At 31.1% G+C, this 57,671-nt stretch carries 44 protein-coding genes (1 of these 44 only partly in view); 34 read left to right on the forward strand and 10 right to left on the reverse strand.

Features of this window, described 5'->3' with window-relative positions; translation table 11 throughout:
- Nucleotides 1-65: 65 nt before the first annotated feature.
- The 5 genes from pdxS (at nucleotide 66) to MSM_RS08485 (ending at nucleotide 11,067) form a co-directional block, all read left to right on the forward strand.
- Complete coding sequence (gene pdxS, locus MSM_RS08465) at nucleotides 66-947, forward strand: pyridoxal 5'-phosphate synthase lyase subunit PdxS (RefSeq protein ID WP_004033648.1); 882 nt, start codon at nucleotides 66-68, stop codon at nucleotides 945-947.
- A gap of 22 nt (nucleotides 948-969) precedes the next feature.
- Nucleotides 970-1,815, forward strand: coding sequence for a PfkB family carbohydrate kinase (locus tag MSM_RS08470; RefSeq protein ID WP_011954703.1), 846 nt, complete (start codon nucleotides 970-972; stop codon nucleotides 1,813-1,815).
- 162 nt (nucleotides 1,816-1,977) lie between these two features.
- Complete coding sequence (locus tag MSM_RS08475; RefSeq protein ID WP_011954704.1) at nucleotides 1,978-8,655, forward strand: DUF3320 domain-containing protein; 6,678 nt, start codon at nucleotides 1,978-1,980, stop codon at nucleotides 8,653-8,655.
- 9 nt (nucleotides 8,656-8,664) lie between these two features.
- The gene (gene uvrC, locus MSM_RS08480) at nucleotides 8,665-10,416 is read left to right on the forward strand and encodes an excinuclease ABC subunit UvrC (RefSeq protein ID WP_011954705.1); all 1,752 of its coding nucleotides are present in this window, start codon (nucleotides 8,665-8,667) and stop codon (nucleotides 10,414-10,416) included.
- A gap of 57 nt (nucleotides 10,417-10,473) precedes the next feature.
- Nucleotides 10,474-11,067, forward strand: coding sequence for a zinc-ribbon domain-containing protein (locus tag MSM_RS08485; RefSeq protein ID WP_019262096.1), 594 nt, complete (start codon nucleotides 10,474-10,476; stop codon nucleotides 11,065-11,067).
- On the opposite strand, the gene MSM_RS08490 is transcribed toward MSM_RS08485, so the two are convergent.
- The gene (locus MSM_RS08490) at nucleotides 11,064-11,363 is read right to left on the reverse strand and encodes a hypothetical protein (protein ID WP_004035186.1); all 300 of its coding nucleotides are present in this window, start codon (nucleotides 11,361-11,363) and stop codon (nucleotides 11,064-11,066) included. The genes MSM_RS08485 and MSM_RS08490 overlap by 4 nt on opposite strands.
- A gap of 87 nt (nucleotides 11,364-11,450) precedes the next feature.
- Here MSM_RS08490 and MSM_RS08495 point away from each other — a divergent pair, with 87 nt between their 5' ends.
- From MSM_RS08495 to serS, 12 genes are all read left to right on the forward strand, one after another.
- The gene (locus tag MSM_RS08495) at nucleotides 11,451-13,157 is read left to right on the forward strand and encodes an ATP-binding cassette domain-containing protein (RefSeq protein WP_004035185.1); all 1,707 of its coding nucleotides are present in this window, start codon (nucleotides 11,451-11,453) and stop codon (nucleotides 13,155-13,157) included.
- Nucleotides 13,158-13,583, forward strand: coding sequence for a universal stress protein (locus MSM_RS08500; RefSeq protein WP_011954706.1), 426 nt, complete (start codon nucleotides 13,158-13,160; stop codon nucleotides 13,581-13,583).
- Between the two features lie 93 nt (nucleotides 13,584-13,676).
- Nucleotides 13,677-13,844 (forward strand): 4Fe-4S binding protein, encoded by a 168-nt coding sequence (locus MSM_RS08505; RefSeq protein WP_004033656.1) that lies wholly within the window; start codon nucleotides 13,677-13,679, stop codon nucleotides 13,842-13,844.
- Between the two features lie 12 nt (nucleotides 13,845-13,856).
- Complete coding sequence (locus MSM_RS08510; RefSeq protein WP_004033657.1) at nucleotides 13,857-15,038, forward strand: NAD(P)/FAD-dependent oxidoreductase; 1,182 nt, start codon at nucleotides 13,857-13,859, stop codon at nucleotides 15,036-15,038.
- Between the two features lie 9 nt (nucleotides 15,039-15,047).
- Nucleotides 15,048-16,016, forward strand: a complete 969-nt coding sequence (galE, locus tag MSM_RS08515; RefSeq protein ID WP_011954707.1) for a UDP-glucose 4-epimerase GalE — start codon at nucleotides 15,048-15,050, stop codon at nucleotides 16,014-16,016.
- Nucleotides 16,017-16,025: 9 nt separating this feature from the next.
- Nucleotides 16,026-16,904 carry a hypothetical protein gene (locus MSM_RS08520; RefSeq protein ID WP_011954708.1) on the forward strand — a complete coding sequence of 293 codons (879 nt, stop codon included), beginning with the start codon at nucleotides 16,026-16,028 and terminating at the stop codon, nucleotides 16,902-16,904.
- A gap of 50 nt (nucleotides 16,905-16,954) precedes the next feature.
- The gene (gene purF / locus MSM_RS08525) at nucleotides 16,955-18,397 is read left to right on the forward strand and encodes an amidophosphoribosyltransferase (RefSeq protein ID WP_011954709.1); all 1,443 of its coding nucleotides are present in this window, start codon (nucleotides 16,955-16,957) and stop codon (nucleotides 18,395-18,397) included.
- A 6-nt stretch (nucleotides 18,398-18,403) separates the two neighbouring features.
- Nucleotides 18,404-19,642 (forward strand): peptidase U32 family protein, encoded by a 1,239-nt coding sequence (locus tag MSM_RS08530; protein ID WP_011954710.1) that lies wholly within the window; start codon nucleotides 18,404-18,406, stop codon nucleotides 19,640-19,642.
- A 6-nt stretch (nucleotides 19,643-19,648) separates the two neighbouring features.
- Nucleotides 19,649-20,161: a CDP-alcohol phosphatidyltransferase family protein gene (locus MSM_RS08535; RefSeq protein WP_011954711.1), complete on the forward strand. Its 513-nt coding sequence runs from the start codon at nucleotides 19,649-19,651 to the stop codon at nucleotides 20,159-20,161.
- The gene (gene cfbC / locus MSM_RS08540; RefSeq protein WP_011954712.1) at nucleotides 20,162-20,959 is read left to right on the forward strand and encodes a Ni-sirohydrochlorin a,c-diamide reductive cyclase ATP-dependent reductase subunit; all 798 of its coding nucleotides are present in this window, start codon (nucleotides 20,162-20,164) and stop codon (nucleotides 20,957-20,959) included. It abuts the gene before it with no gap.
- A gap of 354 nt (nucleotides 20,960-21,313) precedes the next feature.
- Nucleotides 21,314-23,560, forward strand: a complete 2,247-nt coding sequence (locus MSM_RS08545; RefSeq protein WP_011954714.1) for an Ig-like domain-containing protein — start codon at nucleotides 21,314-21,316, stop codon at nucleotides 23,558-23,560.
- A gap of 279 nt (nucleotides 23,561-23,839) precedes the next feature.
- Nucleotides 23,840-25,117 (forward strand): serine--tRNA ligase, encoded by a 1,278-nt coding sequence (serS, locus tag MSM_RS08550; protein ID WP_004033671.1) that lies wholly within the window; start codon nucleotides 23,840-23,842, stop codon nucleotides 25,115-25,117.
- Between the two features lie 11 nt (nucleotides 25,118-25,128).
- Here serS and MSM_RS08555 read toward each other — a convergent pair whose 3' ends face one another.
- A complete protein-coding gene (locus MSM_RS08555) occupies nucleotides 25,129-26,409 on the reverse strand; it encodes a zinc-ribbon domain-containing protein (RefSeq protein WP_011954715.1) in 1,281 nt (426 codons plus the stop codon).
- 119 nt (nucleotides 26,410-26,528) lie between these two features.
- Between MSM_RS08555 and MSM_RS08560 the strand changes: the two genes are divergently transcribed.
- Nucleotides 26,529-27,044 carry a ferritin gene (locus tag MSM_RS08560; protein ID WP_004033675.1) on the forward strand — a complete coding sequence of 172 codons (516 nt, stop codon included), beginning with the start codon at nucleotides 26,529-26,531 and terminating at the stop codon, nucleotides 27,042-27,044.
- Nucleotides 27,045-27,066: 22 nt separating this feature from the next.
- Here the strand turns inward: MSM_RS08560 and MSM_RS08565 are convergent, their stop codons facing one another.
- From MSM_RS08565 to MSM_RS08575, 3 genes are all read right to left on the reverse strand, one after another.
- A complete protein-coding gene (locus MSM_RS08565; protein WP_011954716.1) occupies nucleotides 27,067-27,504 on the reverse strand; it encodes an ACT domain-containing protein in 438 nt (145 codons plus the stop codon).
- Between the two features lie 10 nt (nucleotides 27,505-27,514).
- Complete coding sequence (locus tag MSM_RS08570; protein ID WP_011954717.1) at nucleotides 27,515-28,816, reverse strand: phenylacetate--CoA ligase family protein; 1,302 nt, start codon at nucleotides 28,814-28,816, stop codon at nucleotides 27,515-27,517.
- A 189-nt stretch (nucleotides 28,817-29,005) separates the two neighbouring features.
- Nucleotides 29,006-34,021, reverse strand: coding sequence for a cobaltochelatase subunit CobN (locus tag MSM_RS08575; protein ID WP_011954718.1), 5,016 nt, complete (start codon nucleotides 34,019-34,021; stop codon nucleotides 29,006-29,008).
- A 346-nt stretch (nucleotides 34,022-34,367) separates the two neighbouring features.
- Here MSM_RS08575 and MSM_RS08580 point away from each other — a divergent pair, with 346 nt between their 5' ends.
- The 14 genes from MSM_RS08580 (at nucleotide 34,368) to MSM_RS08645 (ending at nucleotide 47,452) form a co-directional block, all read left to right on the forward strand.
- A complete protein-coding gene (locus MSM_RS08580) occupies nucleotides 34,368-37,391 on the forward strand; it encodes a DUF3344 domain-containing protein (protein ID WP_011954719.1) in 3,024 nt (1,007 codons plus the stop codon).
- 116 nt (nucleotides 37,392-37,507) lie between these two features.
- Nucleotides 37,508-38,218 carry a DUF2162 domain-containing protein gene (locus tag MSM_RS08585; protein WP_004033686.1) on the forward strand — a complete coding sequence of 237 codons (711 nt, stop codon included), beginning with the start codon at nucleotides 37,508-37,510 and terminating at the stop codon, nucleotides 38,216-38,218.
- Nucleotides 38,219-38,236: 18 nt separating this feature from the next.
- Nucleotides 38,237-38,881 carry a MotA/TolQ/ExbB proton channel family protein gene (locus MSM_RS08590; protein WP_004033688.1) on the forward strand — a complete coding sequence of 215 codons (645 nt, stop codon included), beginning with the start codon at nucleotides 38,237-38,239 and terminating at the stop codon, nucleotides 38,879-38,881.
- Between the two features lie 4 nt (nucleotides 38,882-38,885).
- A complete protein-coding gene (locus MSM_RS08595; protein WP_004035170.1) occupies nucleotides 38,886-39,224 on the forward strand; it encodes a DUF2149 domain-containing protein in 339 nt (112 codons plus the stop codon).
- 168 nt (nucleotides 39,225-39,392) lie between these two features.
- The gene (locus tag MSM_RS08600) at nucleotides 39,393-39,707 is read left to right on the forward strand and encodes a transcription factor S (RefSeq protein ID WP_011954720.1); all 315 of its coding nucleotides are present in this window, start codon (nucleotides 39,393-39,395) and stop codon (nucleotides 39,705-39,707) included.
- A gap of 35 nt (nucleotides 39,708-39,742) precedes the next feature.
- Entirely contained in the window at nucleotides 39,743-41,311 is a 1,569-nt protein-coding gene (locus tag MSM_RS08605) for a ClC family H(+)/Cl(-) exchange transporter (RefSeq protein WP_011954721.1), read from the forward strand.
- A 2-nt stretch (nucleotides 41,312-41,313) separates the two neighbouring features.
- Nucleotides 41,314-41,811 (forward strand): nitroreductase family protein, encoded by a 498-nt coding sequence (locus MSM_RS08610; RefSeq protein WP_011954722.1) that lies wholly within the window; start codon nucleotides 41,314-41,316, stop codon nucleotides 41,809-41,811.
- A 46-nt stretch (nucleotides 41,812-41,857) separates the two neighbouring features.
- Nucleotides 41,858-42,829: a methenyltetrahydromethanopterin cyclohydrolase gene (gene mch, locus MSM_RS08615; RefSeq protein ID WP_004035167.1), complete on the forward strand. Its 972-nt coding sequence runs from the start codon at nucleotides 41,858-41,860 to the stop codon at nucleotides 42,827-42,829.
- Between the two features lie 186 nt (nucleotides 42,830-43,015).
- Nucleotides 43,016-43,789, forward strand: coding sequence for a DUF4013 domain-containing protein (locus MSM_RS08620; protein ID WP_011954723.1), 774 nt, complete (start codon nucleotides 43,016-43,018; stop codon nucleotides 43,787-43,789).
- Between the two features lie 77 nt (nucleotides 43,790-43,866).
- Nucleotides 43,867-44,619, forward strand: a complete 753-nt coding sequence (locus tag MSM_RS08625; RefSeq protein ID WP_011954724.1) for a DUF4013 domain-containing protein — start codon at nucleotides 43,867-43,869, stop codon at nucleotides 44,617-44,619.
- Between the two features lie 87 nt (nucleotides 44,620-44,706).
- On the forward strand, nucleotides 44,707-45,627 hold the full coding sequence (locus MSM_RS08630) for a DUF4013 domain-containing protein (RefSeq protein WP_011954725.1): 921 nt from the start codon (nucleotides 44,707-44,709) through the stop codon (nucleotides 45,625-45,627).
- On the forward strand, nucleotides 45,620-46,159 hold the full coding sequence (locus MSM_RS08635; protein WP_011954726.1) for a flavodoxin family protein: 540 nt from the start codon (nucleotides 45,620-45,622) through the stop codon (nucleotides 46,157-46,159). Before MSM_RS08630 ends, MSM_RS08635 begins: the two co-directional genes overlap by 8 nt.
- 121 nt (nucleotides 46,160-46,280) lie before the next feature.
- Nucleotides 46,281-46,637, forward strand: a complete 357-nt coding sequence (locus MSM_RS08640; RefSeq protein WP_011954727.1) for a cyclophilin-like fold protein — start codon at nucleotides 46,281-46,283, stop codon at nucleotides 46,635-46,637.
- 65 nt (nucleotides 46,638-46,702) lie between these two features.
- Nucleotides 46,703-47,452, forward strand: a complete 750-nt coding sequence (locus MSM_RS08645; RefSeq protein WP_011954728.1) for an NfeD family protein — start codon at nucleotides 46,703-46,705, stop codon at nucleotides 47,450-47,452.
- A 29-nt stretch (nucleotides 47,453-47,481) separates the two neighbouring features.
- Here MSM_RS08645 and MSM_RS08650 read toward each other — a convergent pair whose 3' ends face one another.
- The 3 genes from MSM_RS08650 to MSM_RS08660 form a co-directional block, all read right to left on the reverse strand.
- Entirely contained in the window at nucleotides 47,482-48,297 is an 816-nt protein-coding gene (locus tag MSM_RS08650) for a DUF4013 domain-containing protein (RefSeq protein ID WP_011954729.1), read from the reverse strand.
- A gap of 157 nt (nucleotides 48,298-48,454) precedes the next feature.
- Entirely contained in the window at nucleotides 48,455-49,219 is a 765-nt protein-coding gene (locus tag MSM_RS08655) for an SDR family NAD(P)-dependent oxidoreductase (RefSeq protein ID WP_004033717.1), read from the reverse strand.
- A gap of 229 nt (nucleotides 49,220-49,448) precedes the next feature.
- Nucleotides 49,449-50,150, reverse strand: a complete 702-nt coding sequence (locus tag MSM_RS08660) for a zinc ribbon domain-containing protein (RefSeq protein WP_011954731.1) — start codon at nucleotides 50,148-50,150, stop codon at nucleotides 49,449-49,451.
- A gap of 131 nt (nucleotides 50,151-50,281) precedes the next feature.
- Here MSM_RS08660 and rbr point away from each other — a divergent pair, with 131 nt between their 5' ends.
- Nucleotides 50,282-50,827 (forward strand): rubrerythrin, encoded by a 546-nt coding sequence (gene rbr, locus MSM_RS08665; protein WP_004033725.1) that lies wholly within the window; start codon nucleotides 50,282-50,284, stop codon nucleotides 50,825-50,827.
- Nucleotides 50,828-50,904: 77 nt separating this feature from the next.
- Here the strand turns inward: rbr and MSM_RS08670 are convergent, their stop codons facing one another.
- Nucleotides 50,905-51,603: a thymidylate synthase gene (locus tag MSM_RS08670; protein WP_011954732.1), complete on the reverse strand. Its 699-nt coding sequence runs from the start codon at nucleotides 51,601-51,603 to the stop codon at nucleotides 50,905-50,907.
- Between the two features lie 312 nt (nucleotides 51,604-51,915).
- On the opposite strand from MSM_RS08670, the gene MSM_RS08675 reads away from it, so the two are divergent.
- Entirely contained in the window at nucleotides 51,916-56,277 is a 4,362-nt protein-coding gene (locus MSM_RS08675; protein ID WP_048058650.1) for a lectin like domain-containing protein, read from the forward strand.
- A gap of 222 nt (nucleotides 56,278-56,499) precedes the next feature.
- Here MSM_RS08675 and MSM_RS08680 read toward each other — a convergent pair whose 3' ends face one another.
- Nucleotides 56,500-57,671, reverse strand: partial view of an NCS2 family permease gene (locus tag MSM_RS08680; protein WP_011954734.1) — the 3' portion only. 229 nt of this gene lie beyond the right edge of the window; only the last 1,172 of its 1,401 coding nucleotides appear in the window; its start codon lies beyond the right edge, outside the window; it ends in the stop codon at nucleotides 56,500-56,502.

The following is a 57,671-nucleotide window of genomic DNA, read 5'->3' on the forward strand; positions in this document are numbered from 1 at the left end:
AATTATAAGTTATGAAAAATATAGTAAGTGTTATATTTTTATAAATTATTTATGGAGAATATTTCATGGAAAAAGGAACTGATGTTTTAAAAGAAGGCTTCGCTAAAATGACAAAAGGTGGAGTTATTATGGATGTTGTCAATGCAGAACAAGCAGGAATTGCAGAAGATGCTGGTGCAGTAGCTGTTATGGCTTTAGAAAAAGTACCTGCAGATATTCGTGCAGCTGGTGGGGTAGCTAGGATGGCTGATCCTACTATTGTTGAAGAAGTTGTAGATGCAGTTTCAATTCCTGTTATGGCTAAAGCTAGGATAGGTCATATTGCAGAGGCACAAATTTTAGAAACATTAGGTGTAGATATGATTGATGAAAGTGAAGTACTTACACCTGCTGATGAAGAATATCATTTAAACAAAAAAGAATTCACTATTCCTTTTGTATGTGGTGCACGTAACTTGGGGGAAGCTTTAAGGAGAATTGATGAAGGTGCTGCAATGATTCGTACCAAAGGTGAACCTGGTACAGGAAATATTGTTGAAGCAGTTCGTCATATGAGAATGGTTTTAGGAGAAATCAGAACTATTCAAGGTTTAGATGAAGAGGAATTATGGAAATACGCAAGAAAAATAGAAGCTCCAATTGACCTTGTTAAAGAAACCGCACAACTCGGTAAATTACCAGTAGTTAACTTTGCAGCTGGAGGTATTGCTACTCCTGCAGATGCTTCTTTAATGATGCAATTAGGTTCTGACGGTATTTTTGTAGGTTCTGGAATCTTCAAATCCAATAATCCTGAAGCATTTGCTAAAGCTATTGTTGAAGCAACTGCAAATTATGATAAACCTGAAGTATTAGCTGAAGTTTCAAAAGGACTTGGAGAAGCTATGAAAGGTTTAGAAATGTCTACATTATCTGAAGCTGACAGAATGCAAGACAGAGGAATTTAACTTCCTTATTTTTACTTTTTTTATGACAATTGTGGTTATTGGTCCACTAGCACAAGACCAGATTATTACTCCAAATTCAAAAACATATGCTGCCGGAGGAGCTAGCTATTTTCAATCATTTGTTTTTGAAGAATTCAACATAGATTATGTTGCAGTTGCAAACTTCAATAATCTGGATTTAATTAGGGATTTTCCAAATTTAGGTAATTTAATTCCTATTGTTGGCGATGATACTCATTATTTTATTAATGAATATCCTGAAAACGATAATTTGGACATCCGGAAACAATACAGCAATTTTGCAAACATTCCAATTTTAAAAGACCAGTTGGAGTTTGTTTTTGATGATATTTTAGAAATTGATGCATTTGTTTTAAATCCGTTAAATAGGAATGATTTTCCTGTTGAAACGATTGATTATTTAAAAACTTTCAATGTGCCGATTTATCTATCCATGCAGGGTTTTTTACGCATTCCTGATGAGAAAATTGATGATAAAAATTATTCAATTAAATTAGAAAAACCTGATAATTTGGATGATATTTTAAATGGAATTACAGCTATATTTTTAGATGAATCTGAATCTAAACTTGTATTTGATGATGATAATTACAGCAGATATGGCATTGATGAAATTGTAATTACAAATGCAAGTGAAGGTTCCAGAATTATTTGTGGTAATGAAATTAAAATTGAAGCCTTTGAAGTTGAGGATATAGCAGATTCAACAGGCTGTGGAGACACATATATGGCAGCTTATATTATAAAGAGATTGCTTTTAGATTCACCAGAAGAAGCAGGAGAATTCGCTTCATTAATAGCTAGTGAAAAATTAATGTCATTCGGACCATACAAATCTTTAATATAACTTTAATTTAGTTATACTATGATTATGGATATTTATAAGAATATTACTCGTTTTTTTAAGCTTTTATTTAAATTTCATTTAATTAGAAAACTTTATTAATTAATGAAAAAATAATGATATATGATTTCTGAATTTTTTTAGTTTATATAATAAAGGGGCAATATGTTAAATAATTCATCAGATAAAATTAAAAAGGAGTTTGAAAACTTACGTAATGAGCTTTTAGATTTAACTTTAAGAAATCAGCTTCTTAATTTTAAAACCAGAGCCAGAACAATTACTATTTCAAACCAATCACCAATTAACATTTACCAGACATTGGTTCTGCAAAATAATAAAATGTATTTTGTAGCTAATAAAAAAGAGAAAAAAGAGGAAAAATCCGGATTTTCAATTTGGGATCATGCTCCATTTGATCTTTCAAGGTTTACTGATGGAGATAAAACATTATCTACAGATTTGACTCCTAATGAGCTTCAAAAAAGATTGTTTTATATTAATAACCAAGCTAAAACAATGTTGCAGGAACAGGGTTACAATATTCTTTATTTGGCTGTTGGATTTTTGGAATGGAGAGATAATACCAAACCAAAACAGGTAAATCATGCTCCATTAGTTCTTATTCCAGTTGCAATGGAACGTAAAAAGGTAGGCAAATCCTTTAATTTAGAGTGGACAGGAGAAGACATTCAAACAAATATCTCTATTAAAGCTAAATTAAAAGAAAATGGTATTGATTTTCCGGATTTTGAATTTAAAAAATATGGTGAAGCTATTGACCATTATTTAAGAGAAGTTAGGGATTCTGTTAGAGGAATGGGTGAATGGAAAGTTAATACTAATATAGCTTTAGGTTTCTTCAGTTTTACTAAATTTGTAATGTACAATGATTTAAATCCGGAAGCATGGGAAAATAATGTGGATTTAACTAAAAATGAACTGATACAGGCTATATTTAATCCAAGTGTTAATGATAAGAAAGCATTTAAAGAGGAAGACATTGATTCTCAGTTGGAATACTCTAAAATGTATCAGGTTTTAGATGCTGATTCTTCACAGATTGCAGCTATCCAGGATGTTAAAGCAGGAAGGAATCTGGTTGTAGAGGGACCTCCTGGAACAGGTAAATCTCAAACAATTGTAAATTTAATAGCTGAGCTTCTTGCTGAGGGAAAGTCCGTTTTGTTTGTCAGTGAAAAAATGGCTGCATTAGATGTGGTAAAAGACAGACTGACAGGTGTCGGATTAGGCAAGTTTATATTGGAACTGCATTCACACAAAACAAGGCGTAAAAAATTTCTGAAGGATTTGGAAAAAGCTACAACAGTAAGGTCTCAGGAGCCAATAAATATAGATCAGACAATAAGAAAACTTGAAACATTAAGACAGCAGCTTGATGATTATGCAGAAATTATTCATAAGCCTTTATATGGAGTTCAATTATCAGCATTTCAGTTATATGGTTTAAAAGAAGCTGCTGATGAGCATTTTTCAAGAAGTGACCGTATAATTCCATTGGTCAGGTTTGATCATCCTGAAACTTTAACTTTAAAGGATTTGGATGATATTACCATATCTTTGGAAAACTTGGCTGAACTGTATCAAACAATTTCTAAGGAAAATCCGTGGAGTAAATGTGCTCCAAAAAGTTTGCTTCCTGCAGATTTAAGGGAAATTGAACAATTGATTAATGATACATTACATGCTTTAGATGACTTTTTAGTTGAAAGGGGAAGAGTTTATGATATTTATGGGATTAAAAAACCGGAAACACTTAATGAATTTGAAAAGTCTCTTTCAGCATTTGATATAATCAGTTCTAAAAATTCTGAATTAATTGATGGGGATATATTAAAATCCGGAGCCTGGAATAATAACAATGATGATGCTTATAGATTAATAAATGAATTGGAAAAATATCAAAAAGTAGCCAAATCATTAGATAGGTTTAATTCAAGCATATTTTCTGCAGACATTGACAGATTAATTGGCGAAGTTCGGGAAAGCACCCATAAGAAATTATCCAGATTATTTGGTAATAAACCTCATATTGAACTGGTTGAAAGATATTATAATGTTCCAGTTCCTAAATCTCCTGAAGATGTTTTATTTGATTTGGAACAGGCAAAACAAGTAATAGCTATTAAAAAGCAATTGGATGCAAATGAGTCATTAGCTCGCAAATATTATGGTGATTACTGGCATTTAGGTGCAAATGTCAATGATTTAAAAGAAATAACAAAGTGGATGAATGAATTTATATCTTTAACACGTGATGGAATCTTTTCACAAAATACTATTGATATTTTATCTAATGATATGTTCAGCATAAATCCTAAGGAAGATTTAACTGAATATATTGAATCAGGAAATTTATTTGAAAGTGAACTTAAAAAATTAGAATCCAAATTAAATCCTAGAAGTAAACTAATCTTTAAAAGAGATACTGGTGATGTTGCTTTTGAGAGATGGCAGGAACAGCTATATAATTGGAGAGGACAGTTATCCAGTCTTCACTTATGGTCTCAGTATTTAAATACTAAAAATGCTTGCAGAGGAACTGACTCTGAGCAGTTTATTGATTCAATTGAAAGAAGAGACATTAAAAAAGATGATGTTAAAGCATTGGTTCAAGGAAACTTTGCAGATTCATTACTGAATATTTTATTTGTTGAAAATCAGGAACTGGCTACATTTATCGGAGAATTGCATGAAAACAGAATAAAAGAGTTTGAAGATTTGGATAAAAAAATATTGTCCCTAAACCGCAAAAGAATTTTCCAAAAATTAAATAATAATATTCCACAAATATTTGGAGCTACTGAAAACCCAGAAGCTAAAATACTTGCTGGAGAATTTACAAGAAAAAGCGGGCACCTGCCAGTTAGAAAATTATTGGAAAAAGCAGGAGGAATAATTAAAAAGATAAAACCATGTTTCATGATGAGTCCTTTATCTGTTGCACAGTATCTTGACCCTACAAATGAAGAATTGCAGTTTGATGTTGTTATTTTTGATGAGGCAAGTCAGGTTAAACCTGAAGATGCATTAGGTGCATTTATGAGAGGTAAAACAGCAGTTGTAATGGGAGATACTCAGCAATTGCCTCCAACATCTTTCTTTGATCAAATGGCAACTGGTGAAAGCGAAGAGGAAGTGGCTACTTCATTGGATATGGAAAGTATCCTCCATTTATGTAAACTGTCATTCCCTGTTAAAATGCTAAAATGGCATTATAGGAGCCGTCATGAATCTTTAATTTCTGTTTCAAACAAGGAATTCTATAATAATGAGCTGTTGGTATATCCTTCTCCATCTCATGATGATCCTGAACTGGGATTAAAATTACATTATAATCCGAATACTGTATATGATAGAGGTTCATCATCTGCAAACCATTTGGAAGCTCGTGATGTTGTAAAAGAAATTTTCAATCATTTTGACAAATATGGGGATACTAAAAGTTTAGGTGTCGGAACATTTTCTGTTGCTCAAAAAAATGCAATTCTTGAAGAATTGGAAATTGAACGTAAAAAGCGTCCTGAATTGGAACCATTATTCTCAGAAAATAAGGATGAACGTTTCTTTGTTAAAAACCTTGAAACAATACAGGGGGATGAAAGGGATGTTATCCTAATAAGTGTAGGATATGGTTATGACCAAGCAGGAAAAATGTCTCTAAATTTCGGTCCGTTAAATCAGGATGGTGGGGAAAGAAGGTTAAATGTATTAATTACACGTGCAAGGGAAAAATGTGTAGTATTTTCCAACTTCAAGGCTTATGATATGCATTTAACAGCCAATCCGCCATATGGTGTAAAAGCTCTAAAAGAATTCCTGTCATATGCTGAAAACTTGACATTGGGAGCATCACAAATAACTCAGCAATCCAGTGAACCGTTTGAAGATGCAATAGCTAGTTTCCTGGCTGAAAATGGTTACACAGTAGATAAACAAATTGGATGTGCAGGATTTAGAGTGGATTTGGCTATTGTTGATGATGAAAATCCTGGAAAATATATTTTGGGAATTACAACTGATGGAAAAATGTATGCATCAAGTAAAGTAGCTGGAGATAGGGACAGGTTAAGGGAACAAGTCCTAAAAGGTCTTGGTTGGAAACTTTACCATTTATGGTCTACAGACTGGTATAGGAATAGAGACTTAGGGCGTAAAAGATTACTTGAAGCTGTTGAAGTAGCTATTAGGGAAACTCGTGAAGAAGAAAAACGTAAATCAGAAGAAGCTAAAAAACTGGCTGAAAAAAGGAAAAAAGAAGCTGAAAAGTTAGCTGAAGAATTGCGTATTGCAAAACAAAAAGAGCTTGAAGAACAAAAAGAAAATGAAAAATCAACTCCTGATATTGGGGAAGATGAAAATATAGAAGTCATACCTCCTAAAGATGATTTGGACTCTGGTGAAAATAAAACTGATTTCGATAATGTTGATGATTATTTATCTGAAGAAAATGATGATGAATCAGAGTTTAGTGAAGATGTGATTTCTGATATTGATAATGATGAGAATATTGAGGTTGTTTCTTCTAAAGCTGACAGTTCTGAATTTAATGAGAACGCAGTTTCTGATGTTGATGTTGTTTCTCCTGAAGATGACGGTTCTGAATTTAGGGAAAAAATGGATTATGATGATGTTGATGTTGTTTCTCCTGAAAATGGTGAATCAGACTTTAGTGAGGATGTAGTTTCTGATGTTGAAATTATTCCTATTGAAGATGATGGTTCTGAGTTTAGTGAGGATGTAGTTTCTGATGTTGATGTTGTTTCTCCTGAAGATGACGGTTATGAAGTTAATAATGATTCTTTAAAATCTAAAAAAGAAGATTCATTTGAATCTAAAGAAAAAACTTATCAAAAATCTTCAAATAATAAAAATAAATCTATTAAAGACGAAGACAAATCTAAAAAGAAATCTTCTTTATCAAAAGGTTTTGGTATTAGTTCAATTTTCAGATCTAAAAAGAAAAATATGCAGGAAAACACTGGAATGGATGATATTAAATTTAGTAAAAATATTGAACATGAGAATGAATTAAATCTTAAAAAGGATACTGCAGATTCAAAACCCGAAGAAAAAGCGAAAGAGGTAAAAGTTAATGATAAAAACATTGATAATAATGGTATAAAATCTAAAGATGATGAATCAAACACTTCGAAATCTGAAAGTGACATTAAATTAGAAAGCAATTCGGAAGAAATTAAATCTCAATTAAGTTCTGATGAGGAAGCAGATTCTGTAGAATCAAATGATAATAAATCTAAAAACAGTTCTATTAAAAGTATTTTCTTTGATAATGAAAGACTGGAAAACAAAGAACATGGAACAATAGCTAGTGCGATTATTGGCAAATCTAAATTGGAAGAAGAGGAAATTGAAACCGTAGGTGGTGAAATAATGGAGAATGAAAATCCTAAGTTACATAGGCCAACTCCTAAAGATAAATATGTTGTAGAACCTGAAATTGTTGATGAAAATTCACAAGAGGACGAGGAAAAATTATATGAAAATCTGAAATTTAAGTCTAATGTGGATTTGGATGATGAAGATATTCATAATGTAGCTTCTAATATTGTGGCAAATGCTTTTGAAGAAGTAATTTCAGATGTTAATAATGAAAAAGACAATGAAGCAAATATCATTGATGAAGATTATTATCAAGATTATGATGATGAAAATCAATATGCTCAACAAGATGGCAATATTTCACAGGAAACATCAGATACATCTACATCAGTTAATCAAAATGGTTATTATCAGGGAGTAAGTGGCATTACTAATCCTCTTAAAAAGAACAATGTTTACCATAAAACAAATGACAGTAAAAACAAATCTGTTAAAGATTCTCTTGTTGATTTAAAAAACGAAGTAAAATATATTAATAAATCATTAAAAGAAATTGAAAATCCAACACCTGCAGAATATGTAGCTGTAATTGACAGAACTGAAGAGTATGATCCGAATGATTACATAACTCCTGAACATGATGAAGATGAATATGTGTTTTCCCAGGATGAAACAGAAGAATTGACTTTTGCCGAAGCTGAAGAAAAAAGGTATGAACAGGAAAAGTTAATGGAAGCACTTAAAAAAGAAATAGCCAGTGATGAGAATGTTATCATTCCTATTCATGAAGAAAAAAGAAGGCAGCAAATTCAGGATCAGGCTTTGGAGGACATTATTCAAACAGCTAATGAAGACTATGCTGAAATTGAAAAAGAGAGATTTAAAAATAACAATACATTAAAAGCATTTGATGACAAGAAACTTCCGGGAAAAGTTAAACTTAAGGATGAAATTGTAGAGTATAAGCAGGCTGAAGATATTGGTTTAACATCACAGGAAGACCTGTTTAAAAAGTCTAGTAAGGAAGTAGCTAAGTCTATTGATAAAATTGTGGAAGTGGAAGGTCCGGTTCACATCAGTGAAGTTATTAAAAGGGTTAAGGACAGCTGCAATATGAAAAGAGCTGGGGCTAATTTGAAAAAGGCAGTTAATGGAGCTATTAGTGCATCTGAAAATGCAGGAAACATTATTAAAATTGGTGACTTTTTATATGATTCTGCAAGTAATGACGTAAGTATCAGAAAAAGACATAAACCTAATATTGATTTAATTTCTGATGAGGAAATAGCTAAAAATATTGAAAGAATTTTAGTTCATAAACAGTCACTGTCTGCAAAATCCCTGCCGAAAGAAGTTTCAAGGAATTTTGGATTTAAATCAACTTCTAAAAAGACAGCTAATAAAATCAACAGTGTTTTGGATTTGATGATAGCTGATAATAGAGTCAAGTTGGATAATGATATTGTTGAGTTAAAATAGTGTAGAATCATGTCAACAAAAGTTAAATCTCCAGAAAATTTACCTAAAAAACCAGGTGTTTACATAATGAGGGACGCCAATGATGAAATTATCTACATTGGCAAAGCTAAAAATCTTATTAATCGAGTCAGGTCTTATTTTAGAGAAAAACTGGACAGGCCTAAAACTCAAATTTTAATGAGTCATTTTGACAGTTTAGAGTATATTGTAACTAATTCTGAAAAAGAAGCTCTTATATTAGAAGCCACTCTTATTAAAAAACATCGTCCAAGGTATAATGTGCAGCTTAAGGATGATAAGAGATATCCTTATGTCAAAATTACAAATGAGAAATATCCTAGGCTGATTATAACAAGAAACATTACAAAAAACGGAATATATTACGGTCCGTTTACAGATGTAACTTCTGTTAAAAAAACTGTAAAATTCTTAAAATCATTGTTTAAAATTAGGACCTGCAGAAATATGGATGGACCATGTCTGAATTCTCAGATTGATTTATGCTACGCTCCGTGTTCCGGCGAAATTTCAAAAGAGGAGTACGATGAAATAATCAATAAGATTGATTTGTTTTTTCAGGGAAAATATTCTGTTATTGTTAAAAATCTTAAAAAGGAAATGGCTGAAGCAGCTGAAAATGAACAATTTGAAAAAGCAGCTGTTTTAAGAGATCAGATAACTTCCATTGAAGAGATTATGGAAAAACAGTTTGTTGATTTGGTTGATGATGATTTAGACCAGGATGTAATAGCTATTGCTCCTAATGATAATGAAGTTGTAGTTATTATAATGCCTATCAGAAACGGTAAAATTGTTGGACGTGATGACTTTTTAATGAGCGGATCACAGTATGAATCAAATTCTGAAATATTATTTGCATTTATTCAGCAGTATTACGGATTCAATCGCCATATTCCAAAACAGATTCTTTTAAATGAACCTATTGATGATACTGAACTGCTTGAAGAGTGGTTAAGTGATTTAAGGGGCAATAAAGTTTATATTAAAGTGCCTATGAAAGGCGTAAAGCTTAGACTTGTCAACATGGCTCAAAAAAATGCCGAAATTATCAAACATCAGAAGAAAGCTATGGAAAATTCATTAATTGAGCTTAAAAAATATCTGAAGCTTGATAAACTTCCGAGAATTATTGAAGGTTATGATATAAGTAATATTTCAGGTAAATTTGCTGTTGGTTCAAAAGTTTCTTTTAAAGATGCAAAACCAAATAAAAAGAAATATAAACGTTTTAAAATTGAAACTCCAGGACCTAATGATTTTGCTATGATGAAAGAATTGTTAACACGCCGTCTAAAAATGATTGACACAGATGAAGAACCTGATTTGATTGTTATTGACGGAGGTAAAGGTCAGTTAGGTACGGCCTGTGAAGTTTTGGATGAGCTTAATTTAGCCCATATTCCTATTATTGGACTGGCTAAGGAATTTGAAGAAATTTATATTCCTAATTCTAAAAGACCAATTATTATTCCTAAAAATAATAAGGCTTTGCATTTGCTTCAGCAGGTTAGAGATGAATCTCACAGATTTGCAATTACTTATCACAGAAAATTAAGAAGCGATAATATAAGCGAATCCTCATTGGATGATATTCCGGGCATTGGTAAAAAACGTAAAATCAATATTTTAAAGGAATTTGGAACTATGGATAAGGTTAAAAATGCTTCTGTCGAAGAATTGGCTAAAATAAAGGGCATGAATGAGAAAGTAGCCACTAATGTTTATGAATATTATCATTAATCATCTTTATTTGATTTTTTATAAAATTCTATTTTTTTTCAATTAGATTTAAATATGATGAATTTTAATAAGTTTAATACAGTAAAAACAATTTATTGGGAATTAGATACTATGGTTAAGTGTCCAAGATGTGGATATGAAAATAACGATATTTCAGTATATTGTGAAAATTGTACATATCCGATTAAAAATCCACAAACTGCTAATTCAAATAATAAAAAAGACAACGGATGGAATATTAGCACAGGTAAAAAAATAGCTATTGTTTTAGGAATTGTGGTAATAGCTTTATTATTATTTTCATTTATTTATAACTCAACTCAGCCTGATAACAAAAGTTCATTAAATGTTATTTCCGCTGATGAAAAAGTACAGGAAGGTTCCAATTATCCTTATCAGGCACATATAATTTACAATGGAACCTGGTCCGGTAAAGTGGGAGATCCAAATTATATCCGCGAAGTATCAGGTCGTGGAGATGAATCATACAATTTAGACTGCGCACCATGGGACAAAGTAACAATGGTAATTGAAAAATCAGACGGCAGTTCCAATGAACTTAAAATAGAACTTCTTAAAAATGGTAATGTAGTAGCTGAAAACTCAACTACTAGTTCAACCGGCAGTGTGGTTATCAATTATAATTATTAGTTTGAAACTTCATTAACTTTAGCTTCTAACAATTCAATAAGTTCTTCAGTTTTGTATATTCTTATTTCTTCTTTATCTGGTTGGAATATTTTTATAAATGCAATTAAATCATGGCATAACTGATCATATTGTATATTGAATGTATTGAAGTTGGATAATAAAGCAATTACTTTTTCCTGGTTTAAATCATCATTATCCTTTAGTATTCTTTCAATATTTGCAAAATGTGTTTCAATCATTAGTTTGTCATTTTCTAAAGTGTCAATATATTCTTGAATTTTGTTGCTGTTAGTCATTTTAATCACTTATTTTAAAATATATTTAATTAAAATATATATAGCTTCAATTATAAAATTATTTATATTATTGTTGGGGCATAAAACATGATTAAAGTTGACAATATTAGTAAAACATATGAATTAGATAACAAGGATAAAGTTATCGGAATTAAAAATATCAGTTTTGAAGTTAAAGAAGGAGAAATCCTTGGAATAATGGGAAGAAGTGGTTCTGGTAAAACTACTCTTTTAAGATTGCTTAGAGGAGTTGAAGAACTTGATGAAGGAAGCATAACAGTTAGTGATGTAACTGTTCGTGCAGGTGATTCTCAATTTTATTATAATCAACTTAAAAAAGAAACAGCTATTCATCTTCAAAGATCATTTGGTATATGGCCTGAAACAGTCCGTGAAAATGTTTTAAGGAAATTATATGCTCGTAAATATTTTGATGAAGAAAGTACTGATTTTAATGTAGCTGAAAGTGAATTTGGTGATGAGGCAGATAAGATACTGGATATGGTTTCTCTAACTGATAAGGCTGATCATTATGCTGCTGTGCTAAGTGGTGGTGAAAAACAAAGATTGATTATAGCTAGACAACTTGCAAAACAGCCAAAAGTATTGCTTCTTGATGAACCAGCTACAATGGCATGCCCTAAAACAAAACAAGAAATTCTTGATGCTGTTAAAAAAATCAATAAAGAGTTAAATATTACAGTTGTTGTTGTCTCTCATTTACCTGAAATTCAAAGATATTTGGCTGATAGAGTTATTTTGCTTGAAAATGGTGAAATTAAAAAAGACGGCAATCCTGATGAGATTATTGATGAGTTTTTAAGTGAAATGGAAGAACCTGAAGATATTGAAAACATTTCAACTGATGAAACTGTTATTAAAGTAGAGGATATCTATAAAAGATTCTATTTATTCTCTGGGGGAGAAGTTCTACAAATTAAGGATATAAACTTTGATGTTAAAAAGGAAAATATTATAAGTCTTATTGGTCCTAGTGGAGCAGGTAAAACAGTTTTGCTTAGAATGTTGGCTGATTTGGAATTGCCTGATAAAGGGAAAGTTGTTTATGAACTGGATGGTGACTGGGTAGATATTTCAATGCCAAGTATGCAGCGTATGGATGTAAGAAGAAAATTAGGTTTTATGTATCAGGAATTTGCCTTAAGTTATTATTCAACTGTTTTAAGCCAGTTAGCTACCCGTTTAGGTTATAAAAATCAGGATGTTGTAAAACAAGCAAGGAAAAAAGCTGAAAAATTAGGATTAGGTGAAGAATTGCTGGACTCACTTTATGCTTTAATTGACTTGCCTGAAAGTGAAGCAAGAGACCTTTTAGCTAAAATAGGTTTGATGCCTGATATTTTAGAAGATTTATTCCCTAAATTCCCTGAAACAGCTACTAAAGAGGCAGTAAAAGATATTTTTGAATTGCTTGATTTGCCTTTGGATATTTTATATAGAAAATCATATGAATTATCTGGTGGTCAGGAAGTTAGGGTAATGCTTGCTTTAATTTTAATTTCAAAACCTGAATTCTTACTTTTAGATGAGCCGTTTGGAGATTTAGACCCGATTACTTTAAGAATTGTGGCTAATTCCCTTAAGAAAATATCTAAAGAATATAACATCACTGTTATAATGATTTCACACAATACTGACTTTGTTAAGGAAGTAAGTAACAGAACTCTTCTTATGGAAGACGGTAAAATAGTAGATGATAGTGAAGATGTTGATAAAGCTGTTGATAACTTTATTAACTTATGTCATGCTGACTATTTAAAGGAGAATAATTAAATGTTTGATATTATTGCTGTTCCTGTTGACGGATCTGAATATGGGTATAAGGCTGCTGATGTAGCTATTGAAATAGCTAAGAAATTTGATTCTAAAATAGCTGCCATTCATGTTCTGGAGGAATTCTCTTTTAGTAGCTATGGTGAATCAGAAGATAATGGGGATAAAATTCTGGCAAAAGTTACTAAAAAGGCTAATGATGAAGGAATTGATACTGTTGAGCATTTATTAACTGCTGATGCTTTAAGAGATATGAAATTTATCATTGATCAGGCACATGCTGATTTGGTTGTTATCCATGCATTAGGTTCAGATGATAAAAGATTTGTTTCTTTTGAAGAAAATGAAGTATCTCAAAATCAAATAGGTTCTGTTAGTGAAAGGCTTTTAAGAACTTCTGATGTTCCGGTTGTTTTAGTTAGGTAAAAAGTTGTATAAAAGAGTTTAAATATTATAACGAACTTAGTATTCATAACATAAACTATTTTAGTTTTTTATAAAAAAGGAGACTTTTAATTTATGATTGTAAAAGATTGGTGTTCATTCTGTGGAGAATGTGCAGGAGTTTGTCCGAGAAATTTAATACAAGTTAAGGAGTATAGCTTAGTATTTGATGAAAGTGAGTGTAGAGAATGTAGTACATGCGTTGATGCTTGTCCTATTAATGCTTTGGAGAAAGAAGATTAAGGAGATTATTCTATGATTGAAACTGATGTATTAGTGATAGGTGGAGGACCAGCAGGTTCTTCAGCAGCAAAACATGCAGCTCTTGGTGGGGCAAAAGTCATTTTACTTGATAAAAGATCTGAAATCGGTGCTCCAAAAAGATGTGCTGAAGGTGTTTCTAAAAAAGGTCTTGCAAAACTTGGTATTGAACCAAGCCCACGCTGGATTACTAAAGAAATTGATGGTGTAAGACTTACTTCTCCTGATGGAACTGATGTCTGGTTAACAGAAGAAGAAATTGAATTGCCTGAAGCAGGTTACATTCTTGAAAGAAAAGTATTTGATAAACATATGGCTATGGATGCTGCAAGAGCAGGAGCTGAAATCAGAATCAAAACTTTAGCTACTGGAATGGATAAAATTGAAGATGGCTTTATTGTTTCTACAGAATCTATGGGTAAAACTGAAGAAATTAAAGCTAAAATAGTAATTGCTGCAGACGGTCCTGAAGGTCATGTTGCAAGATGGGCAGGTCTTAAAGGCAGTGCAAAAGCTAAAGAAATGGAATCCGGAGTTCAATATGAAATGGTAAATGTTGAATTTGACAGAGAAGCAGTCATTGAATTCTATTTCGGGTCATGTGCACCTGGTGGATATGTGTGGATTTTCCCTAAAGGTGATGACATAGCTAATGTAGGTTTAGCTATTCTCCAGCATAAAGCAACAAAACCAGCTATTGAATATTTGGATGATTTTATAGCTAAATGTCCTGCAACTAAAAATGCTCAGGCTGTTGAATTAAATGTTGGTGGAGATCCTGTTGGAGGAATGCCTAAAAAAATGTATGATGATAACATTTTGGTTTGTGGAGATGCAGCAGGTCAGGTAAACCCATTAACCGGTGGAGGAATCATAAGCGGTATGACTGGAGGAATGTATGCTGGTCAGGTAGCTGCTGAAGCTATTAAAGAAGGAGACCATTCTAAAAAATTCCTTAAAAAATATGATAAAATAACCCGTGATGATTTATCTCATGAAATTGACAAATACAAAAAAGTTCAGGAGTATATGTTAACTTTATCTGATGAAGAACTTGACAATATTGCTCATGCATTCCAGGATGTTAACTTTGAGAAAATTTCAACTACTGAACTTGTTAAAGCTTTAGTAAAAGTATCTCCTAAAGCTTTATTGAAATTAGGTAAATTTATTTAAGGTGATTTTATGATTCTAGTTACTGGTGGAGCAGGTTACATAGGTGCTCATACTAATAAAGCCCTAAATCAGGCAGGTTATGAAACTGTTGTTGTTGATAATCTTTCTAAAGGTTATGAAAACTTTGTTAAATGGGGACATTTTGAAAACTATGACTTTGGAAGTAAAGATTTAAGGGAAGTTTTTGAAAAGTACGATATTGATGGAGTTTTGCACTTCGGAGCCTTTTCATCAGTAGCTGAATCTGTTGAATTACCTCAAAAATATTTTAAAAATAATTATAAAAATACAATTAATCTTTTACAAATAATGAGGGAATTTGGAGTTAATAAGTTTATTCTCTCATCTACTGCTGCTGTATATGGAAATCCTGAAAAGGTTCCCATTACAGAAGACCAGGAATTAAAACCGATTAATCCATACGGTCATTCCAAATTCATAACTGAAAAGGCACTGGAACGTGAAGCTGCAAAAGGAGATTTTAATTATGTGGCTTTAAGATATTTCAATGCCGCAGGTTGTGATTTTGATTGTGAAATTGGAGAACTGCACGAACCGGAAACTCATTTGATTCCTTTAGTGTTAGATGCAGCTATTGGAAGAAGAGATTCCATTTCTATTTTTGGAACCGATTATAATACTCCAGATGGAACATGTGTTCGTGATTATATTCATGTTAATGATTTGGCTAAAGCTCACATTGACGCTTATGAATATTTATGCAATGAAAATGAATCTAATGTATTTAATTTAGGTAATGGAAAAGGATTTTCTGTTAAAGAAATAATTGACATGGTTAAAAAAGTAACTGGAAAAGAATTTGCAGTTAAATTAGACGAACGCCGTGAAGGAGATCCGGATATTTTAATTGCTGATGCAACAAAAATTAAAGATAAATTAGGTTGGACTCCTCAGTATGATTTGGAAACTATTGTTGAATCTGCTTGGAACTGGCATAAAAAAATATATCAAGACTAGGTTATAGCTATGGAAAATGAAAATAGCGTAATTTCAAAAGTTGATGTACGTATAATTGTATCTGGATTGGATATTGCTGAAGTTGTATCTAAATCTGTAGATAATACTCAGCTTGAAAGGGATTATAATATAATTGTTTCTTCAATTATCCCTACAAATAATTTTGAAATAGCAAAAAAAGTAGCTAACGGTGGAGATATTATTCTCATTGGAGGTTATGGCCAGGATGAGAATTACAATTTACTTTTCAATGATTTAAAAACTGATTTTAATCATGTCGGTTTATTCGATTATAATAACATTATTAAAAATGAAACTGTTGACTCAAATTTGGCTGCTGATGAAATACTGAATTCCATTATACGTGCAGCTTTATCTTATTCTTTAAATTTAGTTAATGTTCATACTTTAGAAAATAAATTATTAAAATTAACTCATAAATACAATAGCTTACTTGATGATTACAATAAACTCATTGAAGATTATGATGATGTATCTTTAAAAAATAAGGAATTGCAAGAAACTATTGATGATTTAAAATCTGATTTTACCGCTTTCAAGTCTCGTTATGAGGATATTTACTCTAAGGAATTCCTTGAAATTTATAATTTGAATGATTTGTGGCAGGAAGCTTTTAGAGAAGACCTTGCAGATGCAAAAAAAGTTACAATAGCTACAAATAAGTTTAAACCGGAGAATATTATTGTTGGTCAGGGTTATATTGGTGCCCAATCAAGACAGGACGCAATAGACTGGCTGAAAATTATCAAAACAGCTTTAATATTTGTTGGAAATGATGAAGAAGACTTGAAACGAGATTTAAATAAAACTTCAGAAGTTGAAGATGATTATGATATCTCAAATAATTTTGAGAATTTTTGGGATTAAATCACTATAATTTTATACTAATAAAAAGAAAGTTTATAATTAATAATTATATGATATATGGGAGATTGTCAATGCAAGGAGAAATGCAAGATAAATGTGGTGTTGTGGGAATACATTCTGTAGATGATTCTAAGGATGTTTCTTCTTTGATTTATTATTGTTTATATGCTCTTCAGCATAGAGGTCAGGAATCTGCAGGAATGGCTACTTTTAGTCCAGATAAAGGATTAAATTATTACTGCGGTATGGGCTTAGTGACTGATGTTTTTAAAGATTATGAAATTAATAATCTTCAGGGAAATATGGCTATTGGGCATGTAAGATATTCAACTACTGGTGAATCTAAACTTGAAAATTCACAACCTTTTGTGACTGATTTTGATGATGGATTTATAGCTATGGCTCATAATGGAGATATTGTAAACTCTGATGAGTTAAGGCGTGAGCTTATTCGTGAAGGTTATGAGTTTAAATCAGGTACTGATTCTGAAGTAATTTGTTACATGTTAAGAAAAGAGCATTATTCTAATGGTAAAAGTATTATAGAATCCATTGAAGCAGTTTCTAAAAAATTAGTTGGATCATATGCATTAACTATACTTGTTAATGGTGATTTATATGGAGTTCGTGATTCTGCCGGAATGAAACCTTTAGCAATAGCTAAAAGAGGAGATGATTTTATCATAGCTTCTGAAACTGTTGCTTTTGATGTAATTAATGCTAAATTCATAAGGGATGTAAAACCTGGAGAAGTTATATATTTTGAAAATAATGAAATTCAAAGTTACATGTTGGAACTGGCTGATACAACTTCTCTTGCTCATTGTATGTTTGAATATGTTTACTTTGCAAGACCTGACAGTACAATTGATGAAGTTAATGTATATCAGACAAGACTAAATATTGGAAAACAGTTATATGAACAATTCCCAATTGATGCTGATGTAATTATCCCTGTACCGGATTCTTCAATTCCTGCAGCTATCGGATATTCAAGAGCTTCCGGAATTACTTATGGTGAAGGTTTAATTAAAAACAGATATGTTGGAAGAACTTTTATTATGCCTACACAGGAAGAACGTGAACTGGCTGTCAGACTAAAATTGAATCCAATTAAAGAAGCTATTAAAGGTAAAAAAATAGTTTTAATTGATGACAGTATTGTTCGTGGAACAACTTCCAAATCTTTAATTGATTTTGTAAAAGAAGCGGAACCTGCTGAAATACACTTTTTAGTGGGATGTCCTCCAGTTGTAGCTCCTTGTTTTTATGGAGTAGCTATGGCCAGTAAAAAAGAATTGATTGCAGCTAATTATTCTATTGAAGAGATAAGACAGCAATTGGATATTGATACCTTAGGATATATCAGTTTGGAATCATTGGTAAAAGCTATTGGAATGCCTAAAGAAGATTTATGCTTAGGTTGTTTAAATGAATGTTATCCAACAGAGCTTCCTGATGATATTGAAGCTGAAACATACTATAAACCTTAAGATATTATGGTTGAATTATTATCTCCTGCAGGAAACTTTATTTCCCTTAGAGCAGTTTTAGAAAACGGAGCAGATGCCACTTATTTTGGTCTTGATGACTTTAATATGAGGGCAAATGCTAAAAATTTTTCTCTTAATGATTTATCTGAAGTTTCTAAAATTGCTAAACAATATTCAGCCAAAACTTATTTATGCAGCAATGTTATTTTAAACGAAGACAGGGCTGTAGAATTAAAAAATAATTTAGAAGAAATTGCAGCATCTGAAATTGATGGAATTATTTTATCTGATATAGGATTAATAGAGGATGTTGTAGATAACGGACTTGAAGCACATATAAGTGTTCAGGAAAATACTTCCAATTCCTTCATGCTGAAAACACTTAAGAAGTTAGGTGCTAAAAGAGCTATTTTATCAAGGGAACTTAGTTTGGAAGATATTAAAAAAACAGTTAAAAAATCTCCGATTGAAACAGAAGTGTTCATACATGGTGCAATGTGTATGGCAATATCCGGCAGATGTTTTTTAAGTTCAGGTTTGTATGGCCGCAGTGCGAACTGTGGAGACTGTTTGCAGCCATGCCGTAAAAACTGGACACTGACTTTTGAAGAAGACAACAACGACAGCGTAATAAATCTGTCGGAAGTTAATGAGGAATCATTTGTAATATCAAAATCATATGATGGCAGTTATAGAACTAACTTTTTTTCACCAAGGGATATGATGATGATAGAACATGTTCCTGAGCTGATTAAAGCAGGAATTGATTCATTTAAAATAGAGGGAAGAGCAAGAAGTCCTGATTATGGTGCAATGGTAACTAATGTTTATAGACAGGCTATTGATAAATATTATGAAAATCCTAAGGAGTACAAAATAAATCCTCAATGGATAGAAGAGCTTAAAAGTGTATTTAACCGTGGATTTGATACTGGATTTTACTTTAATACACCATATGAAACAAGTGAAAATAATCAGTCAAAATTCATTAAAAAAGATATTGGTCAGGTTGTTAACTATTTTAACAGGGTAAAAGTTGCAGAACTTAAAGTATGGGATGATCTGGCTGTTGGAGATGAAATTTTAATACAGGGAAAAACTACCGGCTCCATAAAACATAAAATTGATTCAATGCAGATTGACGGCAAAAATGTCAAAAAAGTTGAAAGAGGCAATAATGTAGGGGTAGCTATTCCGACAAAAGTAAGAGCTAATGATTTTATTTATAAACTTGTTGAAAGGTAGATATCTATGAATAAAAGGCATTTGGTTGATAGTTTAAGTTTATCTCGAATAATTTTTGGAATTTTATTTGCCTGTAGTGTTTTTTATTTAAATGGTAATCTGATAATTATATTTGTCATTTACCTTTTTGCTGTTTTAAGTGATGTTTTAGATGGAAAATTGGCTCGAAGATACAAAATAGATAATAAAAACAACGGGGCAAAGGTAGATGTTTTATCAGATTTTGCATTTATCATGTTAAGCTCTTTTGCATTGTGTTATGTAAATTTACTGCCGTTTTGGTTTTTGATTATAATAACTCTGAAATTAATGGAGTTTTTCAAAACAAGCTCTGAAGGTTTAGAATATGAAAAGTTTGGAACTTTAGTGGCTTTAATGTTTTATGCTCTTCCGGGAATAATTGTTTTATTTAACTTCTTTAAAATTTCTATAATTATAAATTTAATGTTATGCATATTTATTACAGTATGTGCAATTATCTCATCAGGTCTAAGAATAATACATAAAAGGAGAAATTAAATGATTAAAAAGATAGCTATTTATGGAAAAGGCGGAATTGGAAAAAGTACAACAGTAGCTAATTTATCTGCAGTTTATGCAAATAATGATTTAAACTGTTTGGTTATTGGATGTGATCCGAAAGCTGATACAACACGTACATTGTGCGGTAGAAGAATCCCGACAGTTGTAGATACACTTAAAAATAACAGAAAACCCAGTGAAGAGGATATTATTGTAAAAGGATACAATGATATTTTATGTGTTGAAAGCGGAGGTCCTGAACCGGGTGTTGGCTGTGCCGGACGTGGTGTAATAGTAGCTATGAAAAGACTTGAAAACTTAGGTGTTTTTGATAAGGATTTGGATGTAGTCATTTATGATGTACTTGGAGATGTTGTTTGCGGAGGTTTTTCAGTGCCTTTACGTGAAAAGTATGCTGATGAAGTAATAATTGTAACTTCCGGAGAATACATGTCATTATATGCGGCTAATAATATTGTTAAAGGAATTAAAAAACTTAAAGGAAATTTAAGCGGAATAATCTGCAACTGCAGAAATGTTGACCATGAAAAGGAAATTGTCAGCGAATTTGCATCAAAGATAGGAACTCGTATTATTGGAACTATTAATAGAAGCAATTTAATTCAGGAAAGTGAATTAGATGCAAAAACCGTTGTAGAAAAATACCCTGAATCTAAGGAAGCTAGTGAATATGAATCCTTAGCTACAAATATTATGGAGAATAAAGTTTTCACAACACCGGAACCTATGGATGATGAGGAATTTGAAAAATTTTTCAAATCATTTTTAGAATAAATTTATAATATCTCTTTTACTTTTTTAAAGCCAAATACTATTATTTTTAACAATATATAAAATATTTAAATGCATATACATTTGTTTGTATAAGAAGATTGTTTTTATGATGTTTTGTTATTCATGTTTTTTTTACGATATTTGTTTCTACATTTTTTAAAGGAATAAGTATATTGAGAAATAATATTTTTTTATTATTTTGGGAGGTAGAAAATGCTTAAAAGTAAAATTTTAATAATTTCAACTATGATTTTATTCATACTATCTATTTCGGCAGTTAATGCAGAAAATGTAACTTCCAGTATGATTAATGACACAGTAAATAATTAGTTTCACGTAATTGATGGAAAATATTTGGAATATAATAACAGTGAAAATGGGAAAAATTTAAATGATACTTCTAATGTGTTATATGATGGAAAAGATGGAAGTGTTTTAGAAAATAAAAACAGTAATGATGCTATTTTTAAGTATGATGGGAATAATACTGTTGTATCTAAAGAAAAGCCTAAAATGAATGTAATTGCTGAGGATAGTATAATATTTGGTGAAAATTTAACTGTTAAAGTTGAATTACCTAAAGATGCTAATCCTAGTTGGGTGCTGATGTCTGTTGGTGAAATTTATTATTATGTTAAAATTGACGATGAAGGCGTATCATTATGGAATATGACCGGTTTAGAAGCAGGTATTCAATATATTAAAATTGGATATCGGGGCAATAATAAATATGAAGCAGTTGAAGTTTTCCATACTGTAAATGTTATTAAAGCTAATCTAAATCTTAATGTATTTATTAAAGATGTTAACTATGGTGAAAATTTAACTATTTATGCTACTTTAAATGGTGTAAATAATACTAATTTAACTGGTAATGTAATTGTAACAATTAATAATAAAAATTATTCTGTAGTAGTTATTAACGGTAAGGGAAATGTTTCTGCTGATAAGCTACCTGCTGGATTGTATAATTTCAGTGCTACATGGGCTGGAAATGATAACTATAATGGAACTAATATTTCTGGTGGCTTTAAAATTAATAAAATAGATTCTACAATTGCCATTAATGTTGAAGATATTAAAGTTGGTGAAAATGCAACTATTATTGTTAATTTAGATAGTGATGCTACGGGCAATGTAACTATTACACTTGATAATCAGAACTATACAGTAGCTATTAATGAAGGTCAGACAATTAAAGTAATAGGCGGACTTAAAGCAGGCACTTATGATGTATTTGTTAAATATATAGGTGATAACAATTATAATAGTGCTCAAAACACAACTAAATTTACTGTATTGAAAATATCTGATTATAATATGGATGTCACTGTTCCTGAATTTAAAGAGGGAGTAAATTCTACTGTTGGTGTGGATTTACCTAAAGATGCAGAAGGTACTGTTACTGTTGAAATCGAAGGTAAAAAATACACTGCAAACATAATTAATGGAACTGCAAAAGTAAATATTCCTGGATTAGATGTTGGAGATTATAATATCACTACAACTTACTCTGGTGATGCTAAATATGTTTCCATGACTAAAAAAGGAAACATAACCGTAATTCCAAATATGGATGTAAACTTATATGTTGATGATGTTGTAATGATTTATCATGATGGAACTCGTTTAGTTGCTAAATTAACAGATTACCAAGGTAGGCCAATTGTTAATGATATTATATATTTTACTATTAATGGTAAAACTTATGCTAAAACTACTGATGATAATGGTACTGTTTCTATGGGACTTAATTTAGATTCTAAAGTATATACAGCAACTGTGTCATATAATGAATCTGAGGTATACAGTAAAATATCCAAGAATGTTACTGTAACTATTAATCCGACTGTTATAAGTGAAGATTTAGTTAAAATGTATCAAAATGATACTAGATTCTATGTTAAGTTCACTGACAGCACAGGAAAAGCATTAACTAAGACTACTGTTAAATTTAACATTCATGGTGTATTCTACACTAAAAAGACTGATAAAGATGGTGTAGCTGATTTAGGTATTATGTTAAGACCTGGTGAGTACATTTTAACTGCTTACAATCCTGTAACTGGTGAAGAAAAAGGATTTAACATAACAGTAAAATCTTTAATTGTACAAAGTGACTTAACTAAATATTACTTAAACAATTCTAAATTCCAAGCAACTATTTATGATAAAAACGGATCTTTAGCAGTAGGTAAAAATGTAACTTTCAACATCAATGGTGTATTTTACACTAAAATAACTGATTCAAATGGTGTAGTAAGTTTAGCAATTAATTTAAGGCCTGGAGAATACATTATTACAACAATGTATGAAGGATTAGCTGTAGGTAACAATATAGTTGTTTTACCTACTTTAGTTACTCGTGACCTTAATATGACTTATGGAGATGGCAGTAACTTTACTGCACAGACATTAGACGGTCAAGGTAAACCATTAGCTAATCAAAATGTTACATTTAACATAAATGGTGTGTTTTATAATAAAGTTACTAATGATAATGGTGTTGCTTCATTAACTATGAGATTAATGAGTGGAAAATATATTATTACATCTTACTGGAATGACTTCCAAACAGGAAATACAATAATAATATCTTAATTTAAGAGATTTTATTAATCTCTTCTTTTTCTTTTTTTATTGTCACTTTTAAGATATTTTTAATATTATAATCAAATTATAACTTTTTTGATGTTTAAAATTAATTATTTTTATTTAATTTGGATTTATATTAATTAATATTTTGTTAATGTGAAAATATAGTAATTAAAATGAGTATTATCTTAAAAATAGATTATGCTTTAAATATATGAAATCATTAAATATAAAAAATAAAAAAAATAAATTATAATATGATTAACTAATTAGGGGACACATAATTTGTTAGATATAAAATTATTCAGAGAAAATCCGGAATTAATTTTTGATTCTGAGAAAAAAAGATTTAGAGGAACAGAAACTGCTGAAAAAGTTATTGAATATGATACTTTATGGAGAGAAGGGGAAAAAAGATTAAACTTCTTACGTTCTGAAAAAAACAGATTATCTAAATCATTTAAAAAAGCTAAACAGGAAGGTAATTTGGAAGAAGTAATTGCCCAATCTAAAGAAGTAGCTAATGAAATTAAGGAATTAGGACCTAAAATTGAGGAATATAAAAAATTACGTGATGATTACAGATATAAAGTAGGAAATATCATTGATGAGGATGTACCTATTTCTGATACTGAAGATGACAATAAAATTGTAAAAGAATACGGTGAAATTCCTGAATTTGATTTTGAACCGTTAAACCATGTTGATTTAATTGAAAAAATTGACGGTGCAGATATGAAAACAGCAGCTCAAATAGCTGGTGCAAGGTTTTATTATTTAAAACGGGATATTTTACATCTTAATTTGGCTTTAATTCAGTTTGCTTTAAATGAATTGGAATCTAAAGGTTATATTCCACTTCAAACTCCGTTTTTTGTTAAAGGAGAAGTGGCTGCAGAAACTTCTGAATTAGGAGAATTTGAAGAAACTTTATACAAAGTGGCTGATGAAGATTTATATTTGATAGCTACTGCAGAACAGACTTTAGCGGCACTTCACAGAGATGAAATCATCGCTCCTGAAGATTTGCCTATTCAGTACTGTGCCCTTTCAACCTGTTTTAGAAAAGAAGCAGGATCTCACGGTAAAGATACACTGGGAATATTCAGGGTTCATCAGTTTGAAAAGATTGAACAGTTTATTTACACAACTCCTGAAGAGTCCAAAAATGCTCATAAAAAGTTGCTTGAAGTAACTGAAGAAATATATCAGAAATTAGGTCTACATTATCATGTAGTAGCTATTGTGTCCTCAGCACTTAATGATAATGCAGCTGTCAAATATGATCTTGAAGCATGGTTCCCAGGTTCCAAGGCTTACAGAGAATTAGTTTCATGTACCAACTGTAAGGATTATCAGGCAAGAAAAACTAAAACACGTTTCGGAAAAGCAGGTTCCGGAGATGCACAAACATTACATACTTTAAATAGTACTGCAATAGCTACTGAAAGGACTATCTGCTGTTTACTTGAAAATTATCAGCAGGAAGATGGCAGTGTTAAAGTTCCTGATGTTTTAGTTCCTTATATGGGTGGAAAAACTGTAATTAATGCAGTTAAATAAACCCTCTTTTTTTAATTAATTTTTTTCTTCATAGCAATAAATTCTTCATCGGTTAATAATCCTTTGTCATACATTTCAATTAGTTTTTCAAGATTAACAGTTGATTTTGAAGATTCATTTATTTTAGAACTGTTAATTTCCTGGTTTATTAGCTCATTTAAAAATTTTTGTACTTTTAATAATATTTCCGGACGGTATTCATGGATTAATCTGGAATCGTGGGTAACTGCAACGTCAAGAAGTGATGAGGTGATTACTTCATTAATTTCATCACTGTAAAGTACACATTTAAAGGTTTCTCCGGAATCTAATACAAAGTAGTCATCATCGCTAAATAGGGATATATTTCTCCATTTTAGAATAACTTTAGTGTTATTTTCTCTGGATACTGCAATATCAATATCCACATATTTTTTTGAAATATTGATGGTTGTATAACAGTATTTAGCATCCTGTGTTTTAATTTTCTCAGTTTTTACCTCAGTTTTCACACCTGAAGAAGCTGCATATCCCAATAGTCCGAAACCAAATGTTGCCAGTGCTTTTGTACCTCCTCCGTGTTTATCTGTTGTAATTGGTGTTTTAATAGTTTGGTATTCGGCAGCACTAATTTGTTTTTTGTTTTTGAATGTCAACCCTTCACTATTGAATAATTCCTCTATTTGTGGTTTTACTTTATTTAAAACAGCCTTTTCAATATCTTTAAAATTTTCTTTTGTTTCATTTAATATTTTTTCAAAATAAGGGATAATATTTTCATTAGGATTACGTATTGCATATTCAATTAGTAAATACAGTATATGTGATTCTTCGTCATATGAAATGTTAAAATGGTCTTTTATAAGAATTTTTCTAAAGTTTGTATTGTAATGTTCGGATAATGGAATAAGAATCTGGTTTATATAGAGTAGCTGGAAGTTTTCATAAGACAGGTCTCCGAAATAATTTTCTTTTGGTTTTGGAATTTCACTTCCGCAATTTTGACAGATACTTGAGTCGTCATGATATTTTTTACCGCAGGTAGTGCAAAATCTTAAAACATTTGAATTATAAGCAACATCATCAACTATTTTTTTAATTAGTGATGTTCCGCTTGGTTGGCTTGTGTCATATCCGCAAAAACGACAGTATTTCCATTCATTCAGTATCTGTTTTTTACAATTTGGACATTTAATTAGGGTTACTAATGGAAGTATGTCATGTTCATTGTTTTTTTCAATTTTATTTCCACAATTCATACAAAAATTGTCGCTTTCTTCAATTGATGCTCCGCAGTTATCACATTTAACCATATTACCACACTTTATATATTTTTTTAATTTTTTAATTTAATATAGTTTGTTTATTTTTATTCGTATAATCTCAAACTTTATATAATAGATATATCCAATTATTTAGTAAAGGTGATAATATGCTTTCTAATAATATGGAATTAGAATTAAATAAACAAGTAAATGCAGAATTGTATTCAGGATATCTCTATTTGTCAATGGCTTCTTATTTTGAAGATGACGATTTACCTGGTTTTGCAAATTGGATGAGAGTACAAGCTCAAGAAGAATTGGAACATGGAATGAAAATCTATGACTATATAATTAGAAGAGGAGGTTCTGTTAAATTGGATGCTATTGAAGGACCTCAAACTGAATGGGATTCTCCATTAGCTGCATTTGAACATGTATTGTCTCATGAACAAACTGTAACAGGTCTTATTAATAATTTAGTTGATATTGCTATTACAGAAAAAGATCATGCTACCAATAATTTCCTGCAATGGTTTGTTGAAGAACAAGTTGAAGAAGAAGAAAATGCAATGGAACTGGTAGGTAAAGTAAAAAGAGCACAAAATTCTGTTGATTTAATGTATACACTTGACAGTGAATTAGCTAGTCGTGTTTACACTCCGCCGGCAGATAAGGAAAATTAAAAAGGTAAAAAATTTACCTTTTTTATAAGTTATAGACTTCCTCTGGAGGTACTATAACTATTTCATTTTTAATTAAAGCATCTATTAAAGCATTTAAATTATCAGTATGTAAAAGTAAAATTGCTTTATCTTTTTTATCATGAGTAAATGCATATAAATACTCTAAATCTAAGTTATTTTCTTTTATAGTTTTTAAAACAGATGATAATCCTCCAGGTGAATCTGTCATTTCAATAGCTACTATGTCAGTTGTTTTGACTAGATAGTTTTCTTCAAGTATTTTTTCTCCTTTTTGAGGATTATCTACTACAACTCTTAATATGCCAAAATCAGAAGTATCTGCAAGTGAAAGTGCTTTTATATTTATATCATGTTCAGATAATGTTTCAAGAACATCATATAAGCTTCCTTTTTTGTTTTGTAAGAATATTGATAATTGTTTTACTTTCATATTGTTCATTTTAATCCCCTTAGTGTAAATTTCTTTTATCTATAACTCTTTTAGCTTTTCCTTCATATCTTGGAAGGCTTTTTGGTTCAACTAATGTTACTTTTACTCTTATTCCAGTTTCATTTTCAATAGATTTAGCTATTTTGCTTTGAATATCGACCATTTCCTTTACTCCATCAAAGAAAAGGTTTTTGGAAGCTTCCACTTTTACTTCTATTTGGTCTAAAGTTCCAGGTCTTGTAACTATAATTAAATAATGAGGCTCTACATCACCTACTTTAAGTAATGCTTTTTCTATTTGGGATGGAAATATAGCTACTCCTTTTACTTTAATCATATCGTCTGCTCTACCGGTTATTCTGCTCATTCTTGCACTTGTTCTTCCACATTCACATGGCTCATAGGTAAGTGAAGTCAGGTCTTTTGTTCTAAATCTGATTATAGGCATTCCTTCTCTTTCAAGGTTTGTTAATACAAGTTCACCTTTTTGGTTTTCTCCTAATGTTTTGCCGGTTGTGGAATCAATTATTTCAGGATAGTAAATGTCTTCAGCTATATGCAATCCTTTTTGAGCACTGCATTCCACTCCTACACCAGGTCCCATAAGCTCTGTCAGTCCGTAAATGTTGTATGCAGGTGCTCCAAAGAGATTTTCTAATTTTTGTCTGATTTCTTCACTCCACATTTCAGCTCCAAATCCGATAGCTTTAAGATTCATATCTTTGGGATTGATTCCATCATCTTCAGCTACTTCAGCCAAGTGAATTCCATATGACGGTGTTGCAATTAAACAGGTTACTCCAAAGTCTTTCATTATTTCAATTTGTCTTCTGGTCTGTCCTGTTGATATGGGAACTATTGTTGCTCCAACTTTATGTGATCCGTAATGGACACCAAATCCTCCTGTGAATAATCCGTATCCGTGGGTATTTTGAATAATATCGTTTTCACCAACACCCATCATTCCCAATCCTCTTGCAGTTGTTTCTGCCCAGGTATCTAAATCTTTTCTGGTGTATCCGGATACTACAGGTTTTCCGGTAGTTCCTGAAGATGAATGTATTTCTTTTATGTCTTTCATGTCAACTGCAAAAAGACCATAAGGATAGCTTTCTCTTAAATCATCTTTTGTGATGAACGGCAGTTTTTCAATATCTTTTAAAGTTTCAATATCTTCTGGGAAAACTCCACAATCAGTATATTTTTTATTGTAATATGGAATTTTGTTAAAAGCTAGTTTCACTGTTTTTTGAAGCTTTTTTAATTGTAGTTCTTCAAGTTCTTCCCTTGACATACATTCGATTTTCTCATTCCAAAACATAAATTGGCCTCATTTTATTTTTAATAATAATATATGTTTCTTATTAGCTTTAAATGTTTATATGTTTTTACAATAAAAAACAGTATTTTATTAAAGTTAATATTTATTAATAAGTAAAAATTCAGGTTTTTAAAGAAATTAAAGAATAATAAAAAAAAGAAAAAAAGAAAAAATTATTAATTTAGTGTTTTACTCTTCATTTTTTCGTTTATAATAACCGTAACCAAATATTAGCACCATTACAACAATGCAGATAATAAGTGATATAGGCATATCTCCTTTTGTAGATGAACTGGAAGATGTGTCTTTAGATACTTCATAAGATTTTCCGGATTCCTGTTCAGAAGCTGAAACTTCACTGCTTGAAGAGGATGGATTTTGGGAACTGTCAATACCAATACTTGAAGATATTTGAGAGTTGGATCCTCCATAGCTTATAATACTGGATTGTGTTGTACTTGTAGCTTTTGATGAACTTTGACTTTCTTCATTTGAATCTGGATTATTTGAATTTGTCGGAACAAATGAATTGGCAAAAATGTTATTTTGAGTAGCCTGATAAAGTTGGTCATTAAATTTAGCCAGTAAATCTGGATTAATATATTGTGTAGCCCATTTTAACATAGCTATATTACCACAGCTACAGTCACAGCATGCAACACCGTTTACAATTATGGAATTTGCCCACATTGTTGCTAAATTTTCCAGTGTTCCTTTATCTGTTTGCCAGTAACCGTTATATGCAGCAGTTAAAAGGGTTCCTGCAGATGAAATAAATGCATAATTATTGTTTCCGCTTTGTAACCAGTCAGTTACTCCTAAATTGTATTTGTCTTTGATGTAAACATTATATGATTCATCCCACATCCAGTTGTTTACTGCATTTGGTCTTGTTACAGCCCATCCAAATAAATTATTCAGGAATTTATTTGAGATATAACGTGCTCCGCTGTATCCTTCATTCATCATTCCAAGTATCCAATTTGGATTGAAGTATCGGGTTGCTGTTTCTTTAGACAATACAGTTTCAATGGAACTGATATATGGTTTGTCTTTATTACCATACATTAACACATTCATATTAGGAGTTTTTCCATTAATATATGAAACTGCCATTGAAAGACCGCCCCAGTAATCAAAGAAATCATCATTATCTGCAACGCCGTAAACATTTGTATTACGGCTGACGATAATGTCATCAGTATTATTGAGAACTCTTGCAAATACTACAGGATTTGTTTCGCCCCAGTAATTTTTAGAGTACATATTTCCCATTCTGCCTAAGTAAAATTTAGCTAAATCATTGGTATTGTTCCATGTCCAACTTAATGAAACGGATTTGGCAATACCTGCTCCATAATCTCCATTTGGCGGTGCAAATACGCGGGTAATAGCTACTTCTCCAGCATATGTATTATTATAGCCCAAATCTTTGTAGTATATAAAATCATTAACCCAATGACGGGCTACATAATTTTCATCAAAAGATTCAGATCCGACTCCATAATATCCAATGCCTTCCATTACTTTATCCAATGCTTCTTTCATGTCTTTTCCATATTTACTTTCCATCAATGTTTTATTATTAATGATAGTTAAATATGATCTGGCTAAAGCTACTCTAAATGCATTGTCTAATAAGGAAACCTGGGTACTGTATAAATCCCTAAAGTTACCGCTTGTAATGACAACAATATCTATTCTTTTTTTAGCCCATCCCTCAGGTCTGACCAAATCTTTTAACCCGACAAATTTTGGCATTATTTTAGTTTTGGTACCGACACTGTCACCATCTTCAGTTTTACCTCCGGCACTTGGAGATGAAGTATAAACAGGTTGCATACCTAACAGATATAATACTACTGAAATCAATGCACCGTTATCTCTTGCTGTTTCAACACACCAAATTCCCATTGCAATTTTTTGTGTTTTTTCATTAAGAGATGACAGTGTAAGCAATGTCAGTGTTTTGGCATAGTTATATGCTTCTTCTGTTGGCAGTTCCTGTGATTGATCATGGAAGAAATTCCCACCAGTTGGAAGTGAATTAATATTAATTACATCTCCATCAGATACAACAGGGATATATTTACCATTTAATCCATTAATAAATGATGTTAATTCATTGTTTATGGAAGCATAGATTAAAGAAATATAATACCTTGCATAATTCATTGCAGCAATTAAACTAGGGTTGTCTGAACCTAAAACATTAGCTACTGTAGTACTGTTTGAGAATATTAATGCGGCTACTATTTGTTCACTTGTGTTTAATACTTTATCTCTTTCTAAGGCATTTAATTCAGAATATTTTTTAGAAAAGAGGTATTTTGCAACTTCATCAAATATTGTTGTGGTTATTCCATCATATGTAAACTCCTGGGACAGTGCAGCAACTACGCTACGACTGATGTCAGTTACTGTCCAATTTTGACCAATAGCATGCAAACCTAGTGGGTAAAGGGTATTTTGAACTTCAAATAAAAATTTATCTGCAGCTTTAACCACTTCATTTAAATTTAATTTTTCAAATTCCTCCTGAGTTAATCCCATAGATTGAATATAATTATTTTTTTCAATTAATAACTTAATGTTGGAAGCTATTGTATCTTTTTGAGTTTTATCGGTAGTATTTTCATATTTATTTATTAAATTAGCTATTGCAGTTAGGTTGCCGTAGAGACTGGTATAAGCTAAAGGTGAGGTTAAATGAGTAATCATAACTGCAAATCCTCTTCTTTTTGCTTCTAATCCTTCTCCTAATCCGTCAGAAATATAGAAATATATCTGTGGAACGTCACCAACTACAATTGATCCATAGTCAGTTGTTGACAGTAAAACTTCTTTTCCAGGTAACCATTCATGTGTTGCATGTCTTCCAATAAAAACCATAGCTGAGGAATATTCTTTTTGCATATAATAATATGCAGCCAGATACTGGTGTGTAGGTGCTACTGCAGAACTATGATATAGTAAATCTGATTTAGCTTCCCATCCTCTTTGAGGTTCTGGAGCTATGAATATGTTACCGAATTTTAAACCGGGAATTACAAAGTATGCTACTCCATTTTTTGTAACTGTCATAATGTTTCCAGGAGCTTTTCCCCATCCGTTTAATCCAGGAATATTCAATGCTTTCCATTGGGATTTAAGAGATAAATATTCCTGATAATCGCTATCATTTCCGCTTTGTAAGTATTTGTTTAAAGCTGCAACGATTTTATCTAGAAGCATGACTCCACTTTCAGTATAATTTTCAGGCAATAATGATTTGACGCCATTATACCAATCACTAATTATATCTTTCATTGGTGAGGTATAATTAATAGCTATTGCATTTCTAGCTAACTGACCAATATATGCAACAGGACCTTCAATAACTTGAACTTTAGAAATTGGTTCCAAACTATTAAACCAGTTTTCATATTCTGCAACTGGCAATAATACGATATTTGGCTGATTGGATAATTTTTCCAATTCTCCAGGAGCCCAGGTTGCTACATTAATACCGCTTTTAATCATCATGTCTTCAAGTTCCTTAACAGTTGTTGGGAGTTTTCCCACATTATATCCCTGTGATTTAAGTTCATATAATAGATTATAAACACTTGTAATTGAATCTAAATAACTTGATCCGATATTTTGTTTTCCTGGAGGATAGTTGAAGTAAACTAAAGAAATCTTTTTGTCACTGTTAACTGTATATTGTAAATTTATCCAGGAAACAATTCTTTTAGTAAACAAATCAATATTTTTTTCATGAGCTTTAAAACCGCTTAACTGAGCTCCGGTTTTTGAAGAAATTTCATGGGTAACTCCTCCAACAAATGTAGCTTCAATAATACCCTGTGCTTCACCAATTGCTACATGCCACCATTTATCACTACGATTTCCAGGAAGTCCTGTAGCACTTAATTCCCATTCTTCATTGCTGACATAATCAGAATGGACCGCACGAAATACTGGAACTCCAGCAGTTTCAAAGTACTTTGTTGTATTATCAAATAAATTTCCTCCAATACCATATGCCGGCATTGAAATTATTGCATTGACATTATTTGTATATTTCAACGGATTATTTAAATAGGCTTCATAACTTGGAGCATTGGTAAAGTATTTTACCATTACTTTTAACTGGTTTTCAGACCCGCCAGCTGCTACAACGGGAATAACATTACATCCTTTAGCTTCTAATGATTTGATTAATGCATAGTATGGCTGTAATTGACCGTTGCTTACATACATATTACTTTCAAGTAAACCCACAGTATATGGTCTTGAGGAATCAAAATATTTCTTTTTATATTCTTCAAGTGTCATGTACTGTTCTCTAAATATTCCGTATTCATAGGTTTTACTAAAACGCGGATCGGAATATTTGCATTCGTATCCGGTAATATTTAAAGCCCACAATATTTCATTTATTTGATTTTCTTTGTTATTGTAATTTTTATATAACACTGCTTTGTTAAATTCTGCATTAACTAATTTTCCATCTCCATTTGTAATATATTCATAATATATATCGTAATTTTGCCCTCTTTTAGTCATTGAAAAGTAATTGTTTAAAAATTCTTCAGTATATATGCTTTTATCTGAAAATATTTTTTCATGATTTATTGTTGAATTTCTAACCAAGTGTAAATTCTTTGCTTGAGAGCTACTGGATGTTTCTAAAAATAAAAACAGTTCTTTATTTGATAGATTTGGATATTTTAGTAGTAAATTAGTAAATACTGAATCAGCATCAGAAGTTAACCAGTTAATAATAACAATATCGCTAGTTTCAACAAGATTGTATAATTCATTTTCATTCATTTTACAAACTTGATTACAGCTTCTAACCTGTATATCTACATCTTTGTATGTGTTTAAGACATCACAGGCAGCATCATTTAATATGTTTGTCCCAGGATTATCGCTTATTAGCAATGCCTTTTTAGGAAGGTTATTTTCTTTAATTACATTACTATAAGATATTTTATAAGATGGGAAGCTGCATTCCTGAGAATTATTTTCACAGATACTGTTTTCTTCCAAGTTGATTTCTATGTTATCAGCAGTTGTTTCAGTTATATTTTGAATTTCAGAGTTTGTTGCATTTTCCTGTGCAAATATTGCCGTTGGACTTAATGATATAATTATTGCTAATATTATTATAAATGGTATTATAGGTGAAAAATTTTTTTTATTACCTAAATTCATATATTACCTCCTATTGAAACATAATCAGCTTATTTGTTTAAATCACCATATTTCTATTCTTTTTTAATAAAAAATAAAAATTTTAAAAGTTCTGTTTCAATATTTATTTTTATTGATTTAAAATTTAATAAATTTAACTATATTAGTATTACTTCTCTGATAAAAAAATAGATTTAAGTAATACTTTTATTTTAGCTAAATTTTAAGTATTACTTTTTTTGAAATTATTAATTTATAAGTAATACTTTAAATACCTATTTATATTACATTTTTTATAATAAAGTTCATTAAACAATTTTTTTCATTGTTTAATAAATTGAATCCTTATAAAAGAGGTTATAGAAAGATGAATGTTAAAAACAAATTTTTTTTTATATTGGTTGCATTGATTGTTGGTTTGTTAACAATTAATGGTGCATTTGCAGAAACAGCTGATTCAATGCCTGAAATTGATCAGGGTACTGTTTCAGGTGATGCAGAATTAATAAGCACAAACCCTTGGAGTACCACAGGAAGTCTTGAATATACAATTCCTGATGGTGTGCAGGAAATTACTTCTGCTAAGGTAATTGTAAATATCTATTCAGGTAGTGGAAATTCGGAAACCTATGCTTTACACTCAAATACTACATTAAACACAGCAGGAAATAGTAAGGTATTGGGATATGAAAATTTAACTTATGTTGGTAATCAGGCTGGTGATCCGAATGTGTATGTGATTAATAATCATACTACAAAACAGTATTCTGATTATCAAATGGTTTATGATGTTTTAGGTGATTTAAAATATTTAGGTCCTAATTCAAAAATTAAAATAGATGTATCTAGCACTCCATTTGAAGGTAAAGCTTTTGATGGACGAATAAAAATGATTGGATTATTTATTGCATATAATGACGGGGACAGCGATAGTATCACATATTGGTTAAATGTAGGAATGTCATGGACTCAGGGCACTGTAAGCAATTTAATTTATACAAAAAATTACACTGGTGACATAGGGGAAGTTAACTTTGAAGCAATAATGTTGTCTAGCAATAACGGAGCATATAAGTTTAATGATAATCAACTGTTTATTCCAGAAGACACTATTGTGAAAGATTATTATATATATAATAAATGGGATGTTACAGATTATTTCCAAAAAGGTGATAATAGTGATTTTACATATTCTGCATTATCTCAGGGATATGGTTCTATTAAATCAAGTGTTCAATTACTTAAAGTGATTAACAGAGAATCTCCTGTGGTTACTACTAATATTGCTTCAGAATATAAAAATTCTATTTATGCTGGTGTTACTAATAATTTAACTATTACAGTTAACAGCATTAACAAGGATTTAACTAATGTAACTGTTTATGTTTATGATAATGGCCGTGTTGTTGGTTCTTATTTGGTTGATTTTGTAAAAGCTAATTCTTCCAAATCAGTAAATATAATAGATTCTTTTATTAGACCAATTGATGAAAATACTGTTTTAGGAAACAATAATACCAATGTTGTTTACAGAGTTATTGTTGAAGATAAAAACGGTATTTTAAATGACACCAACAGCAGTAATTTTATGGTGGTTTATAACGGTAATTTAGGAAAAGATTTGGCATATCCTGCCATGAATGCTACAATTACACGTGTTTATGATATTACTGGTGATGTAATTATTTTAAATAAAGATGATTCATCATATTTAGGATCCAAAAGTACAAATGGAAGCGACACATGGAATATTGATTTTAAAGGGGAGTTAAAAGAAGGATTGTTATATGTTTCATATAATTGGAATAAGCAAGCTGATGTAAGTGATTGGATAGTTACTTTCAATAATAAAATCATTACACCAATTGCCCATTACCGTGACCAGTCTAATTTAGGAGCATACGGCAAACACGGCTACGGACTTGCAGTTTATAATGTTACAGATTTAATCAATAAAGGATTAAATACTTTTACTTTAAATAAAACAAGTGGTTTAACTGCTGTTTATCCAAGTTCTTTATTACTTTTAACTAATAATGAAAATGGTGCTAGTAAAACTGTTTATATGAGTGAAGGTGCAGATTTACTTTCTAAAACAAATAATAAAAATTTGGATGTCGGAGCTTATACTAAATTTAACATTGACTCCACTTCAATGATTAACTCCACATTATATGTTTTTGCAGCAGGCGGACAAAAAAATGAAGGAAACATTGTTTTTAATGGTGAAATAAAAAGTGATGTATGGAATAAGACTTCAAATTCAATTGATTATTATACTTTCAACACCGATGGTTTAACTAAAGACAATAACACTGTATTTTTCCAGTCTACAGGTTCAACTATTCTTGCATTACATCAGATACTTGTTGTAGAACGTGAAAACATACAGTTAGCAGTTGAAGATCTTGAAAAATATTATGGCGGATCAGAAAGACTTAATGCTACTTTAAAAGATGGTGCTGGAAATCCGATAGCTAATAAAACCATTACATTTACTGTAAATGGTAAAAAATACAATAAAACAACTGATTCCAATGGATTTGCATCATTGGCAATTGGCCTAATGCCTGGAACATATGATGTAACAACAATGTACGGCAATATGTCTGTTTATTCAAAAGTTGTTGTTAAAACCACTATTGAAGGTAAAGACCTTGTTAAAATGTATAAAAATGAAACTCAATTCTTTGCAACTTTCTTAGGTACTGATGGCAAACCGTTATCTAACATTGATGTAACATTTAACATTAATGGTGTATTTTACACACGTCAAACAAATGAAAATGGTGTAGCTAGGTTAAATATTAATTTAAGACCTGATGTGTATATTTTAACTGCTATTAATTCAGTTACTGGTGAAAGTAAAGGATTTAATATAACTGTTAAATCTTTAATTGAGTCAAATGATTTAACCAAGTACTACAGAAATGATTCTAATTTTGAAGTAAAAATTTACAATAAAGACGGAACTCTTGCAATAAACAAAGAGGTTACATTTAATATTAATGGTGTATTCTATCAAAAAACCACAGACAGCAATGGTATAGCCAGGTTAGGCATTGCTTTAAGACCTGGAAATTATATAATCACCACTATCGTTGACGGTCTGGATATAGGTAATAATATAAATGTATTGCCGACTTTAGTAACAAGTGATCTTTCCATGAAATATCTTGACGGCAGCAACTTTACTGTGCAGACATTAGACGGTCGGGGCAATCCGTTAGCTAAGCAAAATATATCATTTAATATAAATGGTAGATTCTATTACAGAGTAACTGATGATGAAGGTATGGCGTCATTGAATATAAGATTAATGCCTGGAGAATATATCATTACTTCATATTGGAATGATTTCGAAGTTGGAAATACAGTAAAAGTAGATTAAAATTTAAAAGAGAATTTTACAATTCTCTTATTTTTTTAAAATAAATTTTATATAGTTTAAAGTAGAAATGGTAAATACGTAATTAATGTATTATTGATTATATTGAGGAAATAAATATGGATATGATGAGTGTAATGTGGCAATTTGGTGTACTGGCTGCCGTAATCATATTTGGAATAAAAATTGGTTTGGCGTCTGGTCTTGCTAACTTGTCAAAAAAATTATTTGCATGTATCTGTGTCGGTTATGGCGGTGGTGTTTTATTATGTACATATGTTGCATCATTCTTTGCTGAACAGATTACTGAAGCTATTTATAGTTATAATACTGTTTTTTATATAATTATGGCATCTATCATGATTATCGCGGGATTGTTTACTATAAGAGAATGGAAAGTTCATGATAAAAATACAACTACTGCTACCTGTTTAGCGGTTGTTGCTCCTTGTCCATGTTGTTTTGGAGCGATTATTGCTTCTGTTTTAATTGTAGCACCTACTGTAGGTTTTTCATTTATGGGTTTAAGTAAATATGTTGCAGCAGCATTGTTAGTTGTTATGATTGTAACCTATTTTGTATCCAATACTATCATTAAATTTATAGATAAGCCTTATCCTATTGTATTGGGAAATTTCATGTTATTTTTAGGTGCTTATTTCTTGCTGTCAGCTATTGTAATACCAAGTATTGCCCAAGCAATGCAGGGGCAATTTGGCGGAGTAACTATGATTGATTCTCAATCTTTAATTTTAATTTTAGTTGCTTTAGTTGCTTTAGTGATTGTAGGTGTAGTTTTATATAAAAGAAGTGATAATTTATTAAAATAAATATTTAGGTGATATTAAATGAGTTCAATACCTGGTACAGAATATTTAAGCGGAGCTTTAAATGTTATATCTCAAAGTTTAACAATTCCTGTAATGGTTTTATTATTAATAATTGCTGTTGTTTCTGTTATTGCTTTAGGTGGATTCATATCTGAATACACATCAATGAAAAAAGTAGGTGTCGGAAAGATAAGGGATTTAATATTTAAAATTAATACAGCAGCTTCTGTTGATGATTTGATGAATGTTATATCTGGTTCCGATATTCCAAAATCTCAAAAGAAAGTTTTAACTGAGATTGCAAAATCAGAAGCACTAGATAGTGATTCTAGAGAAGCTTTAGCTCGTAAATTAGTAGAACATGAAGAAGAAAAAATTGATAAAAGTTTAAGAAATACAGATATTATTACCCGTGTCGGACCAACATTAGGATTAATGGGTACTTTAATTCCATTAGGTCCGGGTCTTGCAGCATTAGGTGCTGGAGATGTAAATACCCTTGCAGATGCATTAACTATTGCATTCGATACTACTGTTGTGGGTATCGGTTCCGGTGCTTTATGTTATTTTATTTCTAAAATTAGAAGAGGTTGGTATGACCAATATCTTTCTGATTTAGATGCGTTATCTGATGCAGTTCTTTTTTTCATGAATAAACAGTGATTTTATGGTTAGAAGAAAACAAAGAAGGAGAAAATCTTCTGATGATGACATAGATCCTATGGCAGGTACAACAAACCTTGTTGATGCAATGCTGGTTCTTGCATTAGGTTTTTTAATATTTGTTGTAATTAGTTGGAATATGCAAAGCGTTATTTTTTCCGACATGAGCCAAGATCAAAAGCAGGCAGTTATGGAATCTATGAAACAGGTTTCAGAAGTTACACAAGGTCAAGAATTAAATGATACTCCAGACACATCTCAAAGTTCTGGACAAGGTTTCACTGAGCTGGGAAAAGTTTATAAAGATCCATCGTCAGGGAAGCTGATTATGGTAGAGGGCTAATCCTTCTACATTTAACTTCTTTTTTTTAAAATTTTAATTTATCAGTATTTCTTTAACATTTTTACATAAAAATTAAGCAATATTTTCTTCTTATTCTGTCAGTAGCATAAACATAATAAATTATAAATACTCAATCAATTAAATAAAATAAGATAAGGTGATTAAGTAATGGAATTTTGTCCTGAATGTGGAGCTATATTACTTCCTATGAATAAAAAATTAAAATGCAAGTGCGGATATGAAAGATCTTTATCTGATGAAGTTAAAGACCAGTATGAAGTTAAGGGAGAAACAAATCCTAAAGCAGAAGTAATAGTTACTGATAATAAGAATGTAGCATTGCCTACTACAACAATTACATGTTATAAATGTGGCGGAACTAAAGGTTACTGGTGGACAGTACAAACAAGGTCTGCAGATGAAGCTCCAACAAATTTTATCAGATGTGCAAAATGTGGAAACACATGGCGGTCATCTAACTAATTTTTTAAATATTATTAGGTATAAAGTATTATACTATGAAAATGCTTCAAAAGACATTAAGGTCAGTTGTAGATAATCCGAAACATATTTTCAAACTGGCTGTTCAGGGAATATTTGTAGGTATTTTTGCCGGAATAATGGTTTGTTTATATAGATTTCTTTTATACTCATCAGAAAGTATTTTAAGAAATTTTTTGGAATTCATCAACGGAAATATCTTTTTAATTATAGCATGGTTTATCATATTAGCTATTTTAGGATTATTTACAGCTTTTTTAGTAAAATGGGAACCTGATAGTATTGGCAGTGGTATTCCGCAAATCAATGCAGAGGTTAAAGGTTTTTTAAACACTAACTGGTTGAAAATTTTAACAGCTAAGATTAGTGCCGGAGTCTTAACTGCACTGGGTGGTCTGTCTTTAGGTCCTGAAGGTCCTTCTGTTCAAATAGGAGGAATGGCCGGAAAGGGAATCTCCAGAATTTTTAAGGAATCAAGAACAGATGAACTGAGACTTATTTTAGCCGGTTCAACTGTAGGTATTACAGCGGCTTTTAATGCTCCGTTAGCTGGAGTGATTTTTATAATTGAAGAAATCAATCATAGTTTTGATAAAACACTAATTTTTATAGCATTGACTGCATCAGTTGTTGCTGATTTTATATCCAAATCATTTTTTGGACAGGCAACAGTTCTGAATTTCCCATTACATAATCTTCCGCTGTCATCTTACTGGCTTTTGATTGTTTTAGGACTGCTTTTAGGTATTTTAGGTTATGTTTACAATGTTGGAATGATTAGGGCAAATGACAGATTGGCTAAAATGTCTAATATTCCACTTGAAATTAAATTCATATGTGTATTTTTAATATCTGGTGTTGTAGCACTATTTATTCCTGAAATTCTTGACGGAGGACATTTCATGCTGGATATGCTTGATGTAGCTATTCCGCCATTAGGTATTTTGATATTTTTACTTGTAGCCAAATATCTCTTTTCAGTGGTGTCTTTTTCAGCAGGAACTCCTGGAGGAATATTTTTGCCTCTACTGGTTTTAGGAGCATTTATTGGAGCTATTTTTGGTTCTGTTGTAATTCCTATTTTTGGTCTTGAAAGTTATTTGATATACAAGTTTATTGTTATTTCAATGGCCGGATTTTTTGCAGCTACCGTAAGGTCTCCGATTACAGGGGTTGTTTTGCTTTCTGAAATGTGCGGATCAACAGAATCTCTGGTAGCTATGCTGATTGTAGCTATTATTGCATATGCTGTTCCTATGCTGCTGAATAACCGTCCGATTTATGAGTCTTTATTTGAAAGATTACTGGCTAAAAATAATCATGATTTTATAAAAGACCATTCAAAGCATATTTTATCGGAATATGTTGTTCCTTCTGGCTGGAAGTATACAGGTAAGCCAATTAAGGATATTCCTTTTCCTAAAGGATGTATTGTAGTTTCAATTACCAGAGGTGGAGATTATATACTGGCTGATGAGGATATTACTATAAATTATGCAGATCAGATTCATATGCTGATGGACAGTAAAAATTATCCTTTTAAAAATGATGAAATGGGTGAATTAATGAGTAAGGTGATACAGTGAACATGATATTTAAAAGAAAGAGCGTTAGAAGTTTTACTGATGAGAAAGTTAGTACAGATAAAATAAAAAATTTAATCAGGGCAGGAATGCAGGCTCCTTCAGCTTTCAACTCCCAGCCATGGGAATTCATTGTGGTATCTGATAAAAAGGATTTAAAAGCTGTTTCTAAAATGAGCAGATATGCAAGACCAGCTGAAAATGCTCAAAAACTGATTATTGTTTTGGGAAATACGAAAAGGGATAATGTTGTTATGCCTATGATTCAGCAGGATCTGTCTGCCTGTACACAAAACATACTGCTTCAGGCAGTTGCTGAGGGTCTGGGTGCAGTATGGTTAGGATTTTACCCGATTGAAGATAGAGTAAATAGTTTAAGGCAGTATTTTAATATTCCAGAACATATTATTCCATTTTCAGTAATAGCTATTGGTTATCCTAAAGAAAATAAAGAACCTGAAAGCAGATATGATGAATCTAAGATTCATTTAGGTAAATATTAATAGTAATAAAAATATATTTTATTTTAGTAAATTATGAGGTTAAATAATGGTAAGTGTAAACTTAGAAGCTAAAAAAACCGTAGATGTAATGATTGAAAAACAAGATGAATTAAACATTGCTGTTAGTCAATTGTCAAATGGTGCTACAATCATTGATTGTGGTGTAAATGTTGATGGAAGTTTTAAAGCAGGTGAACTTTACACTAAAGTTTGTCTTGGTGGTCTTGCTGATGTTGGAATTTCTATTCCTGGTGATTTATCTGAAAAATTCGCTCTTCCTTCAGTAAAAATTAAAACTGATTCTCCAGCTATTTCTACATTAGGATCTCAAAAAGCAGGATGGTCTGTATCTGTAGGAGATTTCTTTGCACTTGGTTCTGGTCCTGCTAGAGCAATCTGTAAAAAACCGGCTGAAACCTATGAAGAAATTGGTTATGAAGACACAGAAGCTGATTTAGCTATTTTAACTTTAGAAGCTGATGTATTGCCTGGTGAAGATGTTGCACAATACATTGCTGATGAATGTAATGTAGATGTTAAAGATGTTTACTTACTTGTAGCTCCTACCTCTTCTCTTGTTGGTTCTATCCAAATTTCCGGAAGAGTTGTTGAAAACGGAACCTACAAAATGTTGGAAGCTATTAAATTTGATGTAACTAAAGTAAAACATGCTGCAGGTATTGCTCCTATTGCACCAATTGACCCGGACGGACTTAAAGCTATGGGTAAAACTAACGATGCAGTTTTATTTGGTGGAAGAACTTACTACTATGTTGAATCTGATGAAAATGATGATATAGCTGATGTTGCAGCTAAATTACCTTCCTCTGCAGCTGACGGATATGGTAAACCATTCTTCGATGTATTTAAAGAAGCTGAATTTGACTTCTACAAAATCGATAAAGGAATGTTTGCTCCTGCAGAAGTAGTTATTAATGATTTAACTACTGGTAAAATCTACAAGGAAGGATATGTAAACGTGGATTTACTTAAAAAATCCTTTGGTGTAGACAACTAAATTTAATTATCTTTTATCAGATAACTTTTCTTCTTTTTTTATTTTTTCTGGTTTGTTTGAGGCTTTTTTTAAGTTTTCCCGAATATTTTATACAATATGTTTAAATACTTATTTTTCAATAAATAAATATTAACTCACAGTTTGAGTGATTTTTATTTAAATTAATTTAAAAAGGAGGACTTTAAAATGAGTTTAACTGAGATTTTCAATGATTCTTTAAAATATCCATTTTCCGATATGACCAAATTTTGCATAATTGGTATTGTAATGGTTGTATCTTCATTAGGTTCTTTAGAAATTGGAAATGCAATAATTTCTTCTGTTTTAGGTATTGTTGCTGCTGTAGCATCTATTATAACCTCAGGATATAGTGTAAGTGTTGTAAAAAAGGCTCTTGTAAAATCTGATGAAATTCCTGATTTGGATTTGCGGGAAAATATTATTGACGGGTTAAAAATGATAGTAATGCTTATTGTATACTACATTATTCCGATAATAATAACTCTTATTGTAGCTTTTGCAACTGGTTTCTTTAATCAGTATATTGAAGTTGCAACTTATGCTTCCCAATATGGTTCTAATTTTGTAAATATGGTTTCTGAAGATTTAATGATGTCTTTAGTAAGTTCTGCAGCAATAACTATTATTATAGGTATAATATTGCTTGTTATTTTCTCATTATTATTTTATATGGGAATTTGCAGACTTGCCAAGTATAACAGTTTGTCTGAAGGTGCTGATATTCCTGAAGCAGCTCGTGATTTAAAAAGGATTGGTATAGGTAAAGTTATTGGTTGGATGATTTTATTATTTGTCATTGTAGCTATTCTTACCTTTATTGAAACATTTATTTCATCAATTCCATCTGTCGGTATTTTAATTTCAGCATTTTTAATTTCAACATATAATTTATTTATTGCATACAGATCAGTTGGTTTATTATATTCAGCTATTGAATAAAACCAATTTTTTTTCTTTTTTTTACGATTAATTTTAAATAGTTAATTATCAATATTATTTCATTGAGAGTGTTTTAGATGAATATAAGTGAGATTTTTAGTGATTCATTTAAATATCCGGTTAGTGATATTAAAAAATTTGCAATATTCGGTATTGTTGTTGTTTTAGCTACTCTTAATGTTTCAATAGCTAACAGTTCAGTTTTACAGATAATTTTAAATGTTGTTTCATTTGTTGCAATTATTTTAATTTTAGGCTATGGGTTAGATGTTGTAAACTATGCTTTTAGGAAGTGTGATGATCTGCCTGATTTTGATTTTAAAACAGGCTTTGTCAATGGTTTAAAATTATTTGTAATTCAGTTTTGCTACTTTATAGTTCCATTAATTCTTGTATATATTACAGCTTATTTTTCCGGATTTTTACAGTCTTTGGCAGGAATAATAAAATCATATTATGAAACTGGCATCTATTCAATTTCAAATTCATTTTTAACTTCCATGTCAATTACAGTTGTTACAGCAATTGTGCTTTTTGTAATTTTCATGTTGTTTTCCAGTATTGGAATGGCCAGATTATCTAAATATGATGATATTTTTGAGGCAGTAAATATTTCTAAAGTTTTTAAAGATTTAAAGAAAATAGGAATAGCTAAAAGCATCGGATGGTTAATTTTACTGATGATTGTTGGCTTTATCATAACTCTTGTCGGAGCTGGAATTTCAGTGATTATTCCAGTTGCAGGTTCTATTATTGCTTCATTTATTGTTATGTCCTATTTCTATCTGTTTTATTACAGATGTGTTGGTTTATTATATTCAAATATATAAACCATTTCTTTTTTTAATCTAAAATTTAATATAGCTTTACTGTTAAATAGTTACATAGAATATTTTTATTTTTAGAGGTTGTTTAATATGGATTTGGGAGAAAATATTAAAAAATCATTTGCATATCCTTTATGTGACTATAACAAGTTTGCAATGATTGGAGTTTTGAGTGTTTTTTCTGTTTTGTATTCAGTTTGTTCTTCATTTGCAGGGAATAATCCTGGCGTAATTGTTATATCTGTTTTGATTAGCTCTATATTTTTCGTATATCTTATGGGATTTTCTGTTTCTGTAATTGAATGTGGGATAAATCTTGAAGAAAAGATTCCTGATTTTAAAGTAGGCAGGGATATTTCAAACTTTTTTAAATATCTTGCTTTAAGTATTGTTTATGGGATTGTTCCTGGAATTATTATTTTTATTACAATTCTTGGAAGCGGGATATTAAAAATATTTACTGATATCTCTCCTTATATTCAATATGGAAATACAGATATTCCTCCAGATTTGCTTTCCAGCTTCATGTTTGCTTTTTTGATTATTCTTTTAGTAACAGTTGTTGTAACAGTTATTCAGTCAATTTTTACTAATTTGGGAGTTGCAAGAATGGCAGCTAATAACAGTTTTTCTGACGGATTGGACTTCTTTGAAGTTTTTAATGATATCGGAAAAATCGGCTGGTTTAAAACTGTTGGATGGTTTATTGTATTATGTGTTTTAAATATGGTATTTTTCATGATTTCAATGGGAATTATGATGATTCCATATGTTGGAGTTATTCTAGCTGCATTTTTCATGATGACATTTATGAAATTATTTAATTCATATTCAGTAGGATTATTATATTCTGATGCTTATAAAATCAGTAAAACTCAGGAAGATATTAAAGAAATTCCGAAAGCTGAAAACATCAGTGAGGAAAGTGATGTTTTAGATGAATATGAAGAAATCAGCAAAGATAAAAAGGAAGATACAATAGACAGTATGTATGGTGAAAAAGATGAGTAAGAAAGTAGTTATATTGCACGGCAGTCCACGTGTAAGTGGAAATAGTGATATATTAGCTAAAGAATTTAAAAAAGGATCAGAAGATGCAGGAAATGAAGTTAAAAAAATTTCATTTCCAATGAGATTTATTAATTATTGTAAAGGCTGTTTAGGCTGTGTATCTTCTGGAGAATGTGTTATTCATGATGATATGTCAGGGATTTTGGAAGATATGGTAGATGCAGATGTTATTGTATTTGCAAGTCCTATTTATTTTAATACAATTAGCGGACAAATGAAAACAATGATTGACAGATTAACTCCAAAAGCCAGGCAGTTAAATGATAAGGATTATTATTTCTTATTTTCCGCAGCTAGTGATAATCAAAAATCATTGGAACCTGCAGTTTGTGAATTGAGAGGATTTTTAAATTGCATTGGTGTTGAATCTGAAAAAGGCATTGTTTTTGGTTTGAATGCTGAAAGTGAAGGTGAAATTAACCATAATGAAAATGCTTTAAATCAGGCTTTTGAATTTGGAAAAAACAGTTAATTTTACTGTGATTGATTTCACAATTTTTCACTCTTTTTTATAGTTAACTTCGCTTTAAATACTTTTTTTAAAGATAGTATTAAATATTGTTTAAAACATAATATATAATAAGGTGAAGTAAATGAAATTTAAAATAACCATTAATGATAATGAGTATCATGCAGATATGGTGGACTGTGATTTAGTAAATCAGATAGCTGATATGTGCCCTTTTGAAGTTACTTTCAAACAGCATCGCAATCAGGAGTACTTCACTAAATTGCCAAGTCAGGCTAATGATGATGGCTGTCCATTAACTACAACTATTTTAAAGAATAAATTATACTATTATCAGCAATGGAATGCATTTGTCATCGTTTATGAAGATACAAATGTCAGTCCTTACGAATTAACCTATGTTGGTGAATTTGATGAGGATGTTAGTGAATATCTTCAGGAAGCAGGAAGAAACATTTTTGTTGAAATGGATGCAGAATAACTCTATTATTAAAAAGCTATATTACATATGTTGTATATAAATAGTATGTGATGTGGTGATTTTTTATGGAGATTACTATAAATTTAAAAACAGTTTCTACAATTGTAGCTATTGTAGCTGTAATTATTGGCATAATTGAAGGGTTAAATGTTTTTAGTTTATCTGGTCTGGTTCCGGATTTTGTATTTTACGGATCTTTAGCAATAATTATAGCTATTTTAGGTCTTTTGGGAGTTTATATTTCTAAAATGGATATTAGAATAGCTGCAATTCAATATATAATTCTTGGTCTTGGTCTTTTTATAGCTATTGGCTATTATGGCGTGATTGGTTGTGTCATATTTATTGTTGCTGGTGTTTTAGCTATTGCTGAATATGTACAAACTAAAGAGGAAGTTACACCAGACAAAAAGCTTTTTTTAATTCCTGTTTTAACTATTGTCATAATTGTTTTGTTTTTGCTTGCCAGTGCAGGGTTAGGTGTTTTAGATAGTATGGCTGCTTCAGATTCTGTATCTTTCAGTGGTTTGAGTGTTGCTATATCTAATGATTATGGTGTTACCTCCGGTGATTTGACAGGAACATTAAATGTTGATAAGGATTTTGATTACTTGGAAGTTAAAGTTCGTTTTTATAATTCCAATAATTTAACATTATATGAATCATATGCATATACCGGAAGTAATGTTCATCCTGGAAAATATTCAGTTGATGCATTTTATTATGGAAATGAAATGCCTACAAAAGCAGTAATTGAAGTATATAATGAGGTTAATGGTGACCCGATTCATACCCAAAATGTAAATATTAATTAAATGTTATCCAAGTAGGATAACACTTTTTTTTATTCTTCAACTGGTTCATAAATCAGACCGATTCCGCGGGTTTTAAATAATTCGGCTAATGCAATTATCAATGAAAATATGAGGTTTGTAAGGAAAAACATTGCCCACCAGAGAGGTTCCGGTGATGTAAGTGTATTTATTCCTGAAGTTCCAATAATCATCATAGCTATCATGGTGATTGCAAACAGCACAAATGCAATTACACATTCTATTATCAGCAGTCCGATATAGAATAAAACATATCTTGCAGGGCCTATTGTCATGATTACTTCTTTTATTTCTTTAAAGTCAAATGCTTTTTTGAAGTTGTCATGAGCAGCCATATTTGATAGGCTTATGAAACTTACAAAATATAATATGATTGCCAATATCAGGGATATTGTTGCTCCGGCAGTTTGGATTATTCCTCCGGAGATGTTGTCTAAAAATGGGGTAGTGGTAACAGCCAGTATTATTATGGGGACTGCAAAGTATACGAATTTAACAAGAAATATTTTTACTCCGTTTATTAGCATTTCTTTCAGGTTATTAAATTCAGGCACTTTATCTGTTCCGTTAATCATTCCATGTGTTGAGATTTCCAGTATTCTGTATTCATATCCTAAAAATAAAAATATTGGTATTAATGTTAGTAATGAAGGTACAATTAAACTGGCGAATTTTAAATTTAAATTAGCATCCTGATAATGGATTAATATTAAAATATATGCCATCCATATGATAAAAGTTGAAAATAATGTTAGTCCAAAGTAAAGTAATGATTTTGAGTTTTTAATTGAGTATTTAATGCTGTCATTGTATATGTCAAGTATCATTTTTTTCCTCCAGTATTTGCAGCAACTATGTAAAATATATGTTACTTATGTAAAATTAAGTTTACATCATATATAAATGTATGGTTTATGTTACATATCTGGAGTAAAATTTTAATGTAGAAAAAAAGTTTTAAAAGAAAAGAAATGAATCTTTTCTTTATGGTCTTAAACCGGATCCGCCTTGGAGAGTTATTGTTTCTCCGGAGATATAGCTTGCAGCTTCAGATGCTAAAAATAAGCAGGTTCCACCAATATCTTTTTCAGCATCACCAAATCTTTGTAATGGTATGCCTTGTATTGTTTTTTCATAAATTTCAGGATATTCTTCCCTCCACTGTTCTAATTGGGCAGTCATTACAAGAGGACATACAACATTGATGTTGATTCCGTCGCAACCCCATTCTGTTGCAGCTACTCTTGACATACCTCTGATTCCTTCTTTTGCAGCAGCATATGATGACTGTCCGTCTCTTCCAAACAATCCTGCACCAGATGCAAAGTTGATTACAGAACCTTTGCTTTCTTTAAGATATGGATAAGCATATTTCATAAAATTAAACACTGCATATAATCCGGAGTTAATTGCTAAATCAAAGTCTTCTTTTGTATGTTCTACAAGTTTTAATCCGGATTTGGAAGCTTGTGCATTGTTTATTAATACGTCAATTCTTCCATATTCATCAGTAATCTGTTTGATTGCATCTTTTACCTGGTCTTCATATCCGCCGTCAGCTACAATAGGCAATACTTTTACATCATATTTGTCTTCAAGTTCTTCTTTTGCTTTTAAAAGTGTGGATTCAGTTCTACCTGTAATTGCAAGGTTTGACCCTGCTTTTGCAAATGCTGTAGCTATACCAAATCCAATTCCTTTTCCTCCACCAGTTATTATTGTTACTTTTCCACTCATATCGTTGTTAATAAATACTCGCCTCTTAACATAAATATAACGAAGTATATTTATCACGATTTATAATATGCTTTTTGTATTATATAAAATTTGCTTATTGATTTTTATTAAAAGGGATTGTACTGATTTATTTTCATCAGTGGCGGATTATGTGTCTTATTTAATTTTATAGGATAAAATTTAAACATATGTTTAAAAAAAGTAGAACAATTTTATAAAAAAGTAAATTAAAAGATTTCTATTAAGACTGTGTGGTGTTGTTGTCATTTGAGAAATCTGCTTTGTTTCGGTCAAAATCACCTGTAGCTTCTTTTATGGCATTGCCGTCATGTATGATTTCAACTTTGACATGATCTATTGCTAAATATTTGGGACTGTTGTAAAATGCAAAACAGGAACCGTATTCGCTGTTGTCTACAGTATTTAACCCTTCAGTTGTAGAAGCTAATGCATTTCCATTACTGTCATAATATGTTGTTTTCAGAAGGTAACCCTGGGTATTTGACGGAAGATTGCTAAATATAGCATTTACATTGTAATAATAATCGCTTTCCTCACCGGTTGCTGAAATATCAGTAATGGTTATTGAGATGCTGTCGGGATTGTAAAATATATTGCTGCTGAAAATAGCCAGTCCTATAATTATAATAACTATAACTGCAACAGGAATTAATATTTTGTTTTTAGGAAGGTTAAATGAAGCTTTGTCGCTAAATATTTTAGAATCCATATCATTATTTGATTTAGTTTTATCTGGAGCTTCATTAAATAATATTTCATCTGCATCTTTTTTAGGAGTTTCAGCTTCTTCAGTTTTCATAACTTCTTTGGGAGTTTCTTCATCTGTATGATTATTGTCAACTAAAACAGAATATCCGCATTCATTACAAAATTGTGCATCATCAGGCAGTTCATTTCCACATTTCGGACAATATTTGCTCATTTTGTTTTCACCTCTATTATAAATTGAATCTGTATTAATATGTATATAATTTGTTATTGATATTTGTTTTTAAAATTTTTCGAAAAATTTATTTATTATTAATGTTTATTTTTAATTAAGAGGTTTTTTATATGGTAGAATTAAAAGGAACAAAAACTGAGGCAAACTTGAAAGCAGCTTTTGCAGGAGAGTCACAGGCACATACTAAATATGAATACTATGCAAGTCAGGCAAAAAAAGATGGCTATGTTCAGATTTCCAATATTTTTTCAGAAACTTCACACAATGAAAAGGAACATGCTAAAATCTGGTTTAAACTATTGCATGGAGGCAGTATTCAGGATACAGCATCCAATCTTAAAGATGCGGCAGAAGGTGAAAATCATGAATGGACAAGTATGTATCCGACTTTTGCAAAAGAAGCTAGAGAAGAAGGATTTGATGAAATAGCTTACTTATTTGATGCAGTAGGAGCTATTGAAAAAGAACACAACGAACGTTACGATGTTTTACTCAAAAAAGTTGAGGAAGGCAGCGTATTTGTAAAAGAAGAAGAAATTATCTGGATTTGCGGAAACTGCGGACATATTTTCAAAGGAAAAGAAGCACCTGAAAAATGTCCTGTCTGCGCTCATCCAAAAGCATACTTTGAAAAAAAGGCAGATAATTATCTCTAGATTTTTAAAATCTGGACTTTTTTCTTCTTTTTTTTATTGTAAAAAGGATTTAAATTTAAAAAAAAGTTAAAATTTAGCTATTTGTTAATAGCTATTAATTTTTTAGCAGCTTTCATATCATTGCTGTAGATATGGCCGCTGGTGGAGTGGTAATGGATTCCTCCGAAGTTTACTTTTTCACCTAATAACTCTTTATTAAGCTCTTCTTTCATTTTAATTCCGATATATGTTATAAAAAACATATTTGAATAGAAAGCTCCAAAGATGTCGTTGGACCTGAATAAGCAGTGGATTGTTAATTCATTGTTACGGACAATACATTGCAGGAACTGTAAACATGGAATGTCTTCACGGTCCTGATCCAATTTAGGGTCATATGTAACAGCTACTGCACGGTTACTTCCAATTGCATGCAACATTCTTTTTTTCATCACTTCAAACTGGTCAACATCAAAATGAGCCAATATTCGGTTTGGATAAGTGTATACAAAACCCTGATCGTCACTGTTTTCAAATGACTTAACATATTCATAGAGTGCATCACTTTTAATAGGACAGCCTTCAATATCGTACTTTCCTGATTTGATTTCGTTTAGCATCATATCAGTAGTCATATGCTGGTATTTTGCCACAAATTTCAAGTTTAACGGATCATCAATTACGTAAAAATTACCTAAACTTTCTTTTAAATGGTGGTTGCTGTCTTTATATGTTTCCTTTCCCTGGTTTAAGATTTTTTTAACAAAATCCAAATAACATTGATTGATAGATAGCATAATAAAATAATTCCTTATAATTAGTTATTTTAATTTTAGTTTCTTTTATGATATAAATTTAAATATTTTTGTTTATAAATAAATTTATAATTAGATTTATTAAAATATGCTTAATTGAAATATAGTTTACATCGCTATTTTATTTATGATGGTACTTATGTAATTATATGATAATTTTTGTATATTGCCTTTATTTTCGAAATAAATGTTATATGTGTATTTATATTAGTAAATCTAATGTATTATTGTATAAAATTATATTCCATATATATTTATACGATATTATAAAATTAAATTTTGGAGGAACAAAAAGTGGTCAAATGTGTTAATAAGTCAATTGTACTTTTTTCGGTATTTTTGTTATTATTAATGATTGTTCCATCTGCTTTTGCTAGTGATGCTGTTGATAACCAGACAGTCATTAGCAGTGATGAACAGATTGAAATTTCTGCTGTTGATGACGGTGGAGTTATTTACAGTCATGGTGAAGATACTAACGTTCTTACAGGTTCTAATGATATATATTTCAATGCATCTGCTGAAAGTGACGGGAGAGGAACACAATCCAGTCCATACAAGTACCTGCAGTATAACAGATTAACTTCAGGCTGTACTGCCCATTTCGCAGACGGTACTTATGAGCTGGATTCTAAAAAAGGAATATATTCTTCCATGACTTTCATGGGTCAGAGTGCTCAAAATACTATCATTAAGTTTAATGGTATTGCTTTTAATGTTGGAGATGGCTATACTTTAACTTTAAAAGATTTAACATTGGATCATGCAACTGTTAAGAATTTGGGTACTGTTAGTGCAACTAATGTAATATTTAAAAACGGTGTAGCTGTTGATGATACTTCTTACGGATATGATAATGCATACGGAGGAGCTATCTACAATTATGTCAGTACTGATTATTACGGTTATGTGACTAATGTGCCTAAAAATACATTGTATAATTGTACATTTCTAAATAACAGTGCGATGTATGGGGGAGCCATTTATCTGCCTTACGGGGAATTATCTCTTTCAAATTGTAAGTTTATTAATAACTCTGCACATTGGTTTGGCGGAGCTATAGCTTCTGATAAGGATTCTAAAATTTCTGTTGTCGGCACTGTTTTTGAAAACTGCCGTTCTGTAGATGATGCAGGAGGAGCTATTTATGCATTTTCTACTGATCTGGAAGTTAGAGACAGTACTTTTAATAATTGTTCTGCAAACTTTGCAGGAGCTATCTGTAGTTTAAATTCTGAAATTTTAATTTCTTATTCTAATTTTACAAATAATCTTGCAAGATATGAAGGTGGAGCAGTATATAAAATGTATGGTTCAGGAACTGTTATAAAGTCCAACTTTACTAAAAATGCTGCTTTAAACGGAGGCGCATTATTTAGCGATAACTGTACTTCTTTTGAAATTAAAAACTCTGAATTTGCATCAAATGCAGCAACAGGATTTGGAGGAGCAATATTTTCCAATGCAAATCCTAAACTTACAGTTGATGGAGTTACATTTACTGACAATAAAGCCAGTTACAATGCCAACATGTTAAATCAGTCTAATTTCAGTCCTATTGTATCAAGCACCAATAATTACTCATTATTTGTTTACAAATCATTATTTAATGGTACATTGCCTGCAAGATATAATTTAGCTGAAAATGGTTTTGTAACTGATGTTAAAAATCAGCAGGATTCAGGTAACTGCTGGGCATTTGCAGCACTTGCTTCACTTGAAACCTGTGTTTTAAAAGCAAGCAATAAAACATTTAATTTTTCTGTGGAAAACATGAAAAATTTAATTGAAATGTATTCTGCCTACGGCTGGAAAATGGAAACTAACGAGGGTGGATATAACGGAATGCCGATGGGTTATTTGGCTAGCTGGTTAGGTCCGGTTAATGCTACTTTGGATCCATTTGATGATAAGGGAACTTTATCTCCGCTTTTAGACAGTGAAATGCATATTCAAAACATTTATGTTTTGCCTGCACGTACAAGTTACACTGATAATGATGCTATAAAAGAAGCTATTTTAAAATACGGCGGATTATATGCTTCATATTATCACTCAGCAGGTTATCTTAATTCTAAAACTAATGCTTATTATGATCCATACACAGGTAATGGAAACCATGCAATTACTGTAGTTGGCTGGGATGACGATTATTCAAAAAATAATTTCTATACTGCTCCTGCAGGTGATGGTGCATTTATAGTTAAAAACAGCTGGGGAAGTTCCTGGGGAGATAATGGTTACTTCTACATTTCTTACTATGATAGAGTTTTATTTGCTGTAAATAAAGATAATCAGGCATTTACCTACATTTTAAATGATACTGTAAGATACACCAAAAACTATCAGTACGATGTTGCAGGAATGACTGATTACTTAATAACCGGTAAAAAAACTGTATGGTATAAGAATATTTATAATGCAACAGGTAATGAGGCAATTGCTGCTGTATCAACATTCTTCAATACAACTGTTGATTACGAAATTTCTATTTATGTAAATGATGTATTGCAGCTTACCCAAAACGGCAGACATGAAGGAAGCGGGTATTATACTATTCCATTAAAAGAATATGTTCCTGTAGCTGTTGGGGATATCTTCAAAATTGTTGTAAAACTTGCAAATCCTCAAAACGGATATGCTGCTGTTCCTATTTCAGAACAACTTTCAACAACCAGATGTTATTATGCTCCAGGTGTATCATACTTCAGTAATGACGGTAAAAAATGGACAGATTTATATGATTACTCAGCTTCAGCTTATAGCCACACATATAATTCTCAGGTAGCCTGTCTTAAAGCATTTACTGTTGCTGATATGCAGAATACAACAGTTACTTTAAATAACATTGCTCCTAAAGTTCAGGAGTTCAGTGAAATTATAGCTACTGTAACTGACGGTAAAGGCAAAATGGCTAAAATCGGTGAAGTTATTTTCAGCATTAACGGAACTAATTATACAGCTGGTGTAGTTGACGGTGTTGCAAAGATTAATGTATACTTTGATGAAGTTGGAGATTATGTAATTTCAGCTAACTATAAAAATAACGGATTGTATAACGGATCTTTCGTTCAAAAAACCGTCAGCGTTACCAAAACCGATGTTAATTTAACTGCTTATATTGGCGATATTGTTTATGGTGAAAACCCTATTGTCAGTATTAATGTAACTTCAGTAGCTGGTGTTAATGTAACAGGTGATGTTGTTTTAACAATCAGCGGCAAAAAATATATTGTTAATGTTGTCAACGCTTTGGCTGTATTTGAAATACCTGAAATGTTGGATGCCGGAGAATATCATATTGATGTATCTTATTTGGGCAGTGAAAAATATAATACTGCTGATGGCACTGCTGATTTTACAGTAGCTAAAAAAGAAATCACCATGAATGTAACTATAGATAAAGATTACAGAGACATAACAGTAAATGTTAACTTGTCTGAAAAACTTGATGGAAATTTAACAGTTCTTGTAAATAATACACCTTACACATTATCTTACACTAATGGAACAGGTTCATTAATATTTAAAAACTTAACTTATGGAAATTATACAATCAGTGCAGTTTTCACAAAAGATAACTACCAGACAGTTAATGTATCTGAAAATGTTGAAATAAACTCCATCAAAACAGTTTTAGAAGCAGAAAATGTTGTAATGTATTATAAAGACGGCACAAGATTTGCAGTTGTCCTGAGAGATATTTACGGCAATCCGTTAGCTAATATGAATGTAACCATTTCAATAAACGGCAGAAACTATGTTAAACAAAGCGATGAAAATGGTACTGCTTCTTTAGGCCTTAATTTGGAGAGTAAAAATTATACTGTTGTTACCACATTTGGCGGAAATTCCAAATACTTCGGAACCCGTTCAAACAATACAGTATCTATTTTATCAACACTTATCAGTAAGGATATAGTTAAATACTACAGAAACGGTACACAGTTCTATGCAACTGTTCTGGATTTCAAGGGAAATCCGTTAGCCAATACAACTGTTATGTTTAATATAAATGGTGTATTCTACAATAAAACCACTGATGAAAATGGTACTGCTAAATTAAATATCTGGCTAAGGCCTGGAAAATATATTATTACAATATTTAATTTGGTTACTGGTGAACAGGCAGGCAATAATGTCACTGTATTGTCTAAAATTGTTGAAAATTATGACCTGGTTAAATACTATAAAAATGCTTCAAAATTCTCAGTTAAAATCTTAGACAGTCAGGGATATCCTGTTGAAGGAACTATTGTAACATTCAACATCAACGGTGTATTTTACTACAAAGAAACTGATGCAAATGGTATAGCCAGTTTAGCTATTAATTTAAGACCTGGAAAATATGTAATTACTACTATGTATGGTCAGTATGATGTAGGAAACAATGTTACTGTTCTGCCGACATTACAAACTAGCGATTTAAAAATGAAGTATCTTGATGGTTCAGCATTCAATGCAAGAGTTGTAGACGGTCAGGGAAATCCATTAGCTAATCAGATTGTTACATTTAATGTAAATGGTGTGTTCTATAATAAAGTTACAAATGATGAGGGTATTGCATCCTTAAACATTAGGCTAATGAAAGGGGAATACATCATTACTTCAATATACAATGGATTTGAAACCGGAAATACAATTAAAATTCAATAAGGTTTTTTAAATAAAACCTTTTTTTCTTTTTTTGTTATATAATTTATTTTAAATATATGTATTTGCAATAGGAATTATCTTATTTTCAACAGTTGCTTTAAAATATTTGCAATGTCTTTAATTAAATAAGCTAATTTTTTAATAACTTATCATTTAATTAGCTGATTTTGCAATTTAATTAATAAAAAAATTTTGACAAAAAATAAAAAAAAGTTAGAGTTCTTACATTATGAACTCTAAAACCATATAAATGAATAAAAGTGCAAATAAAATCCACATTGCTTTGGATATTTCTTTTGCTTTACCGAATAAGACTTTAACAATAACAAATGCAAATACACCTGCAATAATACCTGTTGTAATACTTTGGGTAAGTGGAGTTACAATAATGGCAGCAAGTGCAGGAATCAGATCAGAAAGATTGCCTGTATCAAGGTTTTTGTACAGTCCGCACATTAAGATACCTACAACAACAAGTGCAGGAGCTACTGCAAAGGTTGGGATGATTGTAAATATCGGTGCAAACGGAATTGCAAGCAGGAATAAAATACCAACTACAATAGCTGTAAGACCGGTTCTTCCTCCTTCCATAATACCTGTAGAACTTTCAATGTATGTAACTACAGGTGAAGTACCTAAAACGGACCCTATAATAGGTCCGAGTGCATCTACACTTAAAACCTTTTTAAGTCTTGGCAGTTTGCCGTTTTCATCATATCCGTCAACTTTTGTTGTAAGTGCAGTTAAGGTTCCCATTGTATCAAATAAAGAGATTACCAGAAATGTGACGGCAATGATTATAAAGTCAATAAATGCTCTTACTCCGGTAAATACTCCGCTAGCTTCTCCGAATTTAAATGCAACATTACCAAGTGATCCGCCCAGATTGCTGTTGATTATAGCTGTTGGTATTAATGACTGGTCAGGTAAAACAGGACATCCTGCCAGTTCTAAAACAACTCCGATAATGTATGTTGCAATAATTCCGATTAGAATGTTTCCTTTTACATTTTTCTTCATTAAAACCATTATGATGACAAAACAGATTAATGCCAAAAGGTTTCCGAGAGTAAAAATAGTTGAAGCGCTTCCAAGTCCTATTAGCTGTGTGGCCCAGTTTGCATCTCCGATATTTATTACCTGTGAAGAGTATGACAGGATTCCGAGGTTGCTTAAACCTAATGCAAGGATAAATAAACCTATACCTATTGATATACCGAATCTTAAAGAGTCAGGAATTGAATAGAATAATTTTTCACGTAGGGAAGTAAGTGAGATAACCAGAAAGATTATACCTGAGACAAAGATAGCTAAAAGTGCATATTCCCAGCTGTATCCCATAGTAAGTACTACGGTATATGTGAAAAATGCGTTAAGACCCATTCCTGCAGCCA

The sequence above is a fragment of the Methanobrevibacter smithii ATCC 35061 genome, assembly GCF_000016525.1.
Taxonomy (GTDB): domain Archaea; phylum Methanobacteriota; class Methanobacteria; order Methanobacteriales; family Methanobacteriaceae; genus Methanocatella; species Methanocatella smithii.

Bases quoted from the DNA above. Each gene is read 5' to 3' on its own strand.
- pdxS (WP_004033648.1), top strand. From the start codon at position 66: ATGGAAAAAGGAACTGATGTTTTAAAAGAAGGCTTCGCTAAAATGACA.
- MSM_RS08470 (WP_011954703.1), top strand. From the start codon at position 970: ATGACAATTGTGGTTATTGGTCCACTAGCACAAGACCAGATTATTACT.
- MSM_RS08475 (WP_011954704.1), top strand. From the start codon at position 1,978: ATGTTAAATAATTCATCAGATAAAATTAAAAAGGAGTTTGAAAACTTA.
- uvrC (WP_011954705.1), top strand. From the start codon at position 8,665: ATGTCAACAAAAGTTAAATCTCCAGAAAATTTACCTAAAAAACCAGGT.
- MSM_RS08485 (WP_019262096.1), top strand. From the start codon at position 10,474: ATGAATTTTAATAAGTTTAATACAGTAAAAACAATTTATTGGGAATTA.
- MSM_RS08490 (WP_004035186.1), bottom strand. From the start codon at position 11,363: ATGACTAACAGCAACAAAATTCAAGAATATATTGACACTTTAGAAAAT.
- MSM_RS08495 (WP_004035185.1), top strand. From the start codon at position 11,451: ATGATTAAAGTTGACAATATTAGTAAAACATATGAATTAGATAACAAG.
- MSM_RS08500 (WP_011954706.1), top strand. From the start codon at position 13,158: ATGTTTGATATTATTGCTGTTCCTGTTGACGGATCTGAATATGGGTAT.
- MSM_RS08505 (WP_004033656.1), top strand. From the start codon at position 13,677: ATGATTGTAAAAGATTGGTGTTCATTCTGTGGAGAATGTGCAGGAGTT.
- MSM_RS08510 (WP_004033657.1), top strand. From the start codon at position 13,857: ATGATTGAAACTGATGTATTAGTGATAGGTGGAGGACCAGCAGGTTCT.
- galE (WP_011954707.1), top strand. From the start codon at position 15,048: ATGATTCTAGTTACTGGTGGAGCAGGTTACATAGGTGCTCATACTAAT.
- MSM_RS08520 (WP_011954708.1), top strand. From the start codon at position 16,026: ATGGAAAATGAAAATAGCGTAATTTCAAAAGTTGATGTACGTATAATT.
- purF (WP_011954709.1), top strand. From the start codon at position 16,955: ATGATATATGGGAGATTGTCAATGCAAGGAGAAATGCAAGATAAATGT.
- MSM_RS08530 (WP_011954710.1), top strand. From the start codon at position 18,404: ATGGTTGAATTATTATCTCCTGCAGGAAACTTTATTTCCCTTAGAGCA.
- MSM_RS08535 (WP_011954711.1), top strand. From the start codon at position 19,649: ATGAATAAAAGGCATTTGGTTGATAGTTTAAGTTTATCTCGAATAATT.
- cfbC (WP_011954712.1), top strand. From the start codon at position 20,162: ATGATTAAAAAGATAGCTATTTATGGAAAAGGCGGAATTGGAAAAAGT.
- MSM_RS08555 (WP_011954715.1), bottom strand. From the start codon at position 26,409: ATGGTTAAATGTGATAACTGCGGAGCATCAATTGAAGAAAGCGACAAT.
- MSM_RS08560 (WP_004033675.1), top strand. From the start codon at position 26,529: ATGCTTTCTAATAATATGGAATTAGAATTAAATAAACAAGTAAATGCA.
- MSM_RS08565 (WP_011954716.1), bottom strand. From the start codon at position 27,504: ATGAACAATATGAAAGTAAAACAATTATCAATATTCTTACAAAACAAA.
- MSM_RS08570 (WP_011954717.1), bottom strand. From the start codon at position 28,816: ATGTTTTGGAATGAGAAAATCGAATGTATGTCAAGGGAAGAACTTGAA.
- MSM_RS08575 (WP_011954718.1), bottom strand. From the start codon at position 34,021: ATGAATTTAGGTAATAAAAAAAATTTTTCACCTATAATACCATTTATA.
- MSM_RS08580 (WP_011954719.1), top strand. From the start codon at position 34,368: ATGAATGTTAAAAACAAATTTTTTTTTATATTGGTTGCATTGATTGTT.
- MSM_RS08585 (WP_004033686.1), top strand. From the start codon at position 37,508: ATGGATATGATGAGTGTAATGTGGCAATTTGGTGTACTGGCTGCCGTA.
- MSM_RS08590 (WP_004033688.1), top strand. From the start codon at position 38,237: ATGAGTTCAATACCTGGTACAGAATATTTAAGCGGAGCTTTAAATGTT.
- MSM_RS08595 (WP_004035170.1), top strand. From the start codon at position 38,886: ATGGTTAGAAGAAAACAAAGAAGGAGAAAATCTTCTGATGATGACATA.
- MSM_RS08600 (WP_011954720.1), top strand. From the start codon at position 39,393: ATGGAATTTTGTCCTGAATGTGGAGCTATATTACTTCCTATGAATAAA.
- MSM_RS08605 (WP_011954721.1), top strand. From the start codon at position 39,743: ATGAAAATGCTTCAAAAGACATTAAGGTCAGTTGTAGATAATCCGAAA.
- MSM_RS08610 (WP_011954722.1), top strand. From the start codon at position 41,314: ATGATATTTAAAAGAAAGAGCGTTAGAAGTTTTACTGATGAGAAAGTT.
- mch (WP_004035167.1), top strand. From the start codon at position 41,858: ATGGTAAGTGTAAACTTAGAAGCTAAAAAAACCGTAGATGTAATGATT.
- MSM_RS08620 (WP_011954723.1), top strand. From the start codon at position 43,016: ATGAGTTTAACTGAGATTTTCAATGATTCTTTAAAATATCCATTTTCC.
- MSM_RS08625 (WP_011954724.1), top strand. From the start codon at position 43,867: ATGAATATAAGTGAGATTTTTAGTGATTCATTTAAATATCCGGTTAGT.
- MSM_RS08630 (WP_011954725.1), top strand. From the start codon at position 44,707: ATGGATTTGGGAGAAAATATTAAAAAATCATTTGCATATCCTTTATGT.
- MSM_RS08635 (WP_011954726.1), top strand. From the start codon at position 45,620: ATGAGTAAGAAAGTAGTTATATTGCACGGCAGTCCACGTGTAAGTGGA.
- MSM_RS08640 (WP_011954727.1), top strand. From the start codon at position 46,281: ATGAAATTTAAAATAACCATTAATGATAATGAGTATCATGCAGATATG.
- MSM_RS08645 (WP_011954728.1), top strand. From the start codon at position 46,703: ATGGAGATTACTATAAATTTAAAAACAGTTTCTACAATTGTAGCTATT.
- MSM_RS08650 (WP_011954729.1), bottom strand. From the start codon at position 48,297: ATGATACTTGACATATACAATGACAGCATTAAATACTCAATTAAAAAC.
- MSM_RS08660 (WP_011954731.1), bottom strand. From the start codon at position 50,150: ATGAGCAAATATTGTCCGAAATGTGGAAATGAACTGCCTGATGATGCA.
- rbr (WP_004033725.1), top strand. From the start codon at position 50,282: ATGGTAGAATTAAAAGGAACAAAAACTGAGGCAAACTTGAAAGCAGCT.
- MSM_RS08670 (WP_011954732.1), bottom strand. From the start codon at position 51,603: ATGCTATCTATCAATCAATGTTATTTGGATTTTGTTAAAAAAATCTTA.